This is a genomic window from Streptomyces sp. NPDC048504 (assembly GCF_043200035.1).
Taxonomy (GTDB): Bacteria; Actinomycetota; Actinomycetes; order Streptomycetales; family Streptomycetaceae; genus Streptomyces.
Window position 1 is genome coordinate 192,974 of the sequence record NZ_JBICXA010000011.1, and the last position, 57,671, is coordinate 250,644.

The 57,671-nt window shown below is 68.3% G+C and carries 48 protein-coding genes (2 of these 48 running past the window's edge); 23 read left to right on the forward strand and 25 right to left on the reverse strand.

The annotated features are described in order from the left end of the window. The 4 genes from ACGFY9_RS27070 to ACGFY9_RS27085 all read left to right on the forward strand — a co-directional run. On the forward strand, positions 1 to 395 hold the final stretch of the coding sequence (locus ACGFY9_RS27070; protein WP_393758267.1) for a sugar ABC transporter ATP-binding protein. It extends 1,117 nt beyond the left edge of the window; only the last 395 of its 1,512 coding nucleotides appear in the window; the start codon falls outside the window, past its left edge; the stop codon is at positions 393 to 395. Further along, positions 392 to 1,387: an ABC transporter permease gene (locus ACGFY9_RS27075; protein WP_365989173.1), complete on the forward strand. Its 996-nt coding sequence runs from the start codon at positions 392 to 394 to the stop codon at positions 1,385 to 1,387. Before ACGFY9_RS27070 ends, ACGFY9_RS27075 begins: the two co-directional genes overlap by 4 nt. A gap of 63 nt (positions 1,388 to 1,450) precedes the next feature. Next, entirely contained in the window at positions 1,451 to 2,080 is a 630-nt protein-coding gene (locus ACGFY9_RS27080) for an isochorismatase family cysteine hydrolase (RefSeq protein ID WP_365989172.1), read from the forward strand. A gap of 145 nt (positions 2,081 to 2,225) precedes the next feature. Then, the gene (locus tag ACGFY9_RS27085) at positions 2,226 to 3,554 is read left to right on the forward strand and encodes an MFS transporter (RefSeq protein WP_393758270.1); all 1,329 of its coding nucleotides are present in this window, start codon (positions 2,226 to 2,228) and stop codon (positions 3,552 to 3,554) included. Positions 3,555 to 4,062: 508 nt separating this feature from the next. Here ACGFY9_RS27085 and ACGFY9_RS27090 read toward each other — a convergent pair. The 5 genes from ACGFY9_RS27090 to ACGFY9_RS27110 all read right to left on the reverse strand — a co-directional run bounded on the left by ACGFY9_RS27090 (position 4,063) and on the right by ACGFY9_RS27110 (position 7,433). Next, positions 4,063 to 4,191 carry a hypothetical protein gene (locus ACGFY9_RS27090; RefSeq protein ID WP_393758515.1) on the reverse strand — a complete coding sequence of 43 codons (129 nt, stop codon included), beginning with the start codon at positions 4,189 to 4,191 and terminating at the stop codon, positions 4,063 to 4,065. Between the two features lie 82 nt (positions 4,192 to 4,273). Then, positions 4,274 to 5,419 carry a tyrosine-type recombinase/integrase gene (locus tag ACGFY9_RS27095; RefSeq protein ID WP_393758272.1) on the reverse strand — a complete coding sequence of 382 codons (1,146 nt, stop codon included), beginning with the start codon at positions 5,417 to 5,419 and terminating at the stop codon, positions 4,274 to 4,276. 171 nt (positions 5,420 to 5,590) lie between these two features. Continuing rightward, the gene (locus ACGFY9_RS27100; RefSeq protein ID WP_393758274.1) at positions 5,591 to 5,887 is read right to left on the reverse strand and encodes a helix-turn-helix domain-containing protein; all 297 of its coding nucleotides are present in this window, start codon (positions 5,885 to 5,887) and stop codon (positions 5,591 to 5,593) included. Positions 5,888 to 6,009: 122 nt separating this feature from the next. Then, entirely contained in the window at positions 6,010 to 6,711 is a 702-nt protein-coding gene (locus tag ACGFY9_RS27105; RefSeq protein ID WP_393758275.1) for a hypothetical protein, read from the reverse strand. Positions 6,712 to 7,277: 566 nt separating this feature from the next. Beyond that, on the reverse strand, positions 7,278 to 7,433 hold the full coding sequence (locus ACGFY9_RS27110) for a hypothetical protein (protein WP_393758277.1): 156 nt from the start codon (positions 7,431 to 7,433) through the stop codon (positions 7,278 to 7,280). 203 nt (positions 7,434 to 7,636) lie between these two features. Between ACGFY9_RS27110 and ACGFY9_RS27115 the strand changes: the two genes are divergently transcribed. Further along, positions 7,637 to 7,897 carry a hypothetical protein gene (locus ACGFY9_RS27115; RefSeq protein WP_393758279.1) on the forward strand — a complete coding sequence of 87 codons (261 nt, stop codon included), beginning with the start codon at positions 7,637 to 7,639 and terminating at the stop codon, positions 7,895 to 7,897. 452 nt (positions 7,898 to 8,349) lie between these two features. Here the strand turns inward: ACGFY9_RS27115 and ACGFY9_RS27120 are convergent, their stop codons facing one another. Then, positions 8,350 to 8,952: a hypothetical protein gene (locus tag ACGFY9_RS27120; protein ID WP_393758281.1), complete on the reverse strand. Its 603-nt coding sequence runs from the start codon at positions 8,950 to 8,952 to the stop codon at positions 8,350 to 8,352. 77 nt (positions 8,953 to 9,029) lie between these two features. After that, a complete protein-coding gene (locus ACGFY9_RS27125; RefSeq protein ID WP_393758283.1) occupies positions 9,030 to 16,187 on the reverse strand; it encodes a polymorphic toxin-type HINT domain-containing protein in 7,158 nt (2,385 codons plus the stop codon). Positions 16,188 to 16,698: 511 nt separating this feature from the next. On the opposite strand from ACGFY9_RS27125, the gene ACGFY9_RS27130 reads away from it, so the two are divergent. After that, positions 16,699 to 21,768, forward strand: a complete 5,070-nt coding sequence (locus ACGFY9_RS27130; protein WP_393758284.1) for a LamG-like jellyroll fold domain-containing protein — start codon at positions 16,699 to 16,701, stop codon at positions 21,766 to 21,768. 250 nt (positions 21,769 to 22,018) lie between these two features. Here the strand turns inward: ACGFY9_RS27130 and ACGFY9_RS27135 are convergent, their stop codons facing one another. From ACGFY9_RS27135 to ACGFY9_RS27165, 7 genes are all read right to left on the reverse strand, one after another. Continuing rightward, a complete protein-coding gene (locus ACGFY9_RS27135) occupies positions 22,019 to 22,312 on the reverse strand; it encodes a hypothetical protein (protein ID WP_393758286.1) in 294 nt (97 codons plus the stop codon). A 133-nt stretch (positions 22,313 to 22,445) separates the two neighbouring features. Further along, on the reverse strand, positions 22,446 to 23,309 hold the full coding sequence (locus tag ACGFY9_RS27140) for an acyl-CoA thioester hydrolase/BAAT C-terminal domain-containing protein (RefSeq protein WP_393758288.1): 864 nt from the start codon (positions 23,307 to 23,309) through the stop codon (positions 22,446 to 22,448). A 201-nt stretch (positions 23,310 to 23,510) separates the two neighbouring features. Beyond that, positions 23,511 to 24,734 (reverse strand): MFS transporter, encoded by a 1,224-nt coding sequence (locus ACGFY9_RS27145; RefSeq protein ID WP_393758290.1) that lies wholly within the window; start codon positions 24,732 to 24,734, stop codon positions 23,511 to 23,513. A 482-nt stretch (positions 24,735 to 25,216) separates the two neighbouring features. Further along, positions 25,217 to 26,524, reverse strand: coding sequence for a hypothetical protein (locus ACGFY9_RS27150; RefSeq protein WP_393758292.1), 1,308 nt, complete (start codon positions 26,522 to 26,524; stop codon positions 25,217 to 25,219). 418 nt (positions 26,525 to 26,942) lie between these two features. Beyond that, on the reverse strand, positions 26,943 to 27,077 hold the full coding sequence (locus ACGFY9_RS27155; protein ID WP_393758517.1) for a hypothetical protein: 135 nt from the start codon (positions 27,075 to 27,077) through the stop codon (positions 26,943 to 26,945). A gap of 20 nt (positions 27,078 to 27,097) precedes the next feature. Beyond that, a complete protein-coding gene (locus ACGFY9_RS27160; RefSeq protein ID WP_393758293.1) occupies positions 27,098 to 30,148 on the reverse strand; it encodes a protein kinase in 3,051 nt (1,016 codons plus the stop codon). 210 nt (positions 30,149 to 30,358) lie between these two features. Continuing rightward, on the reverse strand, positions 30,359 to 31,858 hold the full coding sequence (locus ACGFY9_RS27165) for an IucA/IucC family protein (RefSeq protein WP_393758295.1): 1,500 nt from the start codon (positions 31,856 to 31,858) through the stop codon (positions 30,359 to 30,361). Positions 31,859 to 32,009: 151 nt separating this feature from the next. Here ACGFY9_RS27165 and ACGFY9_RS27170 point away from each other — a divergent pair, with 151 nt between their 5' ends. From ACGFY9_RS27170 to ACGFY9_RS27180, 3 genes are read left to right on the forward strand one after another with little or no spacing between them, the layout of a single operon-like run. Then, positions 32,010 to 33,524 (forward strand): IucA/IucC family protein, encoded by a 1,515-nt coding sequence (locus ACGFY9_RS27170; protein ID WP_393758503.1) that lies wholly within the window; start codon positions 32,010 to 32,012, stop codon positions 33,522 to 33,524. 9 nt (positions 33,525 to 33,533) lie between these two features. Beyond that, complete coding sequence (locus ACGFY9_RS27175; RefSeq protein WP_393758296.1) at positions 33,534 to 34,799, forward strand: VWA domain-containing protein; 1,266 nt, start codon at positions 33,534 to 33,536, stop codon at positions 34,797 to 34,799. Beyond that, entirely contained in the window at positions 34,799 to 35,608 is an 810-nt protein-coding gene (locus ACGFY9_RS27180) for a hypothetical protein (RefSeq protein ID WP_393758298.1), read from the forward strand. The genes ACGFY9_RS27175 and ACGFY9_RS27180 overlap by 1 nt, the downstream gene beginning before the upstream one ends. Positions 35,609 to 35,670: 62 nt before the next feature. Here ACGFY9_RS27180 and ACGFY9_RS27185 read toward each other — a convergent pair whose 3' ends face one another. After that, entirely contained in the window at positions 35,671 to 36,300 is a 630-nt protein-coding gene (locus ACGFY9_RS27185; RefSeq protein WP_393758300.1) for a winged helix-turn-helix transcriptional regulator, read from the reverse strand. An 88-nt stretch (positions 36,301 to 36,388) separates the two neighbouring features. Between ACGFY9_RS27185 and ACGFY9_RS27190 the strand changes: the two genes are divergently transcribed. The 5 genes from ACGFY9_RS27190 (at position 36,389) to ACGFY9_RS27210 (ending at position 39,985) form a co-directional block, all read left to right on the forward strand. Next, positions 36,389 to 37,597, forward strand: a complete 1,209-nt coding sequence (locus ACGFY9_RS27190) for a pyridoxal phosphate-dependent aminotransferase (RefSeq protein WP_393758302.1) — start codon at positions 36,389 to 36,391, stop codon at positions 37,595 to 37,597. A gap of 48 nt (positions 37,598 to 37,645) precedes the next feature. Then, a complete protein-coding gene (locus ACGFY9_RS27195; protein WP_393758304.1) occupies positions 37,646 to 38,179 on the forward strand; it encodes an HAD domain-containing protein in 534 nt (177 codons plus the stop codon). A 3-nt stretch (positions 38,180 to 38,182) separates the two neighbouring features. Continuing rightward, on the forward strand, positions 38,183 to 38,782 hold the full coding sequence (locus tag ACGFY9_RS27200) for a histidine phosphatase family protein (protein WP_393758305.1): 600 nt from the start codon (positions 38,183 to 38,185) through the stop codon (positions 38,780 to 38,782). A gap of 60 nt (positions 38,783 to 38,842) precedes the next feature. Beyond that, on the forward strand, positions 38,843 to 39,487 hold the full coding sequence (locus ACGFY9_RS27205) for a hypothetical protein (protein ID WP_393758307.1): 645 nt from the start codon (positions 38,843 to 38,845) through the stop codon (positions 39,485 to 39,487). Between the two features lie 75 nt (positions 39,488 to 39,562). Further along, positions 39,563 to 39,985 carry an acyl-CoA thioesterase gene (locus tag ACGFY9_RS27210; RefSeq protein ID WP_393758309.1) on the forward strand — a complete coding sequence of 141 codons (423 nt, stop codon included), beginning with the start codon at positions 39,563 to 39,565 and terminating at the stop codon, positions 39,983 to 39,985. 17 nt (positions 39,986 to 40,002) lie between these two features. Here the strand turns inward: ACGFY9_RS27210 and ACGFY9_RS27215 are convergent, their stop codons facing one another. Continuing rightward, positions 40,003 to 40,404 (reverse strand): winged helix-turn-helix transcriptional regulator, encoded by a 402-nt coding sequence (locus ACGFY9_RS27215; RefSeq protein ID WP_393030557.1) that lies wholly within the window; start codon positions 40,402 to 40,404, stop codon positions 40,003 to 40,005. A gap of 102 nt (positions 40,405 to 40,506) precedes the next feature. On the opposite strand from ACGFY9_RS27215, the gene ACGFY9_RS27220 reads away from it, so the two are divergent. Next, on the forward strand, positions 40,507 to 41,961 hold the full coding sequence (locus tag ACGFY9_RS27220; protein WP_393758311.1) for an MFS transporter: 1,455 nt from the start codon (positions 40,507 to 40,509) through the stop codon (positions 41,959 to 41,961). A 137-nt stretch (positions 41,962 to 42,098) separates the two neighbouring features. Here the strand turns inward: ACGFY9_RS27220 and ACGFY9_RS27225 are convergent, their stop codons facing one another. Beyond that, complete coding sequence (locus ACGFY9_RS27225) at positions 42,099 to 42,953, reverse strand: NAD(P)H-binding protein (protein WP_393758313.1); 855 nt, start codon at positions 42,951 to 42,953, stop codon at positions 42,099 to 42,101. 96 nt (positions 42,954 to 43,049) lie between these two features. Here ACGFY9_RS27225 and ACGFY9_RS27230 point away from each other — a divergent pair, with 96 nt between their 5' ends. Then, a complete protein-coding gene (locus ACGFY9_RS27230; protein ID WP_393758315.1) occupies positions 43,050 to 43,853 on the forward strand; it encodes a helix-turn-helix domain-containing protein in 804 nt (267 codons plus the stop codon). Between the two features lie 181 nt (positions 43,854 to 44,034). Further along, positions 44,035 to 44,853, forward strand: coding sequence for a chitosanase (locus ACGFY9_RS27235; RefSeq protein WP_393758317.1), 819 nt, complete (start codon positions 44,035 to 44,037; stop codon positions 44,851 to 44,853). On the opposite strand, the gene ACGFY9_RS27240 is transcribed toward ACGFY9_RS27235, so the two are convergent. The 7 genes from ACGFY9_RS27240 to ACGFY9_RS27270 form a co-directional block, all read right to left on the reverse strand. Beyond that, positions 44,838 to 46,202 (reverse strand): nucleobase:cation symporter-2 family protein, encoded by a 1,365-nt coding sequence (locus ACGFY9_RS27240; RefSeq protein WP_393758319.1) that lies wholly within the window; start codon positions 46,200 to 46,202, stop codon positions 44,838 to 44,840. The genes ACGFY9_RS27235 and ACGFY9_RS27240 overlap by 16 nt on opposite strands. Before the next feature lie 225 nt (positions 46,203 to 46,427). After that, positions 46,428 to 47,807 carry an 8-oxoguanine deaminase gene (locus ACGFY9_RS27245; RefSeq protein ID WP_393758321.1) on the reverse strand — a complete coding sequence of 460 codons (1,380 nt, stop codon included), beginning with the start codon at positions 47,805 to 47,807 and terminating at the stop codon, positions 46,428 to 46,430. A 120-nt stretch (positions 47,808 to 47,927) separates the two neighbouring features. Next, on the reverse strand, positions 47,928 to 48,860 hold the full coding sequence (gene pucL / locus ACGFY9_RS27250; RefSeq protein WP_393758323.1) for a factor-independent urate hydroxylase: 933 nt from the start codon (positions 48,858 to 48,860) through the stop codon (positions 47,928 to 47,930). 7 nt (positions 48,861 to 48,867) lie between these two features. Next, entirely contained in the window at positions 48,868 to 49,266 is a 399-nt protein-coding gene (gene uraH / locus ACGFY9_RS27255) for a hydroxyisourate hydrolase (RefSeq protein WP_393758325.1), read from the reverse strand. Then, complete coding sequence (gene uraD, locus ACGFY9_RS27260; protein ID WP_393758327.1) at positions 49,263 to 49,781, reverse strand: 2-oxo-4-hydroxy-4-carboxy-5-ureidoimidazoline decarboxylase; 519 nt, start codon at positions 49,779 to 49,781, stop codon at positions 49,263 to 49,265. Before uraD ends, uraH begins: the two co-directional genes overlap by 4 nt. A gap of 122 nt (positions 49,782 to 49,903) precedes the next feature. Next, positions 49,904 to 50,272, reverse strand: a complete 369-nt coding sequence (locus tag ACGFY9_RS27265; RefSeq protein WP_393758329.1) for a helix-turn-helix domain-containing protein — start codon at positions 50,270 to 50,272, stop codon at positions 49,904 to 49,906. Next, positions 50,269 to 50,520 carry a hypothetical protein gene (locus ACGFY9_RS27270; protein ID WP_033279483.1) on the reverse strand — a complete coding sequence of 84 codons (252 nt, stop codon included), beginning with the start codon at positions 50,518 to 50,520 and terminating at the stop codon, positions 50,269 to 50,271. Before ACGFY9_RS27270 ends, ACGFY9_RS27265 begins: the two co-directional genes overlap by 4 nt. Before the next feature lie 148 nt (positions 50,521 to 50,668). Here ACGFY9_RS27270 and ACGFY9_RS27275 point away from each other — a divergent pair, with 148 nt between their 5' ends. From ACGFY9_RS27275 to ACGFY9_RS27295, 5 genes are all read left to right on the forward strand, one after another. After that, positions 50,669 to 51,499 (forward strand): TIM barrel protein, encoded by an 831-nt coding sequence (locus ACGFY9_RS27275; RefSeq protein ID WP_393758330.1) that lies wholly within the window; start codon positions 50,669 to 50,671, stop codon positions 51,497 to 51,499. A gap of 38 nt (positions 51,500 to 51,537) precedes the next feature. Further along, the gene (locus ACGFY9_RS27280; protein WP_393758332.1) at positions 51,538 to 52,428 is read left to right on the forward strand and encodes a 2-hydroxy-3-oxopropionate reductase; all 891 of its coding nucleotides are present in this window, start codon (positions 51,538 to 51,540) and stop codon (positions 52,426 to 52,428) included. 260 nt (positions 52,429 to 52,688) lie between these two features. Beyond that, positions 52,689 to 54,146 carry a catalase gene (locus tag ACGFY9_RS27285; protein ID WP_393758334.1) on the forward strand — a complete coding sequence of 486 codons (1,458 nt, stop codon included), beginning with the start codon at positions 52,689 to 52,691 and terminating at the stop codon, positions 54,144 to 54,146. A gap of 405 nt (positions 54,147 to 54,551) precedes the next feature. Continuing rightward, positions 54,552 to 54,788: a hypothetical protein gene (locus ACGFY9_RS27290; RefSeq protein ID WP_365307205.1), complete on the forward strand. Its 237-nt coding sequence runs from the start codon at positions 54,552 to 54,554 to the stop codon at positions 54,786 to 54,788. Positions 54,789 to 54,905: 117 nt separating this feature from the next. Continuing rightward, positions 54,906 to 55,478 carry a TIGR04222 domain-containing membrane protein gene (locus ACGFY9_RS27295; protein ID WP_393758336.1) on the forward strand — a complete coding sequence of 191 codons (573 nt, stop codon included), beginning with the start codon at positions 54,906 to 54,908 and terminating at the stop codon, positions 55,476 to 55,478. A 177-nt stretch (positions 55,479 to 55,655) separates the two neighbouring features. Here the strand turns inward: ACGFY9_RS27295 and gcl are convergent, their stop codons facing one another. Next, positions 55,656 to 57,440 carry a glyoxylate carboligase gene (gene gcl / locus ACGFY9_RS27300; protein WP_393758338.1) on the reverse strand — a complete coding sequence of 595 codons (1,785 nt, stop codon included), beginning with the start codon at positions 57,438 to 57,440 and terminating at the stop codon, positions 55,656 to 55,658. Between the two features lie 187 nt (positions 57,441 to 57,627). On the opposite strand from gcl, the gene ACGFY9_RS27305 reads away from it, so the two are divergent. Beyond that, a protein-coding gene (locus ACGFY9_RS27305; protein ID WP_393758340.1) for a hypothetical protein crosses the window boundary here: on the forward strand, positions 57,628 to 57,671 show its 5' portion. 664 nt of this gene lie beyond the right edge of the window; only the first 44 of its 708 coding nucleotides appear in the window; it begins with the start codon at positions 57,628 to 57,630; its stop codon lies off the right edge, out of view.

Sequence of the window (57,671 nt, forward strand, 5' to 3'; positions counted from 1 at the left end):
GCGCGACCGAGCCGATGGCCGGAAGGGTGAACTTCCCGCCGTCCCGGCTGGCATCGGGCGCGGGCACGTTCTCCGGCGGCAATCAGCAGAAGTTGATGCTGGCCCGCTGGATCCACGCGCGGTCGCCGGTGCTGCTGCTGGACGAACCCACCCGCGGCATCGACATCGGCGCGAAGGCGGAGATCTTCGAGCTGATGTCCGACCTCGCCGCCGAGGGGGTCTCCATCCTGTGGGTCTCCAGCGAACTCGAAGAGGTGGTCACCCACAGCCACCGGGTCGTACTCATGGCGCGCCACCAGCTCATCGAACCGGCCGAACCGGTCGACTCCGTCGAATCGATCCTGAGAGCGGTCTTCGACCTGCCTCCCACCCGACAGGAAGCCCTCAGCTCATGACAACCTCCCCCGTCGCCACGCCGCCGACGGCGGCAGCGTTGCGCATCCGGTCCGGCTCGTGGCTCGCCCGAGCGCAGTCGTACGGCATCGTCTTCGTGGCTCTCGCCCTGATTTCCCTGGTGACTGCCCTTCAGCCGGAGTTCATCGCCCCGGGCAACATCGCCAACATCCTGTCCCAGTGGGCGCCGGTCGGGGTGATGGCGATCGGCATGACGTACGTCGTGATCACCGGTGGGTTCGATCTGTCGGCGGGCTCCGTCTACGCGGTCTCCGGAGTGACCGCGGCCGCGCTCGGATCGACGCAGGCTCCGGTCGTCGCCTTCCTGGCGGCCTTCGCGGTGGGGATCGCGGCCGGCCTGGTCAACGGCGTCGTGATCACGGTCCTCAAGGTGAACGCTTTCATCGCCACTCTGGGCAGTTCCCTCGTCTTCAGCGGGATCGGCCTGGTGATCACGGACAACCAACCGTTCGTGGTCGACTTCCCGCCGTTCAGGATCCTCGGCGCCGGACGGGTCGCGGGCATTCCCTACTCGGGAATCCTGCTGGTGACGCTCTTGCTGATCGCCGGTGCGGCACTGGCGTACACCGCGTACGGCCAGTCCGTCTACGCCGTCGGCGGGAACCCGGAGGCCAGCAGGCTGGCCGGCCTGCGCGTCACCTGGACGCCGGTGAGCGCCTACGTCATCTCCGGGTTCTGCGCGGCCCTCGGCGGCGCCATAGCCACCTCCCAGCTGAGCTACGCCCAGGCCAACGCCAGTTCAGACCTGGTGTTCAACGTCCTCACCGTGGTGGTCGTCGGCGGCACCTCCCTGGCCGGTGGAGTCGGGGCGATCTGGCGTACGGCCGTGGGCCTCGCCATCCTCGCGACCCTGCAGAACGGCTTCAACCTGCTCCACATCAACTCCTACTACCAGGGGATCATCAAGGGCGCCATCATCATCGGCGCCCTCGCGCTGGACGGCCGACTGTCGCTGTCGCGCTCGCGTCGATGACGTACGAGACAGCTCCCCTCGGCGCAGAAACACCCATCCAAAACCCGCACAACAGGAGTAGCCATGCCTGACTTCACGATCGACCCCCGCACCACCGCCCTCCTCAACGTCGACGTCCAGAACTGCTTCGTCGAGAACTCGCCGGTGGCCGCCAAGCGTGGCCCCGACATCATCCCCCTGGTGAACGACATCGCCGAAGCCGTGCGCCGCAACGGCGGGCTCGTCGTCCACACCCTGCACGTCGTCCGGCCGGACGGCAGCACGACGGGAGTGATGGGCGAGTTCAACGCCGCGATCAAGGCGGGACTGCTCTTCAAGGGCAACCCCGCCGCGGAGTTGCACAAGGACGTGTTCGTCGCCCCGGCGGACGTGATCATGGACAAGCCGCGCTACGGGGCCTTCTACGGGACCGAACTCGACGTCATCCTCAAGAACCGCGGCATCGAGACCGTCATCGTCACCGGCATCACCACGAATGTCTGCTGCGAGACCACCGCCCGCGAGGCCAACATGCGAGACCTCCAGGTCCTGTTCGCGAGCGACGCGACGGCCACCTTCGACCTCCCCGAGGTCACCGCCGAGCAGATCCAGCAGTCCGTCTGCGCAACGCTGGCCATGGCGTTCGCGCAGGTCGCGCCCGCCGCGACGATCGTCGACAAGCTCAGCCTTCAGAGGAGCGCCGTTTCTGTCTGATCCCCGCCAGCGGCCGGTGTGACGTGGCACGAGAGGGATGCTCAGCCGTGTCACATCGATCGCCCGGCGAAGCGCCGGCAGAAGAACGGAGCCGAGCATCACCACCAGCCCCGCGATATCGCGTCCTCACCGTTCCGGCGCCCTGATGGCGGGCACGATCTTCCTGGTCGCCGCGAACCTGCGCCCGGCCATCACATCCTTCGGACCGGTCGTCGGCCTCATCGCCCGCCATACCGGCCTCTCCTCCGCCGAACTCGGTGTACTCGGCGCGCTGCCGCTGCTGGCCTTCGCCGCGGTCTCCCCCTTCGTACACATCCTGAGCCGCCGGGTCGGCGCGGAGCGGGCCGTCCTCCAGGCCCTGCTGGCGCTGATCGCCGGAACCGCCCTGCGGTCCTGGCCTGGCTCCGGACTCCACCTGTGGATCGGCACCGCGCTCGTCGGAGTGGGCATCGCGGTCTGCAACGTCCTGGTTCCCACCTTCGTCAAACGGGAGTTCGCGCACAACATCGCCTTGATGACAGGGGCGTACACCACCGTGATGAGCGGTTCAGCCGCCCTGGGGTCCGGCCTCGCGATGCCCATCGCGACAGCGGCGGGCTGGCCGGCCGCCCTCGGTGTGTGGGCTGTTCCCGCCGTCGTCGCCGCAGCGTTCTGGGCCACCCGATTCCGTGATCCGGCCCCGGCCGCTCCCGCCGCACCGGACTCGCAGGACCTCGCGTCCCGTCCCTCAGGCGCCATGTGGACATCGGCCGTCGCCTGGCAGGTGGCTCTGTTCATGGGCGCGCAGTCCACCACGTTCTACCTCCTCGTCACCTGGCTGCCGTCGATCGAGACGAGCGTCGACGTGCCGGCCGTCGCGGCCGGCTGGCACCTGTTCTCGTTCCAGGGCTGCGGCATCCTCGCCGGTCTGGGAGTGACCGCGTTCATGCACCGCCGCGCCGATCTGCGGCTCATCGGCGCCGGAACCGGCCTGCTGATGGCCACCTCGATGTTCGGGCTCCTGGCCGAGCCCCGGTTGGCCCTGCTCTGGGTCATCCTGTCCGGCCTCAGCTCCGGCAGCGCCCTGGTCGTCGCGCTGACCCTGGTGGGCCTGCGCGCTCGCACCGCCGCCGACACCGGTCGGCTGTCCGGGATGGCACAGGGGGCGGGCTATCTGCTCGCGGCGACCGGTCCCAGTGGCGCCGGACTGCTCTTCCAGGCCACAGGTCGCTGGACCCCGGTGGTCCTGGCCGTCGTGACCGTCGCCCTCGCCCAGAGTGTGATCGCGGTTTTCGCCGGACGTCCGCGATTCACGCACCCTGAGGCACGTCATGGCAGTGTCCCTCGTCCTCCGCGGGCGTCCACCGATGCCACCGTAGCGGCCCGTCCCGCAGCTGCTTCGCCGCAGGCCTCACGCGTTACCGGGCCGCCCTCGAAGCCGCACCGACCCGAAGCTCCTCGCGAAGGCTCGCCTGCAACCCCGGAAAACGCCTAGTGGTGGGGTAAGTGGTTACCAATAGGTCGAGCCCCGACAGGTGGTAGCCCGTCTCCGGCGTGCGGAGAAAGTCGCACTTCGCCGGAACCACTTCGAGTACGCACCCACCACAAGAACTTGCAGGTCAAACACCCTTGTCTGCAGTTCCAGGATCGCCACGCACTCCACGTGATACGTCGTCGGCAACACGTCGGCCGATCTTTCAGACGCGCGTCATCGTCCTCCCCGACGCTCCGGCCCATCGGGACTCCAACCCCTGAGAAATGGCTTGAGTTCCTCACGTGTGACCACACGGGTGTGCGGCAGTTCTGGAAGCGGAGTCAAGGGGTCAACCGACCTCACGTACCCCCTGGCCCACTCCAACCAGCGGCGAGCCGAGTCCAGAACCGGCTGGTCCGCAACACCGTCCAACTCGTCGATGCGACGTTCCAAAGCCACGCAGTACGCACTGAGGACAGCGACCTCCTGCCAGCGCCCGGCCTCTTCACGCAGCGTCTGAGCAAGCTGTTCACGAACAGCTTGCTCCCCTCGCCACGTCCACGACGTAGGTGCCGAGGTCGTCGGCCTCGACGACTCCGGGGACGGAGCCGCCGGATCGCAGGGGCTCGATGTAGCGGGTCGCTGCGACCTCTCTCAACACTTTCTCAGGCCACCTTACTCTTCAGCCTTGCGATCCACAGTCAGCCCTTGGGGCGTCGAGAAGTGGAAATTGCCCGCCCTCAGCCCTGGGGAGAATCTGGGGAGTTTCGACTGCCATGCAGATCTCCCTGCCTCCCCAACAGTCCGTCACTGGCCGTGCGGCCCTTGCTTCCGGCCTCCGGCATGAAGTGAGCATAGTAACCGAGGGTGATCGCCGGAGAGGAGTGTCCGAGCCACCGGGCCAAGGTCACGACGGATTCTCCCGCCTCCAGCATGATGGAGGCGTAGGTGTGCCGCAGCACGTGGAAGCCGTCCTTCGGCGCCGCTTCCCACTGCCACTTCTTCGCCCCCTTGGCGCGCGGCGGGATGATTCCGGCCTTGGCCAACGCGGGCTTCCACGTGTAGGTGTTCCACGTGTTCACCGCGATGGCGTTGCCGAATCGCGTCGTGAGCAACAGGGAGAACTTCCTCCGCTGCCCCTCCGGCCTCCCCCACGGGAGCTCCACCTCCACCGGCGGAAACACTCCGACATGACGCTTGAGCTCCTCGGCCACCGAGGGGGGCATATCGACGACACGGGTCTTCTTCCCCTTCGGCAAGGCGAAGTACAGCCTCCCATTGATCGCCTGGACTTGGCGGCGGACATGGAGGACCCCCCTCGCGTAGTCGATGTCGTCCGGGCTCAAGCCGAATACCTCGCCCTGACGGAGTCCGCACCCCAGACCGAGGACGACGGTTATCCGGTTGCGCGGGCTGATGACGTCGCGGACTCGCAGCGCTGTCCCCAGCAGCCAAGCCTCGCGGCGCTCCTGAGTCGCCTTGGGCCACCGCACGGACTTCGCATGCATCGGGTTGTTCGCGAGCCGCTTGTCGTCGACGGCCGCCTCCAGAATGGAGGAGAGCTCGGACAGGATGCCGCGCTGGTAGTCGACGGAGGAGACAGTCGACTCCAACGTGGCTATGTACGCGCGCAGATCCGCCGCCGTGATGTTCCTTAGGGGCAGTCGACCCAGGTGCGGGATGATGTGCAGGCGCGCTCTCCGCTCCTGGTTGTCCTGGGTCTTGGGAACACCACCTCTGCCGGGCGCCCAGTGCATCGCGATGTAGTCCGCCAGCGTGATGGATCCGTCGCGCGGGTCAACGAACTCGCCGCGCTCCTCGTCTGTAGCTGCCCGACGAAGCCACGCCTTAGCATCCTCCAGGATGTCGAAGGATCGGTCCCGCACCCCGGGTATGCCGGCGACCTTGTACCGCTTCCCCTTGCCGTAGCGAGCGGTCTTCTCCCTTAGCCCGGTTACCAGGTCCTTCTTCTTCTTTACCCAACGGTCTTCTATGTAGCCGGCCAGGTGGGGCTCCTTTTCATAGGGGGTGCAGGGTGCGCGACGGCGTTCGGCGGGTCAGGCGGCGGAGCGGCTGCGTTGCTGCGGGGCTCCGCTCAGCGGGTTCAGCTCCGGGTTGGAGCGGGAATCCGCCTGTTCCTGTTCACGGATCCATCCATCGAGGGCTTCTCGCCGGTACATGACTCGGCCACGGGGGCCCATGCGGAAGCTCGGCGGTCCCTGCCGACGGTGGCGCCAGACGTAGAGGGTGTGGGGTGAGAGGCCGAGGTAATCAGCGGCGTCTTTCACTGTCAGGAAGGCCGTGCGGACGGATGCGGAGGAAGAAGTGGGGGCAGGCAGAGGTCGTGCAGGCATCGGAGGTTCTCTATGAGGTACGGGAGTGAGGAGGCCGGCTGGGCGGAAACCGGTGCTCCGCCCAGCCGTTGCCTGTCGTGAGACAGGGAAGAATCGCGAAGACGCCGCGACCCGGAGTACCGCTACGGACGCCGTGCGGTCGAAGTCGGCTGGCTCGGCAGGTCAGGAAGGGCCAAGGCAGTTTCGAGTTGATCCCACGGGATTTCGTCCCGTGTCGGCTTGCGAAGGCAGTACGCGAAGCGTTCGGCGAGGCGGGGAGCACTCATTCCGGCGCATTCGGCCACCGCAAGGATGTGCCCCGCCGTCTGGTCGCCGTTCTTCAGCCACGCCGCGATGCGCGCGTCACGGAGAGCCGAGACATGCCTGCCGAGCGGCGAGCCGAGTTCCTGCGCCTGCAGAACCGCCGCCCGCGCTTGCCGCCAGACCTTCCGGTAGACCTCGGTGGTCAGCGGCCGTCCATCGTCGAGAACGAATATCGCGTCATCAGGGCGGAGATCGCGCCGGATGGTCTCCTCCTTCAGGATCGCCGCCAAGTCGCGGCAGAGGGGAACACGCCGTACGGCGCCCGCGCGGTCCGAATCCTTCTCGCGGCGCTCTTGTGCCTGAGGGCGGGCCAGGAGCCAACTGGCGCCGTCTTCTGCGATTTCCACGTCTCGAACGCGCAGCGCGAGGGCTTCTTCCGGACGCAGGGCCGCGAGAGCGATGGAGGCCAGGAAGGCGCGCAGAACGAGGCCGCTCTGGGGCTGTTCGCCGGCCCAGTCCAGGATCGCGAAGCACTGCCGATCGGAAAGATGAACCGTTCCTTCACTAACAACTGCGGCCATAGGAAAGCTCCTTGGAGTGAGGTGTGGGGATAGACACGGCTGTCCGGCCATCGCGTGCAAATCGCACGGCGACCGGACTTCTCCAATGGTTCGGAGAATCGCCGGTTTGGCCAACCGGCGATCGTCGGCTATGTTGCCCCGCTCACGCACACACTCTTCCGCGAGCTGATCTAGGTTCGCTTGCTTCGCCGCACGATTCCAGTCCCTTCCGGGATCAATATGTCTGCCGTCGGCGAACCACGCGACAAACCACCACACTGGTACCGAAATTACCAGGATCGACCCATCGAGCACTCAGCCCTGAACGGGCGAAAACGTTGGAACAGAGCAGGTGCCTTCTAAGCGCCTGCTCTATCCATCGTGACCTTGGACGCCTTGTTCCCCGTCAATCACTTCTGGCGGACTGGTGAGTGGGCTACACCGTATGAACCCACCGAACGCCGCGAGTTGTCGGACCGGTTCCTTTCATCCGGACTGCCCGACTTGGCCGAGCGCGCGGGGCAACGCGGACCGCATACTACGTGCGCACCGTCCAGTCCGACATGGACGTGGTCTCCAGACTCACCTCAGGTGGTGCGGCGGTTAGTGATGCCCCCGCGCGCTTCCTTGGCTGCCGCCTCCCACTGGGCCGCCGCCCGAGCCGCCTTGGCGGCCTCGGCGGTCTTCTCTGCCGCGGACGTCGTGAAGGAGTTGAATCCGGTGGTTGCTGTACCCCAGCTCATGCTGTACCGGGTTCAGCCACATGAGCCGTTGTAGCAGAAGCCGTCGCCGTCGCGGTACTCGCCAAGGTCCCCCTCCGCAACGTCATCGGCGAAGCAACCGTGGTCGTTGCGCAGGGTCGCCGTGTCCTAGCCGTGGCCTGTGGGCCGAGTACGGAACTGCCTGAATATGTCTGGAGTGAAAGTGGGGACCTACACTCTGCCTCGTGACCTTCGCCGCCGACGGCCAGTCCGTTTATCAGCTCAGTGAGAAGTTCGGCCAGTCCGATGTTGTTGTTTGGATCGTCCTGCTCGTGATCTGGGCAGTGACAGCCAGGTGGAGAGAGCCAGCCGTAGCGCAGGGCGAGGACCAGGGTCGCCTGCAGCAGCTCGGCCGCAAGCGGTCGCGCTGGATGGCGGTATGTCTTGTCGCAGTTGGCGTTCTGTGGCCCGTTCTCAGCTTCCTCTTCCTCCTCAACTTCGCATGAGACTCCACCTCGTGCCAGTTCATGATCGGTCGCGCAGGTGAGTGCTCACAGCACTGTCCCTGACTTCGTGCAGGGGGCAGCTGGGTGCGTTCCGGCCGCCGGTCTGCTGCTGCACCGCATCGGCTGAAGCCCGGCCCAGAAGGCCAGCGAGCGCAACGGGGCGCAGATCGCCGCCTGGAAGGACGAGCAGTGGCCCGTCATAAAAAGAGGGCGGCGGACCTGGGCGCCTGGCTCTGCTTTGAGGACAAGGCAGGTCAGCGCCCCGAGGCCACCCAAGGGCCGAAGGGGCTGCACCCCGGTCGTGAAGGTCACCGCCGCGGGCACCAAACGGGTCTCCATGGCGGCGCTGATCTGCACGAAGGCCCGTAAACGTCTCCACCCACAGCGGCTCAGCTCTCAACACCCCACGCATACAAGTGAAATGCCCAGATCACGGCCTTCTGCAACGCGCTTTAGAATCCGAATGCCAGCCTCTCCGGCGAGAGCCTGGAGAATTCTACAGTTGCACTATCGACGACATCTCGAATTTTTCTCCTGCACTCAGAGGCAAGGTCTTCAGCTGAGTTACGAAATACTTCGATTATCAAGTCGTCTCCCTCTACACCTTCCATCTCAGCCTTATACTCCTCAATAACATCTACAGGGATGAGCGTCGATGCTCGATGAATCTCCCGTTCAAGAACAGCGCACGCGCTACTGCCAGCCTGCTTGGCCACGTCCAGTTGATCACACATCCAACGGATCATCAGCAGACTTCGGGGCAATTCCAGCATTTCGCCAGTTAGGCGCATTTTGACAGCCCAATCCGAACGGGTCATGTACGCCGGGTCACCGGCTGCGCCTGGGACCTGCAGCCCGGGCAATAGGAGCGGCTCATCACTGCTCCTGGTCGCGAAGCGTTGACGCTCCGAGGCCAAGATCTCGGCAAACTGGACCCCCGAAAGGGCCATCGCATGCCTAGCCGCCAAGATGGCATCGAGTTCGATCTGCCGGATAGGAGTGAGTACCTCATCCAAGATATCAACGACCGCCGAACGAAGAGACGAATCAATCATGCTGCAAATTCCTATCAGCTAGATTCCCCAGGCCCCACAGAGGCTCAACCAAAGGGACCGCCGCAGGCTGAGGAATCCTATTTAAGTATTCGCCCAGAACGAATCCGATTGAGCGCGTCGACCAGACCCTCCAACGGGGCCACACTTCCCGCATGCGGTTCATCATTCCAAGGGCCAGGCCACCTCTTCGTCAAGTACCGTTCGTTCGCCAGAGCATCCTCCTTACTGTCATAGTTTCGTATGACCTGCATATATGCTCCGTCGCCGAATGCCCCGTATTGTTTCTTACTGTACCGAGTAATGGGGTTATTAGTGATTCCCCACTTCTGAACCTCGCGCCCATTCTTGGACATGATCGCATAAAGCGAAGTCTGATTAGCGTCAGGCATCGCCCCAACAATCGGCTTCGTGGTACCGCACCACGGTCCACCCGCATTGTGAACGAGGACCGGCGTACTACCTGCCAGCACATAGTACGTGTGGAGTTGCTGGACGGTGAGGTTCCAGCGATTTGCAGCGCCAGGCGTGAGCTGGATACTGACGACATAAACATGGCCGTTAGTGATGGTGTTAAGGACGTCGCCGCGCTGAAGCCTACCGGCAGCGACCCAGGTATGGATGGTGTCGTCCCAGAACGGGTGGTTGGAGGTGGTGTGGAGGGCGGCGGTGTGACCGTTCTTGGTGCGGATGGTCAAGTCGAGTAGGTCGTGGTCATGGTTGACCCACACATGCTGGACGGTGCGGCTTCCCTGGCGCTTGCCGGTTTTGGGATTGGCTGCCTCGACTTTGTCGCCTACCTTGATCTTGCCGATCGGCTTGGTCTTGCCATGAGCCATCAGCACCGGAGTTGAGGGCGCGAAACTACATGGCGCAGCAGCTGCGGCATCTTCTTCCGCACCGAACTCTCCACCGACCATCAATCCGCCGGCTTGTTCTCCGGTTTCTTCGGAGGCTGCGTAGTCGAGCGAATCAGAATCCGCTCCTAGACTTTTCGCCCAACTACTAGTTGTTCCTGGGTCATAGCTGCATGAGCCCGAGTCAACCCAGCAGGCCGGATTAGCGGCGTCACTTACATGATCAAAAAAGTTGACCATGCCAGCGACTTGAGCGAGGGCAATTGTCTCAGCGCGGCGAGCCTTCGAGTCAGCGCCATCCCCACTGCCCCCGTGTCCCGTGCCCCAGCTCGTGTTGTAGTGGGTCCGGCCGCATGAGCCGTTGTGGCAGTAGCCTGCACTGTTGTATCCGGGGTCGACGGGTCCGTCGGTGATGATGCCGCTCGAGCCGCCGACCACGTTGCCCTTGGGCGTGCCGACACCGCAGATGTCCGCCATGCACAGGCCGGTGGGGTCGCTCCCGCTGACGGGGTTGTCGCCGGCGTAGGTGTATCCGCCGAGCTCTTGTGGGCTGGTGGCAATGAATACGGGGTCGAGGCTGATGAATCGGCCGAGTGTGGGGTCGTATTCGCGGGCGCCGATGTCGGTGAGGCCGGTGGTGGTGTCGGTGGTTTTGTTGAGGAAGGTGCGGTTGTCGGCCCAGGTGGTCGTGGTGCCGCGGGTGTTGCCGTAGGGGTCGAACTGGCGCCAGGTGGGGGTCTGGGCTGTGTAGTCGAGGTAGAGGCTGTTGGTTCCGTGCTGGTCGGCGGCGAGTTCGAAGCCGTAGTTGGTGCCGGTGCCGGTGCGGACGATGGTGGTGCCGCCGGGGGCGCTGTAGTAGCGCACGCCGGTGGCGGTGCCGGCGGAGTCGTTGAGGGTGATCTGTTCGCTGCCGAGATAGAAAGTGGTCGTGGTGGGGTCGATCTGCAGCAGGAGGTTGCCGTCGGCGTCGTAGATGTAGCTGGTGGCGGTGCCGGTGGTGCTGTTGGAGACGCTGGTCAGCTGTTCGGCGTTGTTCCAGAGGAGGGTCTGGTCGCCGGTGCTGGTGTCGCGGGTGGTGGTGTTTCCGGCGGCGTCGTAGACGTAGCTGGTTGAGCCGGTCGAGCCGCCCGTGGTGGTGGTGCTGGTCATCGTGTTGGGCTGGCTGCTGGACCAGCCGCTGGTGGTGAGGGTGTCGCTGCCGGTGCCGGCGACGGTGTGCTGGGTCTGGGTGAGCCGGTTGCCGATGTCGTCGTAGGTCCAGCTGGTCCAGTAGGTTCCGCCGGTGATGCCGTCTCCGACGGTGCTGTGGTCACTGCTGGTGGGGCTGGTGTCGCAGGTGTTGGTGGCGGTTGAGGCGGTGGTCCAGGCGGAGGTGAGGCGGTCGAGGGTGTCGTAGGTGTAGCACTGGGTTTCGGCCGTGGTGCTGGAGCCGGAGCGGGTCTCGGTCTGGTGGGTGATGTTGCCGGAGAGGTCGTAGGTGTATGCGGTCTCGTCGATGGTGGCGGGGGTGGTGGTGGAGCGGGTGACGAGTTGGTCCGTCAGGTCCCCGGTGTGTGCGTCGTAGCCGTCGGTGACGGTGGCGTAGGAGGTGGAGGAGCCGAGCTGGACCTGGGCGACCTGGTTATAGGCGCTGTAGGTGGTGCCTTGGACGTAACCGTAGGAGGTGGTGGCCAGGCCGTAGGGCTGGCCGTCGTTGTTGTAGGTGTGGGTGACTGTCTCGGCCGGCAGCCCGCCGCCGGCGCCGTAGGCGTCGGTCCACAGCAGCCCGTTGACGCTGGTGTAGGTGTGGGTGATCTTCCACGTCTTGCCGAGGACCGAGCCCTGTGCACCCGGGGGAACTATCGTCTCCTCGCCCAGGGACTCGCCGAAGACGTTGAAGTTCACGGCCTGCTGTACGTAGGCGTAGCCGCCGCTGTAGGAGGTGGCGGTAGTGACGTGCCCGACCGGGTAGGTCATACCGGAGATCGCGCTGTTGGAGTTGTCGTAGACCCAGGCTGCGGTCTGGTTGCCGGGTGCGCTGGTGGAAGCGTAGGCGGCCTGGCCGGCGGTGGAGGCAGCGTACTGGCCGGTCTTACGGTCGAGCGCGTCGTAGGTGTAGGAGACGTACTGGCCGCGGGAGTCCTGGGCCTGCAGCAGGTTGCCGTCCGCGTCGTAGGTCATGGCGGCGGTCGTGCCGGCGGTGGGGTCGGTCTTGGAGACCACCTCGCCGGCCAGGTCGTAAGTGCTGGTCCACACCTGGTTCTTGGCGTCTGTGGTGGTGGACTGCTGGTTGTGGCCGTCGAACCCGTAGGTGGTCGCGGTGCGGGTGCCCCCGGTGAGGTAGAAGATGCCGGTGGCGGTGTTCAGCGGCGTGGTCAGCGTGGGTGCGGCGGTGTACTCGTCAAGTTCGCTGGTGCGGCCGGCCGGGTCGGTGCGTGTGGTCTTGGTGACCCCGCCGGGGGGCGGGATGACGGTGGTGGCGTCGCCGTTGTAGACCGTGGTCGTGGTGGAGACGATCACCGCGTTCTTCTCGGAGATGTCGTAGACCTGCCGTCCGAGACCGTCGTGGGTAAACACGTCCTGCTCGGCGACCTGGTTGTCGGGCACCGACTTCAGCCCGAGTGTCGGTGTGGTGGTGGAGTCCCAGTAGTCGGTGTTCTTCTTCGCTGTCCAGCCGCGCGAGTCGTACAGGGTGTCGTCGATCAGACGGCCGCCCTGCGGCGTGTAGGTCTGGGTTTGGCGGGTGCGGCCGAGGGAGTCCTCGATGGTGACCGAGGTGAGGTAGCCGCTGTTGTCGTTGAGGGTGTTGGTCACCACGCCCGAGAGGGAGCTGCTGGACAGGGTGTAGGTGTAGGTGAGGTTCGCCAGTGCGGTGGTGGCGCGCGAGTTCTTCCACACCGAGGTTGCGCGGCCCAGCGCGTCGTACTGGACGGTCGTCACCACGTGGTTGGCGTCAGTGCTGGTGAGTGTGAGCCCGCGTTCCGCATCCAGTGTCGAGCTGGTGGTGTGGGCGACGCCGCTCACGGTGGGTGCCGTGACTGTCTGTCCGGTGGTCAGGTAGGCGGAGTTGACCGTGTAGGCGGTCGTGGTGGTGTTGCCGTTGCCGTTGGCCGTGCTGGACAGGCGGTGGTAGGTGCTGTCGTAGGTGTTTTTCGCGGTGGTGCGCCAGGTGAAGGCGCCCGAACCGTAGTCGGTGGCCTTGCGGGTCATCGTGACCAGGCCCATGGTCGGGGCGGCGGCCTGCGGGAAGGCGGTGGAGAAGGTGGTGTCGTCGTAGAACGTCCGGGTGGCGGAGACCACCTGGTCAGGGCGGTTGACGCTGGTGGGTGCGCCGAGGGTGTTCAGTCCGTCGGGGACAGAGGTGACGGATCCCTCGCTGAAGCCGGAGCAGGCGACCGAGTCCACTTCGGTGCCGGAAACCAGGCCGACGATGTTGGCGCTGGTGTTGGCCGGTGCGTACGTGGTGGCGGTGCACTGGTCGTAGGCGGTGTTGGCCGGCACGGTGTGCGTGTAGGCGTAGGTCGGCAGGCCGAAGTCGTCGTCGGAGCGGGTGGCGTCGTAGGTGGTGTCGGTCTCGTTGTAGCGCCAGCTGGTGGTGCCGCCGTCGGTCAGCCGCTGCCGGGTCCATGCCTCGGCGGTGCTCGTAGCGTTGGCTGTGAGGTCCGGCAGCCCGGAGCGGGTGCGGGTCGCGGTTGCCGCGGAGATCCAGTACGAAGTGATCGTGGAGTGGTCGACGCCTCCGCCGTTGCCGAGGTACGAGGTGGACTCCAGTATTTGGCCGCTGAGTTGGGCGGAGTCGGTGTGGCTGCCGCCCTGGGAGTCGGTCAGCGACACGCTGCGGTTCGAGGTGGACGAGAGCCGGTCGCCGTCCATGCCCTGGTAGTAGGAGTCGACCTGCTTGGTCTGGGCGTCGCCGGAGCCGTTGCCGGTGGTGGTGGTCACCTGTTGATAGCCGCGCCACTGCCCGTAGGTGCGGTATTTGGCCTTGGTGGTCTCGTCGTCGTCGTAGTGCCAGGCCGCGCCGCTGTAGGAGTAGTCGGTCTCCTTGGTCGCCGAGCCGCCGGTGCTGTCGGTCTCCAGGACTTCCTGGACCGCGTATTTGTTGAACCAGTCCAGCATCGGGCTGATGTAGCCGCTGGGCGTCCAGTTCTGTGGGAAACAGGACGCGGTGTTCGAGGACGGCGTGGCCGAGGTCGAGCAGGCGGTGGGCAGTGTGTAGGAGACCCCGGTCACCCCGCCCAGTTCGTTGGTGATCGCGGTGATGCGGTAGCGGAACAGGCCCGGGTAGGTGGAAGTACTGACCCGGTTCTCCAGCGCCGAGCCAGTGAACTTCACCGCCGGCATCTGGATCGACGAGGTCGAGCCGCCCGCAGAGAGGTCCGAGCCGGTGCGCTGGACCGAGGACAGCCACAGCGTCGCGCTGGTCGCATCACCTGTCGACGGCTCGGTCTGCGTCAGCGCGTAGGAATCGACCGTCACATACGCACTGGAGGAGACCGAGTACTGCTGCGTGGTGATCGAGGTCAGCCGGACCGTGGAGAAGTACGACGGCGCGTAGGGGGCGCATGTCGCACCGGAGGCACAGGCCAGGTCGTAGGGGACGTCCGGGTAGTAGGACGCGTTGGATGAAGTTTCCGAACTGCCGCAGTTGCTGCTGGTGGACGTACAGCGGACCGAGGCGCCGTAGACGATCTTGTCGGGGACGGTGCCGTAGGGGCCTGTGTCGGTGGTGAAGCCGTAGTCGATGTGCGCGAGGTAGGAGTCGCGTACGTACTTGACCTCGGATGCTCCGCTGTAGGCGCCGTAGTAGTTGGTGTCCTGCTTGTAGTAGTACGCCATCGCCGCGCCGGTGGCGGAGGTGACGTAGTCCAGGTGCCACTTGTAGGCCATGGTGCAGTAGCTGTTGGTGGCCGTGGAGTTGTAGCAGGGGTCGCTGGAGTGGGCGGAGTACACGCGCTCGGAGTCCACCGAGTTCGTCGCGTCGTTGCTGGAGGCCCAGCCGGGAAGTTCGTTGCGGCCGAAGTAGTACTTGGTGCCGTCCCGCTCCGTGATCACCCAGTACGACGTGTCGTAGGTACCCGATCCGTTCGACGAGCCAGTCACCTTCGTGACCGTCGCGCCGTTGTCGTCGGACAGCTTGTAGGTGGACGTGTCCTTGTCGTAGACGATCGAGGTCGACGATCCGTTCAGGGACATCGTCAGGATCGGGCCGTCGTAGCACTCGTCGGTGGTGGTGACCGAACCAGCGCTGCCCTCCGGGGAGTCGGCGCAGGAGGTGAACTCCTGCGCAACGAAGGAGTCTTGGGTGGTCCACCCATCGCCCACCCATGAGGACTGGGCTTGAGTGTTGGCGGTCTTTCCGTCGACACTGCCGGAGTCGTAGGACAGCGATGCGTCCGGCGCCAGCGAGGTCGAGGCCGCTGGCGAGTCGACCTTGTAGGTGTAGGTGAAGTCACCCGACGAGCCCGACTGGCCCCACGAGCCTGCGGACGACAGGGTCGAGGCGTAGTTCCCTCCGGCCCCGCCCTCCTGCCCGGTGGAGTCGGTGGCCGCGATCACGGTGGCCGCGCCGGAGGTCGAGACGGTCTGCGCCGTCGCGGACTTGGAAGCCGCACCGGTGTAGACAGCCGAAGACGCCGCTCCCGCTGCGGCCTGGCTGACACTGGTGGAGGCGGCGCTCTTGACTGAGCCGGTGCTGCCGAGCGTGAGGTCCGCGGATACGGCTGTGTTGTTGGGGTCGTTGAGGGATGTCAGGGGTGTCTGCTTGCGGCACTGGGCGAGCTGAGGGGTTGTCAGCGCGCAGGCGGGCAGTGTCACCAGTCGCAGCCGGGAGGCGTAGTTGCCGCCGACGGCCTGGCGGAAGGCGCCGTAGTCCAGGCCCACTGTCACTCGGCCCGAGCTAGATGCACCGGTACCGGCGCTCTGGCTGGTGGCGAGGGACCAGACCGGGCCGGACACTCCCAGCCGGGTGGACAGGGCCCGCGACTTCACCGAGACCCCCAGCGTGGTCGGGCCCGTGTAGGTGCCCTTGCCGGGTGCTACTGCCCGTGCCCACACCGGTGTTCCCGTCGCGGTGGCCTTGGAGCCCGTGGTCGCCGAGTGCTTCGGTGCTGTGAGTTTCAGCGTCCCTGCCTTGGCGGCTGGCCACGCCGTCCGGGTCGGTACTGCCGTGCGCCGGGTGGCGGCGGAGAGATGCACGCTCTTGTGCGGAACGGGCTTCAGGCCGGTGACTGAGCGGCCGAGGTCCGCCTTCGGCTTTGCAGCCGACGTGGTGGCCGTCGTAGTGGGCAGCGCGGTCGCTGTCGATCCGAAGGCCAGGCTCAGGCACAAGGACCAGGCCAGTACCGCGGCCCACCCGACCAGAAGCCTCCCGGCCGTGCGCCGGTATCGAGCCTTTACCACTCCGCTGTTTCCGCGCACCCGTCTACCGGACACGGCTTCCCCCTCGCCATGACGACATGCCGAAATATCGAACAACCGCCAGCCTCTATTACCGCTGCGGCGATTGTTCCCCGACGGAAAGAAGTACATGAAGGTTTAATCCAACTGAATAATGAGTTGGGAAAGAACTCACTCAAGAAGGTGAACAAACTTCAACAGAAGTGGACATCCAAGGCGTGCACGTGCCGTGATCTGAGTCACACAATCGCATGCGGGGCCATTAAATCCTCATACCGTGGCGCGATCCGGCCGCCTTCAATGCCGCACCCGCACTGCGCTTCGCAGCGGCAGGGCGCATCAATGGGCGGCGAAAACCGCCGTGGCTATTTTGCGAGAGATTGACCCTCGCGCGAGGTCGTTCAGGATAGGCCGGGGGTAGGCCGTGCAGGGTTTTCCATCAGCATGAATAAGTGGGGGAAAGAAAGTGCAAAACATATCGCGGACCTCTCTGCCTTACTCCTGGGTGCGCCGCATGATTGTCGGTGCCACTGCCCTGGCCGTCTCGGGTGCCCTGGGGCTTCCCGGCATCGCACACGCGGCCACATCGGCGCCCAACGTCGGCTCAGCCAGCCGCTCGCTAACCCGTGTTCCCGCCGGGCTGAGCGAAGATCAGGCCCTGGCGAAGGCGCGGACCTCAGGCAAGCCGGTCCAGGCGACGGCCGCGACGACGGACTCCTCCACACTGACCGCGAACCCGAACGGCACGCTGACGCTCAGACAGACCATCGCCCCGGTGCGCAAACTGGTGCACGGGAGATGGAAGAGCCTGGATCCGACGCTCGTGCGTCAGGCCGACGGAACCATCTCTCCCAAGGTGTCAACCAGTTCCCTGGCCCTGTCTGGCGGCAGCGCGGACGCCCCGCTAGCCACCATGCGGGCTGGCGACGGAACCCTGGCGGTGTCCCTGCCCGCCGCGTTCACACTGGGAACCCCCTCGCTCTCGGGCGCCACTGCCACCTACCACAGCGTGCTTCCCGATGTGGATCTCGCCGTCACTGCCCAGGACACCGGCGGGTTCAGTGAGGTCCTGGTCGTCAAGAACGCCAGTGCCGCGGCGAACCCCGCACTCACCGACCTGAGTCTGTCCACCAAGGCCACCGGTGTGACCCTGGCCAGCGACACGGCCGGTGACATCACCGCCAAGGACCGCCACGGCCGCACCGTCTTCTCCGCCATCGCCCCCACCATGTGGGACTCAGTCCGTGCCACCGCGAGCACCCCGAAGGCGACCAACCCCCAGACCGGTCAGAGCGTCGACACCCGCACCGGCAACCCGCTCGCCTCCAGCCTCTCGTCGCCCGGAACCGCCGCCCGTACCACCAGCCTGAAGGCCGCATACCACGCCGGGAAAATACGGCTCTCGCCCGACCACGGCCTCCTGAGGGGCAAGGACACCGTCTACCCGGTCTACATCGACCCTACTTTCGTCCCCTCCGGTCAGACCGACACCGTGCAGGCGTGGGCGTTCGTCGACAGCGAGTGGCCCGACACCGCGTTCTGGAAGCCTGCCGCCTCCACCCCCGGCCCCCTCCATGTCGGCTACACCGACTGGACCTCCGACGTCTCCACCAACCGGGCCTTCTTCCAGACCAGCATCCACAGCGGCGTCTGGGGCGCGGACGACATCATCGACTCCAAGATCTCCTTCTACGAGAACTGGTCGGCCTCCTGCACCAAGGAGGAAGTCGACCTGTACTGGACCGGATCGATCACCTCCGGCACCACCTGGAACAACCAGCCCAAACGGCTTAAATTGCTCGACTCCCAGTCCGCCGCCCACGGCTGGTCCACCTCATGCGGCCCCGAAGACGTCACCTTCGACAGCAAATGGCTGATGCAACAGGCCGCCGCCGGCAAGTGGTCAAAGGCCACCTTGGAGCTGAAAGCCGCCGACGAGGGCAACGACCTGGCCTGGAAGCAGTTCAGCAAGCAGGCCACCATTACCACCACCTACGACCACACCCCCAACACCCCGACCACTCTGACCACCAGCCCGGCCACCAGCTGCTCCGCCGCCACCCCCACCACCCTGGGCCTGGGCGACGTCACCCTGCGCGCCGCGGTGTCCGACCCGGACGGCACCACCAGCCCGCTCACCGCCGACTTCACCCTGAAGAACATGTCGAGCGGCAGCACCTCCACCCGGGCCATCAACGCCACCAGCGGCACCACCGCGAGCACCCTCTACTCCCACACCAGTACCTCCGGGCCGTTCCAGGCGCTCACCGCGAAAACCGAGTTCGCCTGGTATCTCACCGTCACCGACCAGGATCTGACGAGCAGTCAGTCAAAGACCTGTCACTTCTACTACGACCCCACGATCCCCGGCGCGCCCACCATCAGTTTCGTCACCTCCACCACCAGTCAGTGTCCTGAACTCGCGGACAGTGCCTTGGGCGACAGTCTGTGCACAGTGGGAACGGCCGCCGCCTTCACGTTGACGGACACCAACACGAGTTCCGCGCCCGGCAGTTACCGCTACCAGCTCAACGGCGGCAACCCGGTCAGCGTCGCCGCCTCCAGCTCCAGCCCCTACACCGCCACCATCTCGCTGAAGCCGACCACGCAGACCAACGTCCTGACCGTCACCGCAGTCTCCAGCGGCGGGAACATCGGCGACACCGACGACTACCGGTTCATCGCCAAGGCTCCCGCTACCGCCGCCAGCGACGACCTCAACGGCGACGGCAACGCCGACCTGCTGACCGTCGGCGGCCAGAACTCCCTGCCCGCTGGACTATGGCAGGCCACCGGCACCGGAGGCGGGAAGGTGAACACCGTCGCCCGCGACATCGGTATCGACGGCAACGGCGTCTCCACCACCAACCACACGGCCACATCCTTCAGCGGCACCCAGGTCATCACCGGTCACTTCGCCAGCGCCACCGGCTTCACCGACGTTCTCGACTACAGCTACGACACATCCAAGGTGTCAGCCAGCGCGGAGATCCTGCGCGGAACCGGCGACGGAAGCCCCCTCGACCCCAACGGCGGCATCCCAGCCGCAGGCGACTCCACCGCCGCCTTCAGCCGCTCCATCAGCACAACCGCTGACGACGGCACCACCACCTCAACCACCGCCTTCGCCACATCCATCGCCAACGGCGGCGGTCTGTACAACTACGCCGTCAGCGACACCAACGGTGACGGCACGTTCGATCCCACGGCCATGACCGGCTACTCCGACCTGCTCATGGTCATCGACGGCTCGCTCTACCTGTCACCCGACAGCAGTCAGCCCGGCGGCTACAACGGCGCCGACGCCGCCACCGACCTGGCCGACTACAACCCCTACTGCCTCGCCCAGAACACCAGCACCACCACCAACTGCACCACCGGCTGGAGCGGCTGGACCATCACCAGCACCCTGCTGAACGGACTGCCCGCGGTATTCGCCCGCGACACCAGCACCAGCGACCCCTCTGCCGGACAGCTGTGGTACCTCAGCCCCGGCAACCTGACCAAACTCGCCGACGACGCGATCAACAACCTCGTCATCGACACCTCCCTCGCCTCCGTCGAGGCAGCCTCCACCGGCTGGGACTCCGGCAACCAGCCCACCCTCCAGGCCGCCGACATCAACAACGACGGCACACCCGACCTGTGGACCACCACCAGCGCCGGCACCGTCACCGCCAATGAGATGACCCTGACCGGCACCACCGCCACCTGGATCACCCCCACCGGCGCCGTCCAGGCGCTCAGCACCGACACCCACGACTGGCCGCTCAACGATTACGACACCACCGCCCTGACCGCCGACGACGCGGCCACCAGCGCGATCGCCCTCACCGGCACCAGCGGCGTCACCGCGCCCACCGGCGGCCTGTTCGACCCCGACGTCGCCCTCGACTCCAGCGACCACGACTACCTCCAGGGCGCCAAGGCGCTGGACCTGACGAAGTCCTTCACCGTGTCCGTCTGGGCCGATCCCACCGCGTACGGCGGCGCGGTCCTCTCCCAGAGCGGCAGCGCCGACTCGGGAATCCTGCTGATCCCCACCACGGACGGCTGGCAGTTCAGCCTCAACACCGGTGCGGGCACCTCCTGGAGCTTCGACACCGTCACCGGCGGCAGCGTCCACCTCGGCACCTGGGCCCACCTGACCGCCAGCTACGACAAGACCACCGGCGTGATGAACCTCTACGTCGACGACGTCTTCGTCGCCACCGGCAGCCACACCGCACCCAGCACCGGAGCGAGCGGCAACTTCCAGCTCGGCGACGACTGGCACACCAGCGCCCGCGCCGACTACTTCACCGGTGAACTCGCCCGCGTCCAGACCTGGACCGGCGCCGTCGTACCCCCCGCCCAGCCCTACACCCCGGCCGGATATCACCAGGCCGTCACCCCCACCCGCATCCTCGACACCCGCTCCAGCAGCGGCCTGACGTACACCAGCGGCGTCACCGCCGGCGCCAGCACGGTGGCCAGCGATTCCGTCACCCATCTGAAGATCGCGGGCGACAGCGTCACCTCCCCGGTCGGCGGCGCTCCCACCACGATCCCGGCATCGGTCACCGCGGTCGCCGTCGACGTCACCGCCACCGCACAGACCGACGGCGGCTACGTGACCACCTACGCCGACGGCACTCAACGTCCCAAGACCTCATCCACCAACTTCACCGCGTCCACCACCGCGACCGGCTACCAGATCGTCCCCGTCGGCAACGATGGCAAGATCGACCTCTACACCCACATCAACACCACCGGCGGCACCGCCGCCCTGATCGTCGACGTCACCGGCTACTTCATCAGCGACTCCACCGTCACCGGCGACCAGACCTACACCCCGCTAACCAGCGCGGTCCGCGCCCTGGACACCCGCTCCAGCATCGCCCACACCAGCTTGACCGCCACCGGCACCGTGACAGCCGACAAGACCTTCACCCTCCAGATCACCGGCCAGAACGGCATCCCCAGCACCGCTACTGCCGTCGCCGTCAACCTCGCCGCCGCCGACGCCACCGGCACCGGCTACCTCCAGACCTACGCCACCGGATACGCACCCACCGCCGCCACCAGCCTCAGCTTCAACAGCGGCAACGCCATCGCCTCACTCTCAGGCGACGTCCCCATCGGAACCTCCGGAACCATCACCATCTCCGTCCACGCCAGCGCCACCGCCGTCCTCGCCGACATCTCCGGCTACTACACCACCAGCACAACCGGCCAGAAATTCCACACCATCAACCCCACCCGCCTCGTCGACACCCGCAGCGGCATCGGCGGAACCACCAGCCCCGTCGCCGCCAACAGCACCTACACCCTCACCCCCAGCACCACCCAGCACGTCACCACAGCAACCACCCCCACCATCGCCGCCATGGTCACCATCACCGGCCCCACCGCCGGCGGCAACGCCACCGTCTACCCCACCAGCACCGGCAAACCCGCCACCAGCAACATCAACTGGGGCACCGGCGACACCCTCGCCAACCTCACCCTCACCCCCACCGACACCAGCGGATCCATCACCCTCTACAACGACAGCACCGGCACCACCGACCTCGTCATCGACTCCAGTGGCTACTACACCTGACATCCGCCACACAGAACCCGAAGGGCCAGGGGCCGGACACGCAGCATGTGCCCGGCCCCAGGGCCAACTACCAACTAGCCGCGTCGACTTCGTATGCGCCCGGCACGTCGGAGAGCCAGCACTGAACTTGATCGACTGATGTCAGGACAGTTCGACGGGCCGGGCGCGACCTCATCGACGGCCGTACTGCCGGCTCGCGTCTCTTCGCGCTGGGCCTGCAGGAAGGTACGTTGCGGCGCGAGGAAGGTGCTCAGTCCAGGGCTTCGACCACTGCCTCTGACACCAACAGCCCTGCCTCCTGGATCCGTTGACGCACGTCTCCGTCGTACAGCCAGGCGCAAGCCTCGATCGCCGGGTGGAGTTCGGCGAGGATCAACGCCGCACGCTTCGGCACGCAGGCTTCATTCCTCCATGCCGTCCTACACTCATTGATCTCCTCTCGGAGCCGAAGAAGCGCCTGCTCGTCGAACCCTTCGTTCATCCGCAGGGGAATCACGAACCGTGTAGCCGCCTCGTCCAGGCGACTGACCAGGTCTGCCTCCATATGTGCCTCCGTCTCAAGCGGTTCGCAACACAGTGGGAACCGGCGCCTGCCGACAGTTGACCGGGCCCGCATCGCCCCGGACGTGACCTCGGTCTTTCGGGATCCAGCTTCCTGACCAGCGACGCCCGGAGGCTCAGAAGCCGCGGATGGCCGCCATCACGCGCGGCCAGGCGACCGCTCCCAGCGCTGCGCCGGCCTCCGGGGTGCCACCGTGGTCAAAGCGAGTGGATGGAGGTGGCGCCACCTCGTACGGGAAGATGATGCGGTGGCCCGCGTCAATCCGGGTGATCACCATCGCGTCCCGCCCGGCCGCCGTGCGCCGGTCGGCGAGTTCCTGGGCGAAAGGCAAGGACGGCCACATCCTGTCGGCGCCGCCCGCGACCAGCACCAGATCGGCGTCGGCCTTCTCGATCGGGATAGCCGCGGCGCCGAGGCGGTCCTCGCATGCTGTCAGACTGGATTCGTACCAGTCGAGCACGGCGACCGGTCCGCCTGAAGGCTCCGCCGGGAACCAGGACTCGACATAGGGGACGAAGGGCAGGGGCTGCCCCCGCCAAGTCCAGCTGGATCGATACGGGCGATCCCGGCCGTCGTGTCCAGGGCCGACGTTGGCCCAGACGACCGACGAGGGGGCCAGCGCGATCACAGCATCCGCGCAGTCCGAGAGCGTGGACACCAGCAACGCCGCCTCGGCGCTCTTCGAAAGCCCCAGGATGCTGACCCGTTCAGCACCACGCTCACGCAACAGCCCGGTCGCCTCAACAAGAATCTCCAGCGGAACCTCACAGATGCCCGGCGGCTGCCCGGGCCCCCCGAACCACCGAACCGTCGCCGCGGTCACGCCGGCACGGGCGAAGAGCCGACACCGTTCGCGCTCGATCCGGCCACTCGATCCAGACAGCACAAGTACACCCGCATCACTGCCACCCACGAGCGGCTCAGCGATGAACCCCGACCAGGGCTCGGTCAGTTCGAACTCAACGATTTCGGCGGCCATGCCGGCAACCTAGTCGAGGCCCACGATGAGCGGATCAGCAACCCTAAGTGCATGCCGGGAACTTGAGCAACAGGAACTCGTCTTGTCCTGCCGTTCCGGCGCGGGCTCGCGGCGGAACGGCAGGACAAGATGAGTGCGAACCGGCCGTGAGGACAGGGCCGGGGCCCATCAGCAGGACCGCAGGCGCGGGCCAGCAGTTCGCTATGGAGAGTCGGCCGGGGATGGAGCCGGTTCCTGTATCGGCTCCCCGGCGGGTGCTGGAATGCCCTGGGCGGAAGTGCGTGCCGTCTTCCGTGGCAGAAGGAGCGCGCTCGACAAACACAGCACACCGGCGATGAGCAGCGCACCACGGACACCCATCGCATCGGCGATGAGGCCACCGGCAATCATGAAAACTGCCTGGCACGTCTTCGAGCTGACCGACCAGGAGGTAGCCACGCGGGACATGAACGCGTCCTGCGTGGTCTCTAGGCGGTAGGTGGTGAACGACGGGTTGAAAACGCCGGCCGCGAACAACAGGCCGAAGTCGACCGCCACGATGGTGAACACGCCGAGGGCACCGGACGGCGCGAGCGGCAACAGGATCGTCCAGAGTGTGCGTGCGACGCCGGACAGCAACAGGATCCGGCGCTGCCCCAGAGCCAGTCCGTACTGCCACGGTGCGAGGCCAAGGTCTCGCAGCATGAGGACGGCCATCAACGCTGACGTCATCATGATGGAGCCGCCGAAGAGCAGGGAGTTGCAGAACAGCACACGTAGTCCGGGATGTCGCAGGATGTACTGCCAGCCGACGGCAATGTCGCGAGCCAGGCGAGGGGCAGCGGCGCGTGCCGTCGGCGCGGGTTCGGGCCAGCGGATGCGGCGGATACCGATAGCGGATCCCAGGAAGGACGCGGCATCGACCGCCATCGTCACGGTAGGGCCCAGAACACCGACCAGAAACCCGCCGACGGGCGGACCGGCGCTGACACTGATCCAGTTGGTGGTCTCGAACAGGCTGTTGGCACGAAGGCGGTGCTCGGGCAGGACGAGCGCCTTCAGGTGCGCACCGCTCGCCGCGTCGAACGCGACCGCCGCGGCCCTCTGAAGGATGCCCACGGCACACAGGTGGACGAAGGTGAGCCCGCCGAACGCAGCCGCGACCGGAACGCTCACCAGTACCGCACGGCGGACCAGATCGGCAGTGATCATGACAGCACGCTTGTGCCGGTACTCGATACGGACACCGAGCGGGAGAGCGATCACCGCACTCGCCACCGCTGAAAGAGCCGTGAGCAGAGAGACCTGAAACGCCGAGGAATGCAGCACCAGGAGGGCGACCAGGGGCAATGCCCCCATGGCGACGGCACTGCCCGCAGCACTGACCCCGTAGGCACCCCACAACCGTCGGAAGTCCCGCCCGAGCGTGACCTGCCGCGCCAGCACACCCTCCCCCGCTCGTGAGTCCCTCGCCGACTCGGCCTCGCCCAGTTCACAGCCAAGGTCCGGACCATACACGGGCCAGAGCCCGCCATCTCGGATTCAAATCTCGTATTCGTACTGGTCAGGGCCGTGTGCGCCGTGTACCACCAGCAGACCAAGAACCTGCTGGGCGCTCCGCTCATGCGGCTGAGCATGACTGCTTGGCACCACGAAATTCCCGGCGCCCCTGCCTCACGGCCTTAGCCATCAGCCCGCCTGAACAGCGACGCAGCGTACCTGACATCCCATCAGAACGAGCGTCAAATGAGCGTCACGAGCGTCATTTCAGCGTCAAGATATCGCCCGTAACGCCCACACCTCACATAACGCGCACACACAAAACCGCAGGTCAGGACAGCTTGGCGACCGGTTCCAGGATCGCAACGCACTCCACGTGATGGGTCATCGGAAACACATGGAGCCGATCAGTAAACCTCCTCTGCGTTTCACCGTCCCCCCGGACGTTCCAGTCCGTAAGGACTCCACCCCTTCAGGTACGCCTTGAGCTCGTCTGGCGTCGGTTCCCTGGGAATCGGCATCCCTGGAAGCCGGTTCAAGGGGTCGATCGACCTCGCGAATTCACGTGCCCACTCCAACCAGCGTCTGGCCGATTCCAGCGTCGCCTCGTCCACGGCGCGGCCCGGTTCGGCAAGGCGACGGTCCAGAGCATCGCAGTAGGCACCAAGTACGGCGGCCTCCTGCCAGCGTCCGGCCTCCTCGCGAAGCACCTCGGCGAATTGATCCCGAACGGCTCGTTCCTGCGCCTCCTCCATAGCCGCCCGCCAGCGGAACTCACACTCCGCTCTGGCCTTCTCCTCATGTTCCCTGCTCCGAGCGTCCTCCAGCGCTCGCGCCTCGATTTCCCCGAGAACGACACCCAATGCTTCCTCAAGCACTCGCGCCTTCCCATCACGCCAGCGCCCCGGCCGACCGAACCGGCCATGGTCAACCTCCACGACGAGACGCGCGGAGCGCTCCGGATTCGTGGACTGCGGGAACTCCTGCTTGACAGTGACGGTGTACGCGAAGCCGTCGACAACCACGTCCACTCCACCCTCGCGCCGCGAGTAATACGACCGAACCTGCCTCACGTCGTATCCCCGCCGCATCGCCTCAGCCGCCAACCCCTGCAACATCAGGAGAGCCCGGCGACGGAGCACAGGAGACATCACCAGCTGCCCCTCGTTGTCCCGCAGCGCAGCCACAGCCGGCCGGAGGGAACTCAGCCGCCTCGGGACCCGAACGACCGATGCGTCGGTCGTCGGCCGCAAACCCCGTGAGTTTGGATGCGGGCCCTCGGCGAGGAACAGCTCCAATCCCCGCGCACCGAAGCGCGTCTTCTCGATGTGCATGCCCTGCGGTTCCATGCCGTGCCGCTTCGCGTAATCGACGACGCGCCGCCACTCCGCAATTTCGTCGTCAACGGGGTCACGGAGACGCACACGCCCCTCTGCGACCAGCCGCTCGATCAGCTCCCGGGCCTTCGCCCGTCGAGCGCGAGCGACGGGCCGTTCGCTGTAGGGCGTCGGGCTGCGCCCTCTTCCCCCGCCTTCCAACGGGTCGTCCGCCTTCGCCGACGCCGGAGGCGACGACCCGGCAGACACCCCCTGAACGCCACCGCCGTCGAACGCCGGATCCTCGGGATGATGACCATGCCGCAGGTAGAACCGGCCGGTCTTGGTGACCTCCGCACGACCATGCCCACCAGCCCTGCCGACTGCCAGAAGCCCACGGTCACGCAGGGCGTAGGCCAAGCGCCAGTCCCCCGGCAACCAGGCTCCAGGTTCTTCACCCGCTGCGATGCGTTCGAGGAGAGCGCGCTGCCGCTCGTTCAATGCGGACCACTTGTGCACAGACGCCAGCCCACACCGCGCTCACACACGCCGCATAGAGCCGAAAGAGTGGCCTTCAGCCCGGGAACACGGACATGGCAGAGCTGGCCGTTTCACAGCACCCCAGCCCCTCCGCAGTCACTGATCGTGTCCACCGCAGAGATGGCCTTCACCTCGTCGCTGCTGGTGAACTCGGTTTTCCCTGGGGGGAATCTGGGGAGAATCCGCGCCGCTGGGGAGCGCGTGGGGAGGATCGGCTGCATAACGCAGCACGAACGTGAAACGCTCTGAAAGACGCATCGGCGCAGGTCAGCCACTGATGCAGCGGCATCAACGCAGGTCAGCGCCGCCCCGTGGACAACTTGACGACGTACGTGCCGAGGTCGTCGGCCTCGACGAGACCGGGGACGGATCTGCCGGACCGCAGGGGCTCGACGTAGCGGGTCGCGGTGACCTCTCTCAGCATGTCCGGCATGGAACGAGCATAGAGGCAGGTCAGCGCCAGGAGGGGTGGCCCTCCGGCGTGCTGCCGGTGGTGAGCCTGCGTAGGCCCGTGCCGTCAGCGCGGACGGCCCAGATCGCCGGCTGGTCGAAGGGACCCCGGACGAAGGCCACCCACTTGCCGTCGGGCGACCAGACCGGGTCCATCTCCTGGGCGGCGGTCTGCACCAGTGTCCGGTCGCCCGTGCCGTCCGCCTTGACGATGTGGATGTCTCCCCCGGTCCCCACGTTCGGCGCCCCGGCGGTGTAGGCGAAGTACCGGCCGTCCGGGGACCAGACGGGGTCGAGCGCCCGCCGGGACTGGTGGGTGACCTGCCGGGGTTCGGCCCCCGGTTGCGCCGGATCGACGACGTGGATCTGCCAACTCGACGTCTTCTGAAGGCAGATGGCGATGTGCTTGCCGTCGGGGGACCACGCCGGGTCCTCCACCTTCGCGGTCCCGGTGGTCAGTTGCCGCGCGGAGCCGTCCGCGACGGTCACGACGAACAGCTGCTGCACCCCGTCCTGCCGACGCAGCACGGCCAGCCTCTTCCCGTCCGGCGACCACGACACCCGCCCACCCGAGATCGCGGCGACCCGGCGGACGTCGGTACCGTCCGCGTTGGCCGTCCAAACGGCCGACTCCTGCCCGGTGTTGCGGGTGAACGCGAACGACTTGTGATCGGGGGCCCACTGCGGCAGCACGTCACACGTCCCGTCGATCAGCTGCTTCGGGTCGTCCTTGGTGGAGTCACGACGCCCGATCACGCTGTGACACGTCGACGACCCGGGATCCGTGTCCATCCGGACCAGCAACGGGGCATCATCGGGGAAGGCGGCGGCGGTCGACCGCACGGTTGACGGCGAGGATCCCCCAGCACCGGCATCGTCCTTCTGATCGGAACCGGCCCATGGATGCCACACGAGCAGCCCCGCGGCGACCGCAGCGACCAGCATCGCCGCTACGACGACTGTCCTACGGCGCCCTGACGGCACCCCGGTGCCACCCCCCGCTCCGGCACCACCGGGCGGGACTGGCCCGGGCGCGAAGACCGGTGCGGGCCCGAAACCGGGGCCAGGACCGGGCGACGACTGGACGGTCAGGGGGTGGGAGGCCACGGACGGCCTCTCACCCACCGGGGACGAACCGGACGGCCCCTCCCCGGCCGGAGCCGACCTGGTCGGCATCTCGGCAACCGACGACGGACCCGGCCACCCCTCACCGACCGACGAGGAACCGGACGGCTTCCCGGCAACCGGCCACGAGCTGGGTACCCTCTCACCCACCGGAGCCGAGCCGGTCGGCATCTCACCGACAGACGACGAACCGGAAGGCCCCTCACTCACCGGAGCCGAACCGGACGGCCTCCCGCCTGCCGACGACGAACCGGACGGCCTCCCGGCAACCGGCCACGAGCTGGGTACCCTCTCACCCACCGGAGCCGAGCCGGTCGGCATCTCACCGACAGACGACGAACCGGACGGCCCCTCACCTACCGGAGACGAACCGGACGGCCTCTCTGCAACTGGCCACGAACCAGACGGCCCCTCACCAACCGACGACGGACCAGACGGCCTCTCGGCAACCGGCCACGAACCGGGCCCCCTCTCACCCGCCGAAGCCGGGTCAGGCGACCACTCACCGACCGGCGATGAACCAGGCGCCCCCTCACCCCACGCCGACGGGCGAGTCGGCCCCCCGGCGACCTCCGGAGCGACGGGCAGCCCCCCGCCGAACGCCGACGAGTCGGCAGCCCCTTCGGCAACCACCGGCGAGACACCCGGCCCCTCGTCGGCCACCTGCCGGAAACCCGAGCCCCCATCGCCCCCCGACGCGAAACCCTGGCCCGCATCACCCCCCGACGCGAAACCCCGACCCTCCTCAACCCCCGGAGGGAACCCCGAACTTCCATCAACCACCGGCGGGAACCCCGAACCCGCACCGACCACGGGCGGGAACCCCGGGCCTTCACCAACCCCCGCCGGTCCACCCACCCCCTCACCGCCCCCCGGCGAAGCCGACATCGCGGTACGCGGATCGGCGGCCGCGCCCGACCGGCGCTCGTCGGGCGCACCCGACGCACGATCCGTCGGTGCAGCCGACGGACGGTCGGTGGGCTCGCCCGACCGCCGACCCGCAGGTCCGGCCGACGCACGACCCGCAGGCGCGCCCCCCGGTCCGTCCACCCCCGCGAAATACACCGCCGGATCCTGACTCCGCACCAACGCGGTCGCCTCCGGAGGCAACCAGACGTCCGACGGATGCTGGATCGTCAGTCGGTCGAGGAACTCCGACGGGCTGAGCCGGTCCCGCGGGTCCTTGGCCAGGCAGGCCGCGACCAGGGGGCGCAACTGCCCGGGAACGTCCGTGAGATCAGGCTGTTCGTGCACGACCCGGTAGGGCCACGCCGCCGCCACCCCGTCCCCGAAAGGCGCACGCCCGGCCGCCTGCCCGAGCACCACACCCAGGGCGAACATGTCCACGGCGGGAGTGAGCGTGCCCCCGGTGAGCTGCTCCGGCGCGAGGAAGCCGAGGGTGCCGATCTGGAACCCGGTCTGCGTGAGGGCCGTACCGTCGAGGGCCCGGGCGATGCCGAAGTCGATGACCCGGGGGCCGTCCTCCGCGACGATGATGTTGGCCGGTTTCAGGTCACGGTGGATGACCCCGGCCTGGTGGATCGCCGCCAGTGCCTCGGCGAGGCCGGCGGCCAGCACGGTGAGCGTGTCCACGGGCAGGGGGCCGACCCGGTCGAGGACGGCCTGCAGCGTGGGCCCGGGAACGTACGCCGTCACCAGCCAGGCCGGGTCGCCGTGCGGGTCGGCGTCGACGACCGGCGCGGTGTGGAAGCCGCCGACCCGGCGCGCCGCGGCCACCTCGTCGGCGAACCTGAGCCGGAAACCCGGTTCCGTGCTCAGTTCGGGCCGTACGACCTTGACGGCCACCGCCCGGCCCGACCGCGAGCGGCCGAAGTACACGACGCCCATCCCACCCTGGCCGAGCCGTCCGACCAGCCGGTACCTGCCCTCCCCGACAGAGGCGGGATCACCCGCTTGGAGCGGTTTCATGACTCCCCCATCTCGCCTCTCCGGCAAGGCGGTCGGCCCTCATCGGCCCCGACCCCCGTCCCCGTCGAGCGGCCATATCCAGCCGCGAGGCTCCCCCGATACCGGCCACCAGTCTAGGTGCTCCGCTCATGACGTCACCGGGTTCGGAACGGTTCCCTTCCGACCCACCCTTCACCCGGAACGGTTCACCTCCGGCCCGCCCTCCCCCCCTCACCCCGCGAGCGGATTTCGCAACGGCAGATAGCGAGCGTCCGCGCCGTCCGCCCCGGTCCAGCGCAACAGCAGGTTCGTCTTGCCGGGCAGGGTGGGCCAGGCGAGGAGGTCGGCGACCTCGGGGAGGTCGTGGCGGGCGAGTTCGGCGCGGGCCGCAGGCCAGGGGTCCAGCTTCGGGTGGCGCTCGGCGAGGACACCGGCGATCTCGACGAGGTTGTTGACGACCAGGCAGTACACCAGCCGCTCCCACCCGGCGGCCCGGTCCACGTCCGTCAGCAGCTTCACGCCCTCCGCGTCCCGGAACAGCGCCTGCGCGGGCGTTCCGTCGGCGTCGACGGCGACGAGCGTGTTCTGCAGATGCGCTTCGAGTACGACGCCGTGGTCGGCGAAGGCGGTCAGCGCGGGCGGTACGACCTGCCGCAGATACGCCTCCCACCAGGCCCCCGGGTCGCGCGTACCGTCGAGCGGGCTGCCCTCGAAGCCCTCCACCAACCCCGCGGCGAGCAAGGGCGTAGTTCCGGGCAGGAGGTGGTCGCGCAGGCCGTCGCGGACCAGGACGGCGAGTTCCTCGAAGGCGAAGTCGGCGGTGCGGTAACCGCGGTCGCCGAGCCAGGCCGCCGGGCCGCCCATCGCAGCGAAGGCCTCCCGGACGGCCGTATCCGTACGCTGGAGTTTCAGCAGGTCGTGGCGCCACAACCGGCGCACGTCATTGGTGATGCGCACATCGAGGCTGAACTTCAGGAACAGATCCTCGGCGGGGCTGTACACGGTGCGGATCGCCGCCGTCGGCCACGCCTCGGTCGCCGTCGTACCGAGCCGGATCAGCCGCCCGTCCGCGAAGGCAGCCGCCAGGCCTGCGCCTACGAGGTCCAGCTGCCAGGGGTGCGCAGGGAGCAGCCGGTACCCGGGCGGGGCCGCCCCGAGCGCGTCCAGCGCCGAGACATCCCCCTCCTCCACGACCGCGTCCTCGCGCAGCCCGAGCAGCACCAGCGGGAAACGGGCGTACGCCTCCGGGGCGTAGGGCAGCCAGCCCGCGACGGGGCCGCCGCCGCGGGCTTTGGGCGCGGGATGGTAGGGATGGCCGGTGATCAAGGACTGTTCGGAGCGGAGATACGGGTCGTCGGGCGCCGTCGCCCGGTCGCGCGCGGTGAGCAGCGCGGCGACCGCGTCACGGCTGTCCGTCATCTCGGCGGGCAGTTCGTGGTTGGAGACCCCGGTGTGCCGGGTCAGTTCCTCGGCGACGAGTTTCACGAGTTCGGTGTGGTCGGCGCGCCGCCAGCCGCCGTCCGCGTACACCTCGGGCTCGGCGGGCCGCCGCTCGCCGCGCACCCGCAGCAGCCGGCCGCTTCCCGGCAGCCGGTACACGTGTCGCTCCCCCGGGTCCGGGAGCGGCCGGGCCACCTCCCGCAGCAGACAGTTGAGCAGGGGCGCGGCCGCGTACGCGTCGGCGCGCTCCGCCACGTCGTCGCCCGGGGGTGTGAAGTCGACGCGATCCATTCGTTCCCTAAGTCCGTGTCCTGCGATCGCGATCAGTATGTCTCTCGTCGCACAGTGTTCCGCCGCCCCGGCTCTCGCCGCTCCGCCTCTCTCCGCCCTGTCTCTCGTCGTCACCGATCATGACGCCCCGTCCGCACCCGAGGAGTCGACCGTGGACCGTCCCCCGCTTCCCGAGGCCGAGGTCGCCGAGGAGCTCGCCGCCGTACGGCCCGACCTCGTGCAACGGTACGCGGCCGAGCTCCCCGGCGCCCGTGCGGCGGTTCTCACCCGGCTGTGGCGCGCGCTGGCCTTCGAGCCGCTGCCGTGGATCGTCGACAGGGCGCCGGGCCTCGTCCTACGGCTGGCCGACGGCCGGCGGCTGCGCGGCCCGCGCGCGGACCCGTACGCGACCGACGCCTACGTCACCGTGGTCCACCTCGACGACATCGCCTACGACGATCCGGCGCGCCTGATGACGGACCTCGCCGTGCCGCACGGGACCGGCTTCGCGGCCGAACTCGGGCACAGCGTCGCCTCGTTGGCGCTGTCCCGGGCCAACCAGCCCGCCCGCTCGGAGGATTGGCCGGCGCACGACTGGGAGTGGGAGCAGCGGATCGTCGACGGGCATCCCTTCCACCCCAACTGCCGCTCCCGGCCCGGCTTCTCGGTGGCCGAGCAGCTCGCGTACGGGCCCGAGCACCGGCCCGTGGTGGCGCTCGGGTCGGTGCCGGTGGGGGCGGAGGAGTGTCTGGTGACGGGGGTGTGGCCGGGCGAACTGCGGGACGGGGGGCGGCTGTTGATCCCGGTGCACCCGTGGCAGGCGGCACATGTGCTGAAGCGGACCGGCGACGCTCCGCTCGACGCGCATCCGCTGATGTCCCTGCGGACCCTCGCCCTGTCGGACGGACCGCACGTCAAGACCGCGCTGAGCGCCCGGCTGACCTCCTCGGTGCGGGACATCTCGGTCTACTCGATCGGACTGTCGGCGACGCTGTCGGCGTTCGGGGAGACACTGGCGGCGCGCTCGGACGGCCTGTTGCACGTCACCCGCACACTGGGCGCGGCCACGGCCGACTCCCCTGATCTCGCGGCCGTGTTGCGTGAGTCGCCGCAGACGTACGCGGACACGGACGCGGGCGAGCGGGTTCTGCCGGTGGCCGCCCTCGCGGTCACCGGCCTGCCCCGATCGCCCGCCTGGCTGGCCGAGTTCACGCGTCTCGCCCTCGTCGTCTGTCTGCGGCTGCTGGAGTCCGGTGTGGCCCTTGAGGCGCACGGTCAGAACCTGCTGGTGGTGCTGTCCCGCACGGGTGCCCCCCTGCGCCTGGTCTACCGCGATCTCGCCGACATCCGGGTCAGCCCCAAGCGCCTTGCCGAGCAGGGGATTCCGGTACCGGACCTGAGCGGACGCATCGTCACCGACGACGAACTCACCCTGCGCCGCAAGCTGTTCGGATCTCTCGTGGCGGGAGCACTCGCGGGTACGGCGGGTTCCGGTACGGCGCTCAGGGCGGCGCTGGCGGCCGTCGTACCGGATCTGCCGCGCACGCCGGACCTGCGCACGCTGCTCGAACAGCCTTTGCCGAGCAAGGCGTTGACGCTGATGCGGCTGTCGCCGGAGCTCCCCGGAGACCAGTGGACCGGGCTGCCCAACCCACTCGTTTTGGAGCCCGGTCCATCTGATCAATAGGATCCGGCGATGATCACAAGACAACGGCTGGCGGCGGGGATCTGTGCCCTGCTCGCCACCCTCACGGCCGGGGTCGCCTTCCCCGCCGGAGCGGTCGCCGACGAGACGGACTCCGCGGCCTCCCCCAAGGTCGAACTCGTGCTGGACGTCAGCGGTTCCATGAGCGCCAAGGACATGGACGGCGGCTCGCGGATGGCAGCGGCGAAGCAGGCGTTCAACGAGGTGCTCGACGCGACACCCGAGGAAGTGCAGCTCGGCATCCGCACGTTGGGCGCCAACTATCACGGCAACGACCGCAAGACGGGCTGCAAGGACACCGCGCAGCTGTACCCGGTGGGCTCCCTGAACCGCACTGAGGCCAAGGCCGCGGTCGCGACGCTCCAGCCCACCGGCTGGACGCCGATCGGTCCGGCGCTGCTGAAGGCGGCGGACGACCTGAACGGCGGTGACGGTACCCGCCGTATCGTCCTGATCAGCGACGGCGAGGACACCTGCCAGCCGCTGGACCCGTGCGAGGTGGCCCGCGAGATCGCGGCCAAGGGCATCGGCCTGACCATCGACACGCTGGGTCTGGTGCCGGACGCCAAGACCCGCGACCAGCTCAGCTGCATCGCGGACGCGACCGGCGGCACGTACACCTCCGTGCAGCACAAGGAGGAACTCTCCGACCGCGTGGGCCAGTTGGTGGACCGCGCCGCCGACCCGGTGGTGACCCCGGTCGCCACCGAGGGCACCGCCCAGTGCGCCGGCGCCCCAACCCTCAAGTCCGGTCTGTACACGGACCGCGAGGAGTTCGGCAAGCAGCGCTTCTACCGCGTGGACGTCGACCCGGGCCAGGAGCTGCGCGCTTCGGTGAGCGTCGGCGCCGACCGTGAAGTCAACCCGGACTACGGGGTGTTGCTGCGGGCGGTCACCGTGCACGGCCGCGAGATCGTACGCGGCGAGGGCACGGGCAACGGCCGTACGGACGTCATCTCCACCGGCCTGCGCTACCCGAAGGCGGAGAGCGACGACGACAACGCCCCGGCGGAGACCGTGTGTCTGCAGGTCACCAACTCCTTCTCGGCGGCCTCCGGGGTGAAGACCACCCCCGGTCTGCCCCTCGAACTCACCGTGGACGTCGTGGACGGGCCGAGCAAGGCGAGCGACGTGGCCTCCTTCGGCCTCGGCCGCGGCTGGTGGCTCCTCGGCGCCCTCGTGCTGACCGGCTTCGTCGCGGGTCTGCTGTGGGGCTGGCTGTCACGCTGGCGTCTCGCGGTCTGGAGGACCAACTGATGCGGATCACACGTGTGTTGAGCACGGCCCTGCTGCTCGCGGGACTGGCTGCGACACCGGCTGCGGCGGACTCCTCGCCCTCCGCGAGCCCCTCCGACGACAGTTCGGCGCCCACGCAGGCCGGTACCTCCTTCCGTACGGCGACGGAGCTGGACCAGGGCCAGCAGGCCACCGCGAGCGGCTCCACCGGCGACTACCTGTACTGGTCGTTCGCCGCGGACGCCGGTCAACGCCCCACCGTCAAGGCGACGGTGAAGCTGCCGGACACCCACGCGGGCGAGACCTGGCAGCTCGACGTCTACGACGGGCTGCGGCGCCGCCAGGCCTGCCAGTACGGGGCCGCGACGCGCACCGCCGCGCAGGACGCGACCTCCCTGGACCTGGCGTGCACGCTGCGTACCGTCCGTGCCTGGTCGGAGACCTGGGCCAACGACCCGCTGCCGGGCACGTACTACGTCCGACTCACGGTCGTGGATCTGCAGTCCTCGGACCTGGGCAAACCGGTGAGCACCGAGGTCCGCGTGGACTCCAAGGACATCGGCGGTTCGGCGGCGGTGGACGGTTCGCTGGCGCAGCCGCTGACGCCGGGGATCGCGGCCAAGTCGGCGTCCGACGAGGACAGTTCGTCGTCGACGTCGGCGGCGCTGTCGAGCATCGAGCCCGACGGCGGCTGGTCCTCCGGCTGGTGGTCCGACCGCTGGGTGTGGACCGGCGTGGGCGGTGTGCTGGCCGCGCTCGCGGGGATCGGCGGGTATGCGCTGACCCGGGGTTCGGGACGGCCGAGGCGGGTTCCGCCGCCCGGCATGTAATTCCGTGATCACCCGTCAGAAGGCCCGCCCACAGCGGGCCTTCTGTCATGTCAGGCCTGTTCTCAGGCCTCCCGCAGTGCCTTCGCGAGCGTGCCGTCGCCGGTCACCTCGACGCGTCCGGCACGCACCGCGTCGGAAAGGCTCAACTCCCCCTGCGCGACGGCCGTACACGTGTCGACGTCAAGCACCAGACGGGCATCGGGCTCCCGGGGAGCGGCCCCTTCGCCATAGACGAGCCCACCCTCCTCCACCCCCGCATACACATGGAACTCCCCTTCCTCCAGCCGGACTTCGACCAGCCCCTCCCCCTCCAGCGCCCGCAGCAAAGGCAGCGCGAACCAGTGCGCACGCACCGCGTCCGTGGGCCGCCGCTCCCCCAGCTCAGGCGCACCCCAGGTACCGAGGGCCTGGAGAACAGGCAGCAACTCCCGCCCCCGGCCGGTGAGTTCGTAGACGTAGACCGCGCCCGGAGGCGGCAGCCGCCGTCGCGTCGTGAGCCCGTCCCGCTCCATGTCCTTCAGCCGTGAGGCGAGTACGTCCGTGCTGACACCCGGCAGATCGGCGTGCAGGTCCGTGTAGCGGCGCGGGCCGGCGAGGAGTTCGCGGACGATCAGCAGGGTCCAGCGGTCGCCGACGAGGTCGAGCGCCCGGGCCGCGGAACAGTACTGGTCGTAGCTTCGGCGAGGTGACATGCGACGCAGTCTAGACATGTTGTTGGACTTTCCAAGCTCACACTTGGTAAAACCAAGCAACACACGAACCCGATGGGGCGAGGGCGCAATGGAGTTCCGGCAGTCGAGCAAGCTCAGCGAGGTCTGTTACGAGATCCGCGGACCGGTGATCGAGCACGCCAACGCACTGGAGGAGGCAGGGCACAGCGTCCTGCGCCTGAACACCGGCAACCCCGCGCTCTTCGGCTTCGAGGCGCCCGAGGAGATCATCCAGGACATGATCCGGATGCTCCCCCAGGCCCACGGCTACACGGACTCACGCGGCATCCTCTCCGCCCGCCGCGCGGTCGCCCAGCGCTACCAGACCCTGGGTCTCGAAGTCGACGTGGACGACGTGTTCCTGGGCAACGGCGTCTCCGAGCTGGTCTCCATGGCCGTACAGGCACTGCTGGAGGACGGCGACGAAATCCTCATCCCCGCCCCGGACTTCCCGCTCTGGACGGCGGTGACGACCCTCTCCGGCGGCAAGGCGGTCCACTACCTCTGCGACGAACAGGCCGACTGGTACCCGGACCTGGACGACATGGCGGCGAAGATCACCGACCGCACCAAGGCCGTCGTCATCATCAACCCGAACAACCCCACCGGCGCCGTCTACCCCAAGGAGATCGTCGAGGGCATCCTCGACCTCGCCCGCCGGCACGGCCTGATGGTCTTCGCCGACGAGATCTACGACCAGATCCTCTACGACGACGCCGTGCACCACTCGGCCGCCGCGCTCGCCCCCGACCTGGTCGTCCTCACCTTCTGCGGCCTGTCGAAGACGTACCGGGTGGCCGGCTTCCGCTCGGGCTGGCTGGTGGTCACGGGCCCGAAGCAGCACGCCAAGAACTACCTGGAGGGCCTGACGATGCTGGCCTCCATGCGGCTGTGCCCCAACGCGCCCGCGCAGTACGCCATCCAGGCCGCGCTCGGCGGCCGCCAGTCCATCCGCGACCTGACCGTTCCGGGCGGGCGACTGCACGAACAGCGCAACATGGTGTGGGAGAAGCTGAACGAGATCCCGGGGGTCTCCTGCGTGAAGCCCAAGGGCGCGCTCTACGCGTTCCCCCGGCTCGATCCCAAGGTGCACAAGATCCACGACGACGAGAAGTTCGTCCTGGACCTCCTGCTCCGGGAGAAGATCCAGGTGGTCCAGGGCACGGGCTTCAACTGGCCGACCCCCGACCACTTCCGCATTCTCACGCTGCCGTACGCGGACGACCTGGAGGCGGCGATCGGCCGGATCGGGCGCTTCTTGGGCGGGTATCGGCAGTAGCGGCCGGGCGGACAGCTACGGGCGCGCCGCCCTGGGTAACCCCTCCCCATGACCGACCGCCCCCTGCTGCTCCTCGACGTCGACGGTCCCCTCAACCCGTACGGCGCCCGGTTCCTGCGCCACCGCGGCTATGTCACCCACCGGCTGTGGCCGACGAACTGGTCGGCCCGGCAGCCGCCGGGCTCCCGGCGGCTGCGGCGCGGGCTGCGGGTCCGCCTGCACCCGGGGCACGGCGAGCGCATACTGGCGCTGCCGTACGAGCCGGCCTGGGCCACCACCTGGATGCACCAGGCCAACGAGCTGATCGCGCCGGCGGTCGGGCTCCCCGGCGACCTGCCGGTGATCGAGTTCACCCAGCTGTTCGCCAAGGCCCCGGACGGCCTCTACTGGAAGACCCGCCAGATCGTGGCCTGGGCGGCCGGCCGCCCCTTCGTCTGGGTCGACGACCTGATCACCGACCTCGACGTACGGCATGTCGAGGCGCACCACGACGGGCCGGCACTCCTCCTCAAGGTGGACCCGCGCAGGGGCCTACGGGAGAGCGATTTCGCGACGTTGGAGCAGTGGGCCCATAGCCTGTGAGGTATGGGTGATCTTTTCCTCGTACGGCACGGAGAGACCGAATGGTCCCGGTCGGGGCGGCACACCGGCTCGACCGATGTCCCGCTCACCGCGAAGGGGCGGGAGGAGGCGCGCGGTCTGGTACCGCTGATCCGCTCGCACCGGGTCGGCGCCGCGTTCGTCAGCCCCATGCAGCGGGCCCGGGAGACCGCCGAGCTGATCGGGCTCACGGACGTCCGCATCGATGTGGATCTGCGGGAGTGGGACTACGGCGGCTACGAGGGCATCACGACCGTCGAGATCCAGCGCACCCGGCCGGGCTGGTTCCTGTTCACCGACGGGGTCGCGCCCGGGCCGCCGGACCATCCCGGGGAGAGCCCGGAGCAGGTGGGCGAGCGCGCCGACCGCGCCCTGGCCAAGGTGGACGCGGCCCTGGCCAACACCGAGGGCGTGGTCGTCCTGGTGGCACACGGCCATTTCCTCCGGGTGCTCACCGCCCGGTGGCTCGGGCTGCCGCCGTCGAAGGGCGCGTTGTTCCAGCTCGCGACCGGGACGCTGTGCCGGCTGAGCACGGAGCACGGGCGGCCGGTCATCGCCGCCTGGAATGTCAGACCCCCGTCGTAATCTTCGAACAGGGCGCGTGGGGGGGCGTCCCACAGTCCGCCGGACGGGGAGGAGCACGCCGTGACACGACCGCCGACCGCCGCGCAACGGCATGTCATCGACGCCGCCGATCCCGTCACCGGGCGGCTGCGGGGTACGGAGGCGCAGCTCGCCGCGCTGGTGAAGCGGGGGTTGGCGTTCCGGCACCCGCGTCCGCCGCACGACCACTTTCTGACGCCGGCGGGGCATCGCATACGGGAGTCCGAACCGGAGGTCGCCGAGGCCGCCCCTGCCGCAGCTCCCGCGACCACGGCCTCGACCGCCGGGGTGTTCGCCGCGCGCATCGGCGGCGAGGAGGCGACGGGCACCGCCCCCGCCGCCCGCACGCGTGAGGTGCACAGCGCCTGGCAGGGGCTGCTGGAGCTGCGCCGGATGACCAATCCGGACGGTTCCGTGGAGCGGCCGTGCGGCTGGGAGCGTACGCATCTGGTGCAGGCCGCCGCGCTGGCCTTGGAGGCCGCCGGGCACCAACCCGCCGGACGGGACACGGAGGGCTACCGGGTGCGGGCGACCCCGCAGCCGGAGGCCGTCGCCGTGCGCGATCCGGACGCAGAGGTGCTGCGTGCCTGCGTGGAGACGCTGGAGCGGGCGGGCTGGCAGGTGAGCGAACACAAGGAGCCGCGAACAGGGGCGAGTTATCTGCTTGCCTCGCCGCGACGCACGTGAACGGACCCGACCGGACCCGAAGGGCATGCCAAGATCGGTGAGGCAGATCGACCGTCAGTGCGAGAAGGGAACGCAGTGAGCGAGCCGTTTTCCGTCCCGGTGACCGTCCGCGGATACGAGACCGACAGCCTGGGGCACCTCAACCAGAGCGTGTACCTCCAGTACGCGGAGCATGCCCGCTGGGCCCTGCTCCAGGCCGCGGGCGTCGGCCAGGCCGAGTTGCTCGGCCAGGGGGTCGCGCCGGTCGTCCTGGAGACGACCATCCGCTATCTCCGCGAGCTGCGCGCCGGTGAGGACGTCGAGGTGAGTTGTGTCTTCGAGTGGGGCGAGGGCAAGACGTTCCGGGTCCTGCAGACGATAACCAAGACGGACGGCACGGTCTCCGCCGAGGCCGCGTCGGTCGGCGGACTGCTGGACCTCGAACAACGCAAGCTGGTCGCGCAACCGCAGGAGTTCTTCAGGAAGTTGACCACCAACCCGAGCCTGTTCGGCCTCTGAGCCAAGGGCCGGGCGGCCTACGCATCGGTCAACTCCGGGCGGTGCTCCGTGTCGTAGGCCGCGCGTGACTCGGCGATGTAGTGCCGGTTCCGCTCCGCCCAGTCCGTCAGCCGTAGCAGGGTCTCGTGCAACTCCCGGGCCACCGGGGTGAGTTCGTACTCGACCTTCGGTGGCACCGTCGGGTGCACGGTGCGGGTGACGAGTCCGTCGCGCTCCAGGTTGCGCAGGGTGAGGGTCAGCATGCGGCGGCTGATGCCCTCGATGCTGCGCTCCAACTCGGTGAAGCGGATGGGTCCGTGGGCCGCCGCCACCAGGATCTGCACACTCCATTTCCCGGAGACCCTGTCAAGAACTTCACGCACCGGGCAGGCGTGCGCGTTCACGACCTGGGCTGTAACACCGGTGTTCCCTTGGGACATCCAAGTGCCTCCTTACGGCGACCTCCATGGTTCCTCACGATGTACCCCGTTACAAGTCGTGCACCTATGGTTCCTATGGATATCCACGGAGGTCAGACCGCCATGACGGCACTCACCGGGTCCGAGTCGAAGACATCACGGACGCGTCCGTCGCCCCGAACGTACTCCCACTGGGCGTCCCTCGTCGTGCTGTGTGCGGGGACGCTGATGACGATCCTCGACGGCAACATCGTCACGGTCGCCATGCCCGCGATCCAGAGTGACCTCGGTTTCTCGGGGCCGGGGCTCGCCTGGGTCGTCAACGCCTATCTGATCCCGTTCGGCGGACTGCTGCTGCTCGTCGGCCGGTTGGGCGATCTGGTGGGCCGCAAGCGGATGTTCACCGCGGGGCTCGCCGTGTTCACCGCGGCGTCCGTGCTGTGCGGGGTCGCGACGAGCCAGGGCATGCTGATCGCGGCCCGGGCCGTGCAGGGCGTCGGCGGCGCGATGGCCTCGGCGGTGGTCCTCGGGATGCTGGTCGCGCTCTTCCCGGAACCCCGTGAACAGGCCCGCGCCATCGCGGTGTTCAGCGCGGTCGGCGCCGGTGGCGGCGCACTCGGCACCTTTCTCGGCGGGGCGCTGACCCAGGCCCTGAACTGGCACTGGATCTTCCTCATCAACCTGCCGATCGGCATCGTGGCGTGGCTCGCGGCCGTCCGCGTCCTCGCCCCGGAACAGGGCGCCGGGCTCGGCAAGGGCGCCGACTATCCGGGAGCAGCGCTGGTCACCGGCGCGCTGATGCTCACGGTGTACGTCATCATCGGCACCGGCGCCCGCCCCCTCACCGCCACCCTCCTGCTGGCCGCCCTCGCCCTGGCCCTCTTCGTCGCGTTCACCGTCCGCCAGGCCCGGGCCGCGCGCCCCCTGCTCCGCCTCCGGCTGTTCCGCTCCCGCCTCCTGACCGGGGCGAACGCCGTGCAGATCCTGATGATCGGCACGATGTTCGGCTTCCAGTTCATCGGCGCGCTGTACGTCCAACGGGTACTGGGTTTCAGCGAGTTGCTCACCGGCACGGCCTTCCTGCCGGCGCCGATCGCGGTCGGGGTCCTGATGCTCGGCCTGTCGGCACGCACCATCGGCCGCTTCGGCGCGTACCGGGTACTGCTGGCCGGACTCGTCCTCATCATCGCCGGGATGGCCCTGCTGGGCCGCGCCCCCGCCGACGGCTCCTACCTCACGGACGTACTGCCGCCGCTGCTCCTGCTGGCCGCCGGGTTCGCCGCCGCGATGCCCGCGCTGACGGGGCTCGCCATGTCGGGGGCGCGGGAGGAGGACGCGGGACTGGCCTCCGGGCTCTTCAACACCACGCAGGTGGTGGGTGGTTCACTCGGGCTGGCGGTGCTGTCGACACTGGCGGCGGGACGGACCGACGGACTGCTCGCCAAGGGTGCGGAGTTGATCCCGGCGACTGCGGAGGGGTACCAACTGGCTTTTCGGACCGGGGCGTTGATCGCGGTGGCAGCTCTGGTGCTGGCGGCGGCGGTACTGCGAGCGGGGAGGGAGCGGGGGCGGGGCTGACATCCCCGAGGTCGGGAGCGGGAGCGGGAGCGGGAGCGGGAGCGGGAGCGGGAGCGGGAGCGGGAGCGGGAGCGGGAGCGGGAGCGGGAGCGGGGCTGCCATCCCCCATGGCCGCGTGGTCCTCGCCTCCGCCCGGATCACCCCTCCCCGAACGCCGCCCGGTGGTCCAGGACCCACTCCCGGTAGGTCCGCGCCGGCCGGCCCAGGACCTCCCGCACCTCATCGGTGACGACCTCGTTGCCGCCCTCCCGGACGAACTCCCTGCTGATCTCGGAGGCGTCGATGAACGTGTCGCTGAAGCCCAGCCCGAGCAGATACTCGCGCGCCTCGGCCGAGGACAGGTCGCGTACTTCGACGGGGCGCCCGAGGATCCCGGCGAGGACGGCGGCCTGGTCCCGGACGCTGAGTACCTCGGGGCCGGTCAGCGTGTACGTCCGCCCCGAGTGGCCCGGGTCGAGCAGCGCGGCGACCGCCACCTCGGACACATCGCGGGGATCGACGACCCCCTGGCCGCCGTCGCCGCTCGTGTTCGGTACCGGGCTGCCCGCCCGTACGGACGCGGCCCAGCCGAGCGTGTTCGAGGCGAAGGCCGAGGGGCGCAGGATCGTCCACTCCAACTCGCTCTCCCGCACGGCCTGTTCACCGGGCACGTGCCAGGTGCCGACCGGCCCGATCGCGGGGTCGCCCGCCCCGATTCCGGAGAGTTTCACGACGCGGCGTACGCCCGCCGACCGCGCCGCTTCGACGAGACCCCGGTCGTGCGCGGAGTCGTCCGGCCCGAACACCCCTACCAGGAAGGCGGCTTCGGCGCCGGTCATCGCCGCCTCCACCGAGGCCCGGTCGGCATGGTGGCCCCGTGCCGTCTCAACTCCCCCCGGGAAAGGGGCCTTTGCCGGGTCCCGGGTCAGGGCGCGCACCTTCTCGCCGCGCGCCGCGAGCTGTCGTACGACTTCACTGCCGATGGTGCCCGTGGCACCCGTCACAAGGATCATGACCACCACAGTGGGCGGGGAGGCGGCCCTGGTTCTAGGAGATTCCGGCACGTTCGGGGGCCGTGTCCGGGCCGGTGGCGCGCTTACCGTGGAGGGGTGACGAACGCCCTGTCGCAGTGGGCCGTGCCGCTGCCCGACGAACTGCGCCCCTGGATCGCGCGGGTCGGTGCCCTGCGGCTCGATGCCGTGCCGCAGGAACCGTTCGTGCATCTCCCGGACGCGGACACGAAGGTGGTTCTGCGGGTCGAGGGGAACGGCCGGCGCAGCGTCCTTGTCGTCGGGCCGCGCGTCCGGGCCACCTACCACGCGGGCAAGCCGCTGGTGTCCTGCGTGGAGGTGCGGCTGGCGCCGGGCACCACGCTGCCGCTGCTGGGGGTTCCGGCGGTCGACCTCGTCGGCCGGGCCGTGTTCCTGGGTGACCTGCCCGGCCGGAAGGCCCGCCAACTCTCCGACGAGCTGCGCTGGTTGGACGCCGATCCCGAGCGGACGGTGGAGCGGCTCGCGGAGGTGCTCCCCGCGCGGCTCACCGCCGTCACGGACTCCTCCCGCACCGAACTCGTCCGGGCCGGCGTCGACGCGATGTCGATCCGCACCGGTCACCTGCCCGGCCCGGTGCCCGACGTGGCCCGCGAACTCGCCGTCAGCGAAAGGCAGTTGCGCAACCTGTTCGCCGAGGGGGTCGGTCTCTCCCCCAAGCACTATGCCCGCATCAACCGCGTCCGCGCCGTACTGGCCCACGCGGCTGAACTCTCCTGGGCCCAACTCGCCGCCGTCACCGGCTACTACGACCAGTCCCACATGACCTCCGACTTCCGCGCCCTGATGGGTGTCCCGCCCCGGTCGTACTTCACGGGACGGCTTCCGGCGGCGATGCCCTGCCAGTCGGTCCGGCGCGTCTGAACGCGGATGCGGTCAGGGCACTCCGGGTGTCTCGGCATGAAGACGCAGTACGCCAACCTCCTTGCGTGACGCGGGAATTCACAGCGCCCTGCTAACACCACCCCACGGCTCTCCCAAGTTGACGCGCGAGTCTCAGCTGCCTTTCAGAGTTGTTGTGTACCGCGCCCGCCTTGGAGTCGACGTGCCGTCCTTCCGAAGAAAAGCCACCCGCCGCACCCTGCTCGCAGCCTTCGGAACGGCGGCGATCGCGAGCCAGTGGCCGTCCGCGGACGCCTCGACGTCGGGTGGGGCGGGGCTCGACGCCCCGGCGAAGAAGGACATCGCGATGCGGTTGGTGTCGAGCGCGGAGAACTCCTCCCTGGACTGGGAGGCGCAGTACGCGTACATCGAGGACATCGGCGACGGGCGCGGCTACACCGGCGGGATCATCGGTTTCTGCTCCGGTACCGGCGACATGCTGGCGCTCGTCGAGCTGTACACGAAGCGGGCCCCGGGCAATGTCCTCGCCGGCTGTCTGCCCGCGCTGCGCGCCGTCAACGGCACTGCCTCGCACAGCGGGTTGGCCCCCGGCTTCCCCTCCGCCTGGCGGAAGGCCGCGCACACGTCCGCCGCGTTCCGCAAGGCGCAGCGCGACGAGCGGGACCGCGGCTACTTCGACCCGGCCGTGGCGCGCGCCAAGAAGGACGGGGTGGGCACACTCGGGCAGTTCGTCTACTACGACGCGATGGTCATGCACGGCCCGGGCACGGACCCCCTCTGCTTCGGCGGCATCCGCACCCGGGCCCGCAAGCACGCGGCGACTCCCACCGACGGCGGCGACGAGACGGCGTATCTCAACGCCTTCCTCGACGCCCGGGTCTGGGCGATGAGGCAGGAGGAGGCGCACAGCGACGTGACCCGGGTCGAGACGGCCCAGCGGGTGTTCCTGAAGAAGGGCAACCTCGACCTGGACACGCCGCTCAAGTGGCAGGTGTACGGGGACAGTTACGAGATCGGCTGACGGGCGACGGGTACGGCTCCGGTCGTACCCCCGACTTGTTCGCGGGCCCGGCCGAGGTGGTGGAAGACCAGGTTGAGCGCCACCGCGGCGACGCAGCCCGTGGAGATGCCCGAGTCGAGGACGATCCGGACCGTCTGCGGGAACGCGTGGTAGAAGTCCGGCGCCGTGATCGGGATGATCCCGACGGCCAGCGATACCGCCACGATCAGGATGTTGTCGTCCCGGTCCAGGCCCGCCTTGACGAGGGTCTGGATGCCGCTCGCGGCGACCGAGCCGAACAGGACGACGCCCGCTCCGCCCAGCACCGGGCGCGGTACGACGGCGATGAGCGACGCGGCCATCGGGCACAGGCCCATCAGCACCAGGAAACCACCGCCGGTGGCGACGACGTACCGGCTGCGGATGCGGGTCATGGCGACCAGGCCGATGTTCTGGGCGAAGGCGCTGCACATGAAGCCGTTGAAGAGGGGGCTCAGGGCCGAGCCGAGGGTGTCGGCGCGCAGCCCCGCGGCGATGGTCCGTTCGTCCGCGGGGCGGTCGACGATCTCGCCCAACGCCAGCATGTCCGCGGTGGATTCGGTCATCGAGACCACCATCACCACGCACATCGAGATGATCGCGGCGACCTGGAACTGCGGTGCGCCGAAGTGGAACGGGCTCGGGAACCCGATGACGTCGGCGTCCGCGACCGGGCTGAAGTCCGTTGCCCCGAAGGGGATCGCGAGGAGCGTGCCGATCAACAGGCCGAGCAGGACGGCTATTTGCTTCACGAAGCCGCGGGTGAAACGGCGGAGGACCAGGACGACGACGAGCGTCACGGCGGCGAGGCCCAGGTACGTCCGCGAACCGTAGTCGTGTGCCGAGGGGTCGGGTCCCTGCGCCCAGCCGAAGGCGACGGGCAGCAGGGACACGCCTATCAGCGTGATGACGGTGCCGGTGACGACCGGCGGGAAGAAGCGCACGGCCTTGCTGAAGAAGGGCGCGGCGAGGAAGCCGAGGAGGCCGGCGACGATCACCGCGCCGAAGATGACGGGCAGCGCGTCCGACTTGTCCTTGGTGGAGGCCGCGATCGCGGTCATCGGGGCGACTCCGGCGAAGGTGACGCCGTTGACGAAGGGCAGCCGGGCGCCGATCTTCCAGATCCCGAGGGTCTGCAGGAAGGTCGCGAGGCCCGCGGTGAAGAGGCAGGCACCGGTGAGGAAGGTGAGTTCGGTGCCGGAGAGGCCGACGGCCGCGCCGACGATCAGCGGCGGGGCGACGACTCCCGCGTACATGGCGGCCACGTGTTGCAGGCCCGTGGTGGCCATCTTGAGTGCGGGGAGTTTCTCGTCGACGGGATGGGTGGTCACGGCGGCTCCTCCGGGCGGGTAACACGTCGGCTCTGACGTGGGTTTCAGGAGGTGGTGCGCGGTCATGCGGGACCGGGACGGAACCCAACAAAGGGGTGGAATAAGGCCGTTCCGGGGCGCACATGTCCATGCACGCCCCGGCCACGGCCACCGGTCGAGGGCCGTCCCCCTCAACCGGAGATCTTCAACTCAGCGACGCCGTACGGCGATTCATGCTGAGCGTGGTCAGCCCTGCGCGGCGATCCGCGCCAGGCGCTGGGCCTCTTCCCGCGTGGAGCGGGCGATCGTGTCCTCGTCGACGTGCAACAGCCGGTTGTCCTCGACGATCTGACGGCCGTTCACGAACGACGCGGTGACCGGGGCCGCCGCGCCGAAGACCAGCGCGGTCACCGGGTCGGCGATCGAGGCGTGGGCGAGGGTGTCCAGGTTCCACAGCACGAGGTCGGCGAGCTTGCCCGGCTCCAGGGAGCCGATCTCGCTTGCGCGGCCCAGGACTTGGGCGCCGCCGTACGTTCCGAGGCGCAGCGCCTGGCGGGCGTTGAGGGCCGCTTCGCGGTGGCCGCCGAGGCGGTTGATGAGGAGGGCGTTGCGCAGCTCGGTGTGGAGTTCGCCGGACTCGTTGGACGCGGTGCCGTCGACGCCGAGGCCGACCGGGACGCCGGCGGCGAGCATGTCGGGGACGCGGGCGATACCGGCGGCGAGGCGGGCGTTGGACGAGGGGCAGTGGGCGACACCGGTCTTCGTGCGGGCGAAGGCGGCGATGTCGGAGTCGTTCATGTGGACGCAGTGCGCCATCCACACGTCCGAGCCGAGCCAGCCGGTGGACTCGAAGTAGTCGGTCGGGCCCATGCCGAACAGCTCCTTGCAGAACTGCTCCTCCTCGACCGTCTCCGAGCCGTGCGTGTGCAGCCGTACGCCGAGCCGGCGGGCCAACTCGGCGCCCTGCCGCAGGAGTTCGGTCGACACGGAGAACGGTGAGCACGGGGCCACGGCCACCTGGGTCATCGCGTCGAAGGAGGCGTCGTGGTGCTCCCGTACCGTCGCCTCGGTCGCGGCGAGGGCACCCTCCAGGGTCTCGACGGCGAAGTCCGGGGGCAGGCCGCCGTCCTTCTCGCTGCGGTCCATGGAGCCGCGGGCCAGCGTGAAGCGGACGCCCATCTCGCGGGCGGCGCCGATGATGGCGCCGGAGAGGTCGCCGGAGCCCTTCGGGAAGACGTAGTGGTGGTCCATCGCGGTGGTGACACCGCCGCGGGCCATCATCGCGAGGGAACCCTGCGCGGCGGCGCGGACCATCCGCTCGTCGATGCGCGCCCAGGTCGGGTACAGCGCGACGAGCCAGTTGAACAGGTTGTGGTCGGTGGCCAGGCCCCGGGTGATCCACTGGTAGAAGTGGTGGTGGGTGTTGACCAGGCCGGGGGTCACCAGATGACCGGACGCGTCGATACGGCGTACGACGTTCTCCAGGCCCTCGGGGGCGCGGCCCGCGCCGAGGGACTCGATGCGGTTGCCGGCGACGACCACGTATCCGTGTCCGTACTCGGTGTCGTGGGCGTCCACCGTCGCGATCGAACAGTTCTCGATGACGATGCGCTGAACTGCTGCCATGGTTCGTCCTATTCGCTGTATGGAATGGGCACGGCAGGACCCGGGGATTTGAGTACCGCGGCCCGCACGGGACGGGCGGGCCACGGGTGCCGCAGAAGGAGCCGGTGGAGCGGGAGTTGCTCAGAGGTTGGTGAGATCCACCGGGATCTTCGGCTCGCAGCCGTCCCGCAGGACCGTCGCCTCGATCAGCCCATAAGGACGATCGGCGGCGAAGTACACAGCACCGTCTTCGGTGGCGTTCTTCAGACCGAACGGCTCCAAGTCCACAAGGAAATGGTGCTTGTTGGGGAGGGAGAACCGCACCTCGTCTATCTCGCCGCGGTTGTTGATGATCCGCGAACCCATCTGGTACAGGGTCTGCTGGAGCGACAGCGAGTACGTCTCCGCGAAGGCCTGGAGCATGTGCTTCCTCACCTGCTCGTAGGACTTCTCCCAACTCGGCATCTTCTGCTCGTCGTCGGACCAGTTGAAGCGCCAGCGGGCGGAGACCTGGGTGGCCAGGATGCGGTCGTAGGCCTCGGGGAGGGTCGTGTACTTGTCCTTGACGTAGCCCCAGAACTCGGAGTTGGTCGAGTTCATCACGACGAGGTCCTTGAGGCCGGATATGACCTCCCAGTTCTCACCGTCGTAGGTGATCTGGGTGACCCGGGTCTCCTGGCCCTTGCGGACGAAGGAGTGCTTGACCTCGTCGGCGCCGATGAACTGGGAGTTGGCGTCGGAGGTGTCGATCCGCTCCCAGGAGTACTCCTCGATGCGGATGCGCGCGGTCTTGATCGGCTCCTGGCTGGTCACGAAGTGCCGGGCGAGGTGGATGCCGAACTGCTCGGCGGACTCGATGCCGTGCTCCTTGGCGAACGCGTACACCGTGTTCTTGGTGGTGTCGGTCGGCAGCACGTTGGCGTTCGAGCCGGAGTAGTGGACCTCGTCCATGTCGCCGCTCAGCGACACGGACACGTTGAGGTCCTTGATGTGGTGGGTGGCGCCGTCCCGCGTGATCTTGACGACTCGGTTCTCGGCCTTGCCGTACTGGTTCTGTCCCAGGATCGTAGGCATGTGTCTGCTAGCTCCCTCGGTATACGGAGTAGCCGAACGGGTTGAGCAGCAGCGGTACGTGGTAGTGCTCGCCGGGCTTCACGGCGAAGGTGATCGCCACCTCGGGAAAGAACACTCCGGTCGCACCGCTGTCCCGATTCGCGGGGGCGTCCTGCTGCGCATCGGCTTGCTTCTTTTCGAAATACGGCTCCACGGCGAAGTCGAGCCGTACGTGTGTGGTGCCCTCCGGCAGCGCGGGAAGGTCCTTGCACCGGCCGTCCGCGTCGGTGGCCGAACCTCCGAGCGGCTGCCACTCCTCCAACGGGCCGCTGCGCGCGGCGAGTTGGACGGCGACGCCCTCGGCGGGGCGGCCGACGCTGGTGTCCAGGATGTGCGTGGACACCGAGGCGGTGGTGCTGGTGCTCATGCGCGGGCTTCCTCTTCGACGATGCGGGCGAGCCGGATGCAGTTGATCTTGCCCAACTCGGTGCGGACGATCTCGCGTTCCCGCTCCGGCGCGTTGCCGATCCGTTCCCTGACCGCGTCGCGCATCTGCTCGCCGGTGCGGCCGGTGGCACAGATCAGGAAGACATGGCCGAACTTCTCCTGGTACGCCAGGTTGAGGTCGAGCATCTCCGCCCTGAGGTCCTCGGAGGCACCCGCCATGCCGCGCTGCTCGCGGGCGGAGGTGGGGTCGCCGGGCTTGGGCCGGCCGATCGGCGGGTGACCGGCCATCGCCTCGGCCAGGTCGTCGGCGGTCAGCTCCGCCATCGCGGAGTCGCTCGCGGCGTACAGGTCCTCGGGACCGGCGTACGGACGGGCGGCGAGCAGCCGCCGCGCCCACGCCGTGGAGGCACACGCGTCGAGGAGCGCGGCGAAGGCCGCGTGCTCCTCCAGAACGTTGAACCGGACGAGCCCCGGCGGCATGGAAGTCGAAGTCACGGGGCCTCCGTGGCCTTGTGCTGAACGGGCTGCCCAGTAGCTAACGCCTTGCGAAACACCACGTCAACACTTTGTTGAAAATTCCGGGTAACAAAGCCCCCGGAGTCTCCTGAAGGGCCCGCTCAGGCCTCTTTCTCCCGGTTCAGGTAGTTGTACACGGTGAACCGGCTGACGCCGAGGGCGCTCGCCACGGTCTCCACGCCATGCCGTACGGAGAAGGCGCCGCGCGCCTCCAGTATCCGTACGACCTCCTGCTTGGCCTTGCGGTCGAGGTCCGCGAGGGGCTTGCCCTTCTTGCGTTCCATGGCGGCCAGGATGTGGTCCAGCGAGTCCGCGAGCTGCGGCAGGCGTACGGCGACCACGTCGGCGCCCTCCCAGGCGAGCACGACGTCGTCGGGGCCGGCCTCGTCGGGCGGGAGCATCTCGCCGCCCATGGCGTCGACCAGCGGCTTCACGGCCGTGATGAACGGCTCGTCCGCGACACCGGTCACCGGTCGCCCTCGCCGATCACGTTGAGCTGGAGCGAGACCCGGGTGGCGCCGGCCTCCAGGGTCCGGCGCAGCAGCGCGTCGACGGCGGTGAGCACCGCGTCGGTACCACCCTCGGCCGTGTTGCCGAACGGCCCGACGTCCACGGCGTCCAGCTCCGCAGCCTCGATGACCTCCCGGGCCACCAGCGCATGCGCGGGTGCCTCGTCGAGATCGAAGGGCTCTGTCGTGAACTCCACTCGCAATCGCACGCGCACAACCTAACGCGCGGTGCCGTTTTCCGCCGAGCCCTCTTGACAAGCTCCGACACCCGACGGCAATCTTCCATTAAGCAGAAACGAACTTCCGTAATACGGAATTACGACACTGACTCTCGACACGGAAGGGAGCGCGGCCCCCATGGGATTCGAAGACCAGCGCTTCAACGTCAACCTGTCGATCCTCTTCACCGAGCTCCCGCTCCTGGAACGCCCCGCGGCCGCCGCCGCGGCCGGCTTCACCGCGGTCGAGCTGTGGTGGCCCTGGGTCGACTCCCCCACCCCCGAGCAGTCCCAACTGGACGTGCTCAAGCGGGCGTTGGAGGACGCCGGCGTCCAGCTGACCGGCCTGAACTTCTACACCGGCCGGCTCCCGGGCCCGGACCGCGGCGCCCTGTCGATCCCCGGCGAGGAGTCGGAGAGGTTCCGCGCGAACATCGACGTGGCCGCCGACTTCGCCCATTCGCTCGGCGCCACGGCCCTCAACGCGCTCTACGGCAACCGCGTCGCAGGCGTGGACCCGGCCGAGCAGGACGCGCTCGCCCTGGAGAACCTGGTCCTCGCGGCCCGCGCCGCCGACCGGATCGGCGCGGTCCTGCTGATCGAGGCCCTGAACAAGCCCGAGTCGCCGCTGTACCCGCTCGTCAGCGCGCCCGCCGCCGTGGGAATCGTCGACAAGGTCAACGACGCAACCGGCCTCGGCAACGCGCGCTTCCTCATGGACCTCTACCACCTGTCCATGAACGGCGAGGAACTCCCGTCCGTGATCGAGCAGTTCACGGCGAAGACCGGCCATGTGCAGATCGCGGACAACCCGGGCCGCGGCGCCCCCGGCACCGGCACACTCCCGCTCGAAGACCTCCTCGACCAGCTGCGGAAGAGCGGCTACGACGGCTGGGTGGGCCTGGAGTACAAGCCCGGCGACCGCCCGAGCGCCGAGGCCTTCGACTGGCTCCCGCGCACGGCGCGCTGAACTCCCCCGACTTTGCTGAGCAGTTAGAGAGGCACCCCATGAGCAATCTCCCCAAGATCGCCTGGATAGGCCTCGGCATCATGGGCTCCCCCATGTCCGAGAACCTGATCAAGGCGGGCTACGACGTCACCGGATTCACCCTGGAACAGGACAAGTTGGACCGCCTGACCGCCGCCGGTGGCACCGCGGCCGGCTCCATCGCCGAGGCCGTGCGGGACGCCGACGTGGTGATCACCATGGTGCCCGCGTCCCCGCAGGTCGAGGCCATCGCCTACGGCCCGGACGGCATCCTGGAGAACGCCCGGGCCGGCACCCTCCTGATCGACATGTCGTCGATCACCCCGCAGACCTCGGTGGACCTGGCAAAGGCCGCCGCAGAAAAGGGAGTTCGGGTCCTGGACGCTCCCGTCTCCGGCGGCGAGGCCGGTGCGATCGAGGCCGTGCTGTCCATCATGGTCGGCGGCGGACAGTCCGACTTCGAGGAGGCCGAGCCGATCTTCGACGCGCTCGGCCGGACCATCGTGCTGTGCGGTCCGCACGGCTCGGGCCAGACCGTGAAGGCCGCCAACCAGCTGATCGTCGCCGTGAACATCCAGGCGTGCGCGGAGGCCGTGGTCTTCCTGGAGAAGTCGGGCGTGGACCTGGCGGCGGCCCTCGACGTCCTGGGCGGCGGGCTCGCGGGCTCCACCGTGCTGACGCGGAAGAAGGACAACTTCCTCAACCGCGACTTCAAGCCGGGCTTCCGGATCGACCTGCACCACAAGGACATGGGCATCGTCACGGACGCGGCCCGCAACGTCGGCGCCGCGCTGCCCGTGGGCGCCGTGGTGGCCCAGCTGGTGGCATCGCTGCGCGCCCAGGGCGACGGCGGCCTCGACCACTCGGCGCTGCTGCGCGCCGTGGAGCGCCTGTCGGGCGCGCAGCTTTAGGTCTTGTCCGCAAAGTCCCGTCGTCCGCCCGAAGGGCGGGCCCCGCGGCGTCCGGTGCGGCGAGAGTGCGTGCCGGGCGTCGCGGGGCTGGGGGCACCTCCCACGCCTTTAAGGCAGTGGGGGAGGGACTTTGCGGACACGGCCCAGCACCCCCAGACCCCGGGCGGCGCCATCGCTGACAACTGTCCTGTCGCGCCCAGGCGTTGGCGCCGCCCGGAACCATGCCCACCAGTTCAACAAATTGTCGAGGAATGCTCCCCATGTCGAAGCGCGTGCTCACGACCGAGTCCGGCGCCCCGGTCGCCGACAACCAGAACTCCGCCTCCGCCGGCATCGGCGGCCCGCTCCTCCTCCAGGACCAGCATCTGCTGGAGAAGCTCGCCCGGTTCAACCGCGAGCGCATCCCGGAGCGCGTGGTGCACGCCCGGGGCTCCGGCGCGTACGGCTACTTCGAGGTCACCGACGACATCACCGGCTTCACCCACGCCGACTTCCTGAACACGGTCGGCAAGCGCACCGAGGTCTTCCTGCGCTTCTCCACGGTCGCCGACTCGCTCGGCGGCGCGGACGCGGTGCGCGACCCGCGCGGCTTCGCGGTCAAGTTCTATACCGAGCAGGGGAATTACGACCTCGTCGGGAACAACACCCCGGTGTTCTTCATCAAGGACCCCATAAAATTCCCGGACTTCATCCACTCGCAGAAGCGCGACCCCTTCACGGGCCGTCAAGAGCCGGACAACGTATGGGACTTCTGGGCGCACAGCCCCGAGGCCACGCACCAGGTGACCTGGCTGATGGGCGACCGCGGCATCCCGGCGTCGTACCGCCACATGAACGGCTACGGATCGCACACCTATCAGTGGACGAACGCGGAGGGCGAGGCCTTCTTCGTCAAATACCACTTCAAGACGAACCAGGGCGTGCGCAGTCTGTCTTCCGACCAGGCTGCTGAGCTCGCGGGCAAGAACCCCAACTCCCACCAGACGGACCTGCTTCAGGCCATCGAGCGGGGCGTGAACCCGTCCTGGACCCTGCACGTCCAGCTCATGCCGGCGGCGGACGCGGCGGAGTACCGCTTCAACCCGTTCGACCTCACGAAGGTGTGGCCGCACCGGGACTACCCGCTCCAGCGCGTGGGCCGCCTGGTCCTGGACCGCAACCCGGACAACGTGTTCGCCGAGGTCGAGCAGGCCGCGTTCTCCCCGAACAACTTCGTGCCGGGCATCGGCCCTTCGCCCGACAAGATGCTCCAGGGCCGCCTGTTCGCCTACGCGGACGCACACCGTTACCGCCTGGGCGTCAACCACACCCTGCTCGCGGTGAACGCCCCGAAGGCGACGACGGCGCAGAACTACGGCCGGGACGGCTTCATGGCGTCCAACTCCCAGGGCCGGTCGGCGAAGAACTACGAGCCGAACTCCTACGACGGCCCGACCGAGACCGGCCGCGCTCTGTCGGCGCCCCTGTCGGTCACCGGCTACACGGGCACGCACGAGGCCCCGCAGCACACCAAGGACGACGACTTCTACCAGGCGGGCGAGCTGTACCGCCTGATGTCGCCCGAGGAGCGGTCCCGACTCGTCGCGAACATCGCCGGCGGCCTCGCCCAGGTCTCCCGCGACGACGTGATCGAGAAGAACCTCGCCCATTTCCACGCGGCCGACCCCGAGTACGGCCGACGCGTGGAGGAGGCGGTCCACGCCCTGCGCGAGGACTGATCCGGGGCCGAAGAACCCGAAGACTCAACAGACGGCCCGTGCGTGCCGGACGACCCGGATGAGGGGTGGTCACCGGCACCGCGCGGGCAGGGCCAGGACCGCGGCGGAAAGCGAGCCAGTGCGGTGGTGAAGGTTCCAGGGGCTGCTTCTCGACCTGAGGGAAGAAGCACCCGGTCCCGTCGCGACCGCCGCGGTCCCAGCCGAAGGCTTTCACGGAGGCGGAGGCCCCCAGGGCTCCCCTTTTCGAGACCGCAGACTCCGTCCGGCGGCGCGAACGTCCTGTCGCGCCCAGCCTCGCGCCGTCGGACGGCCACCACGACGAGCGCCGGATACGGACAGTCCCGTATCCGGCGCTCTTCGGCGTTTCCGGGTGCGGATCCGCCGTGGGCACAGCAGCCTGAAGGCATGGCACACCCATCGGAACACCCGCACATCGTGGTCCATCCCCCGGCGCTGGACGGCTCCCGCCGGGTCACCACCGGTGACGAGACCCTCGGTATCGCCTCGCACCTGGACGACGTCGTCGAGATCCTGCGCCTCGCCGATCTGGACCGGATCGAGGTCGAGGAGAGCGACCTGATCGACTGGCAGGGCGGCGGGCCCGAGGACTGGCCCGGCTTGTCGGAGCACCACGATCAGTGAACCTCAAATAAACCTCTGAACCCCCCTGCCGAGGCTTCAACCACCCCTGAACGCGGGCACATTCGTCGCACGAGGCCCGCCGGCACGGGGGCGGCGGGCCTCGTATCAGGGGGTGTCATGAGCGGTGATCCGACGATCCGGCTCCAGCCTCACGAGGTCGCGTTGCTGCGGGGTGGTTCTCGTGCGGCGGTGACTGTGGCGGTGGTTGCCTTGCATCTGCGGGGTGAGGTGCGGGCTGGGCGGCCCGGCACGATGCGGACGTCGGGCGTGTCTGCGGGGGTGGGGGCGCTTCCACGTCTTACGAAGGCTGTGCACTCCGCGCTCTACCGGCCCGCGGGGATGCGGGAGTTGCCTGATCGGCGGGGTGTGGGTGAGGCGCTCGGCGAGTTGCGTGGGGATCTTGTGGCGGCGGGGTTGCTGCGCAGGTTTCCGCCTCGGCGTACTCGCGCTGCGCGCGTGCTGTTGAAGTCCCTGCGTGTTCGACTCCCGTTGCCTGCCGGGCGGGAGGGTGTGTCGTCGGATGATGTTCTGCTGGCGGTTGCGCTGTACGGGGACAAGGCGTTGGTCTCGCTTGTGCCGCGTTTTGCTGAGGCGGCGGGGTTGATCGGGCGGGGTGGGAGCGCGGACGAGGGGTTGCCGCGGGCCTGGGGTGGGGGGTCTGGGGGTGGGTTCACTTGTGGGGCCGTTTAGGTCCTGCCGGGTTCTGTTAGTTGCGGAGTGCGGGTCGTTTTGTGGCTGGTCGCGCCCACGCGGCGGAGCCGCACATTGACACAGCCCCGCGCCCCTGTTTGTGGCGCTTCGCGCCTACAAACAAAGGGGCGGCCCATCCCCCAGGATGGGCCGCCCCCTCATCTCTATCCCTGCGTCTCAGACCTTCAACTTCCTTATCGACGTCGGTGCGTGGCCCGGCTCGGTCGCGATCTCCTCGAACTCCACCACCTCGCTGATGTCGTTCGTCTTGCTCATCGCGATGTTGGTGACTCGTTCGAGGATGGCTTCTACGACGACCGGGACCCTGAACTCCGCGGCGAGCTTCTTGGCCTGTTCGAAGGCCGTGCCCAGTTCGGTGGGGTCGGTGACGCGGATGGCCTTGCAGCCGAGGCCTTCGACGACCTTGACGTGGTCGACGCCGTAGACGCCCAGCTCAGGGGAGTTGATGTTCTCAAATTCCAGGTTGACCTGGAAGTTGATGTCCAGGCCGAGCTGGGCCTGGCGGATGAGGCCCAAGTAGGCGTTGTTCACGAGGACATGGACGTACGGGATGCGGTGCTGTGCCCCGACCGCCAGTTCCTCGATCATGAACTGGAAGTCGTAGTCGCCGGAGAGGGCGACCACGGACGCGTCGGGGTCGGCCTTGGCGACGCCCAGAGCGGCCGGGATCGTCCAGCCGAGGGGGCCTGCCTGGCCGCAGTTGATCCAGTGGCGGGGGCGGTAGACGTGGAGCATCTGGGCGCCGGCGATCTGGGAGAGGCCGATCGTGGAGACGTACCGGGTCTCCGGGCCGAAGGCCTTGTTCATCTCCTCGTAGACACGCTGGGGTTTGATCGGGATGTCGTCGAAGTGCGTACGGCGCTGGAGAGTTGACTTTCGTTCCTGGGCCGATGCTGCCCAGACCGAGCGGTCGGGGAGGGTGCCCGCCGCCTTCAACTCCCTTGCCACCTCCACGAACAGCTCCAGCGCCGCCTTCGCGTCGGACGCGATCCCGTAGTCGGGGGCGAAGATCTTGCCGATCTGGGTGGGTTCGATGTCGACGTGAACGAACGTGCGGCCTGCCGTGTAGACGTCCAGCTTGCCGGTGTGGCGGTTGGCCCAGCGGTTGCCGATGCCGAGGACGAAGTCGGACTCCAGGAAGGTCGCGTTGCCGTAGCGGTGCGAGGTCTGGAGGCCGACCATGCCGGCGTTCAGTTCGTGGTCGTCGGGCAGGACGCCCCAGCCCATCAGGGTCGGGACGACCGGGGTACCCGTCAACTCGGCGAATTCCACGAGGAGTTCGGCCGCGTCCGCGTTGATGACACCGCCTCCTGCGACGATCAGCGGGCGTTCGGAGGCGTTCAGCATCCCGATCGCCTTCTCGATCTGGGCCCGGGTCGCGGCGGGCTTGTAGGCCTGGAGCGGCTCGTACGTCTCCGGGTCGAACTCGATCTCCGTGAGCTGCACGTCGATCGGGAGGTCGATCAGGACCGGGCCGGGGCGGCCGGAGCGCATCAGGTGGAAGGCCTGCTGGAAGACGCCGGGGACCTGAGCCGCCTCCAGGACCGTGATCGCCATCTTCGTCACCGGGGCCGCGATCGACGCGATGTCCACAGCCTGGAAGTCCTCTTTGTGGATCACGGCGGTCGGGGCCTGGCCCGTGATGCACAGGATCGGGATCGAGTCGCCGATCGCGGAGTAGAGGCCGGTGATCATGTCGGTGCCGGCCGGGCCCGAGGTGCCGATGCAGACACCGATGTTGCCCGGGCTGGTACGGGTGTAGCCCTCCGCCATGTGCGAGGCGCCCTCGACATGGCGGGCGAGGGTGTGGTGAATGCCGCCGGAGGCCTTGAGCGCGGCGTAGAAGGGGTTGATCGCCGCGCCCGGGACACCGAACGCGTCGCTGACGCCCTCGCGCTTGAGGATCTCGACTGCCGCGCGGGCAGCGGTCATACGAGCCATGGAGTACTCCTGCTTCGGCTGTCGGAATCACTTCACCGGCGCGCCCCGCGGTGAAAACTCCTTGCGAGCTTCTGACTTCCGCATCGGTTTCCGTATTGCGGAATCTAACTTCTACTATCTGGAAGTAATGTAAGTGGGGTGACCAAGGCCGTCAAGAGACGGACAAGCAGGGGTTTTCAGGAGGACTATGGGGCTCATGTCCGAGAGCGTGCCGGTGCGCTGTCCGGCGTG

Excerpts from the sequence above, each read along its gene's own strand:
- ACGFY9_RS27075 (WP_365989173.1), top strand. The coding sequence starts at position 392 with ATGACAACCTCCCCCGTCGCCACGCCGCCGACGGCGGCAGCGTTGCGC.
- ACGFY9_RS27080 (WP_365989172.1), top strand. The coding sequence starts at position 1,451 with ATGCCTGACTTCACGATCGACCCCCGCACCACCGCCCTCCTCAACGTC.
- ACGFY9_RS27085 (WP_393758270.1), top strand. The coding sequence starts at position 2,226 with ATGGCGGGCACGATCTTCCTGGTCGCCGCGAACCTGCGCCCGGCCATC.
- ACGFY9_RS27100 (WP_393758274.1), bottom strand. The coding sequence starts at position 5,887 with ATGCCTGCACGACCTCTGCCTGCCCCCACTTCTTCCTCCGCATCCGTC.
- ACGFY9_RS27105 (WP_393758275.1), bottom strand. The coding sequence starts at position 6,711 with ATGGCCGCAGTTGTTAGTGAAGGAACGGTTCATCTTTCCGATCGGCAG.
- ACGFY9_RS27110 (WP_393758277.1), bottom strand. The coding sequence starts at position 7,433 with ATGAGCTGGGGTACAGCAACCACCGGATTCAACTCCTTCACGACGTCC.
- ACGFY9_RS27120 (WP_393758281.1), bottom strand. The coding sequence starts at position 8,952 with ATGATTGATTCGTCTCTTCGTTCGGCGGTCGTTGATATCTTGGATGAG.
- ACGFY9_RS27130 (WP_393758284.1), top strand. The coding sequence starts at position 16,699 with ATGATTGTCGGTGCCACTGCCCTGGCCGTCTCGGGTGCCCTGGGGCTT.
- ACGFY9_RS27135 (WP_393758286.1), bottom strand. The coding sequence starts at position 22,312 with ATGGAGGCAGACCTGGTCAGTCGCCTGGACGAGGCGGCTACACGGTTC.
- ACGFY9_RS27140 (WP_393758288.1), bottom strand. The coding sequence starts at position 23,309 with ATGGCCGCCGAAATCGTTGAGTTCGAACTGACCGAGCCCTGGTCGGGG.
- ACGFY9_RS27155 (WP_393758517.1), bottom strand. The coding sequence starts at position 27,077 with ATGCCGGACATGCTGAGAGAGGTCACCGCGACCCGCTACGTCGAGCCC.
- ACGFY9_RS27160 (WP_393758293.1), bottom strand. The coding sequence starts at position 30,148 with ATGAAACCGCTCCAAGCGGGTGATCCCGCCTCTGTCGGGGAGGGCAGG.
- ACGFY9_RS27165 (WP_393758295.1), bottom strand. The coding sequence starts at position 31,858 with ATGGATCGCGTCGACTTCACACCCCCGGGCGACGACGTGGCGGAGCGC.
- ACGFY9_RS27175 (WP_393758296.1), top strand. The coding sequence starts at position 33,534 with ATGATCACAAGACAACGGCTGGCGGCGGGGATCTGTGCCCTGCTCGCC.
- ACGFY9_RS27180 (WP_393758298.1), top strand. The coding sequence starts at position 34,799 with ATGCGGATCACACGTGTGTTGAGCACGGCCCTGCTGCTCGCGGGACTG.
- ACGFY9_RS27185 (WP_393758300.1), bottom strand. The coding sequence starts at position 36,300 with ATGTCACCTCGCCGAAGCTACGACCAGTACTGTTCCGCGGCCCGGGCG.
- ACGFY9_RS27190 (WP_393758302.1), top strand. The coding sequence starts at position 36,389 with ATGGAGTTCCGGCAGTCGAGCAAGCTCAGCGAGGTCTGTTACGAGATC.
- ACGFY9_RS27195 (WP_393758304.1), top strand. The coding sequence starts at position 37,646 with ATGACCGACCGCCCCCTGCTGCTCCTCGACGTCGACGGTCCCCTCAAC.
- ACGFY9_RS27200 (WP_393758305.1), top strand. The coding sequence starts at position 38,183 with ATGGGTGATCTTTTCCTCGTACGGCACGGAGAGACCGAATGGTCCCGG.
- ACGFY9_RS27215 (WP_393030557.1), bottom strand. The coding sequence starts at position 40,404 with ATGTCCCAAGGGAACACCGGTGTTACAGCCCAGGTCGTGAACGCGCAC.
- ACGFY9_RS27220 (WP_393758311.1), top strand. The coding sequence starts at position 40,507 with ATGACGGCACTCACCGGGTCCGAGTCGAAGACATCACGGACGCGTCCG.
- ACGFY9_RS27225 (WP_393758313.1), bottom strand. The coding sequence starts at position 42,953 with ATGATCCTTGTGACGGGTGCCACGGGCACCATCGGCAGTGAAGTCGTA.
- ACGFY9_RS27245 (WP_393758321.1), bottom strand. The coding sequence starts at position 47,807 with ATGGCAGCAGTTCAGCGCATCGTCATCGAGAACTGTTCGATCGCGACG.
- pucL (WP_393758323.1), bottom strand. The coding sequence starts at position 48,860 with ATGCCTACGATCCTGGGACAGAACCAGTACGGCAAGGCCGAGAACCGA.
- uraH (WP_393758325.1), bottom strand. The coding sequence starts at position 49,266 with ATGAGCACCAGCACCACCGCCTCGGTGTCCACGCACATCCTGGACACC.
- ACGFY9_RS27275 (WP_393758330.1), top strand. The coding sequence starts at position 50,669 with ATGGGATTCGAAGACCAGCGCTTCAACGTCAACCTGTCGATCCTCTTC.
- ACGFY9_RS27280 (WP_393758332.1), top strand. The coding sequence starts at position 51,538 with ATGAGCAATCTCCCCAAGATCGCCTGGATAGGCCTCGGCATCATGGGC.
- ACGFY9_RS27285 (WP_393758334.1), top strand. The coding sequence starts at position 52,689 with ATGTCGAAGCGCGTGCTCACGACCGAGTCCGGCGCCCCGGTCGCCGAC.
- ACGFY9_RS27290 (WP_365307205.1), top strand. The coding sequence starts at position 54,552 with ATGGCACACCCATCGGAACACCCGCACATCGTGGTCCATCCCCCGGCG.
- ACGFY9_RS27295 (WP_393758336.1), top strand. The coding sequence starts at position 54,906 with ATGAGCGGTGATCCGACGATCCGGCTCCAGCCTCACGAGGTCGCGTTG.
- gcl (WP_393758338.1), bottom strand. The coding sequence starts at position 57,440 with ATGGCTCGTATGACCGCTGCCCGCGCGGCAGTCGAGATCCTCAAGCGC.